We start from the raw sequence: 57671 nt of genomic DNA, 5'->3' as shown, positions 1-57671 counted from the left end.
CCAGGTTTTGGTGGCGCGGACGCGGACTACTTCGGTGGGCAGGATGCGACGGGAGTCGGCCTTGTCACCGGAGTGTGGGATGAAATCCATTGCAGTGAGGGCGAAGACGACTCGCATCGGCACCTCCACCTGCAGATCTGCGGCAGAGACGGTCAGCACCGTCTGGTCGAGCAGCGAGGCGGGCGGCCCGTGGCTGCTGCCGTGCTCCTTGGCCAATTGCGCGCCTTGTTCGGCGAGTTCGACCAGGGTGCGGGCGGGCACATCATCGACGTGGACGAAACCGTCGGTGGGTGGCAGGGCGCCGCGCCAGGCCGAGTCCATCGAGTAACCCAGGTCGATGGGACTTCCGGTGGCCAAGCCCGCAAGCACCAGGTCGGCGCCGACGGTGACATCCTCGACGCCGAGCTCGGCGACCACGGTGCGCACAGCCAACGCTTCGAAACCCGTTGCCACCCAGCCGGACACGAAACGATCCCCGCGACGGCGCAACCGCACCACCGCCGCGGGGTCCAGGCGCACCGCCCTGGTGAGAAAAGTTGCGAGGTTCTCTCGCTCGGCTGGATCGGACACCTCCAGCACACGTTGCCCGGACATCACGCTGTTGTCACCACGCAGCTGTCACCGAGTGCGCGACCTTTCACTCCATCCACTCGGCGAGGTAATCGCGCTCGGTGTCGGTGATCCGGCGCAGCCGCTGCTGCTGGATGTCGAATGCCGCGATCTGCGTCGAGGCGATCACCGCCGGCGGTGAGTCCGGCGCGGCGCCTGCCGCGCGTACCTCGTAGCCGATCGTGAAGTCGACCGCACGCAGCTGCTCGATCCACATGGCGATATCGAGCGGGGTGTCCTCGTGGCGCAACTGGCCGCGATAGCGCACCCGCAGGTCGGCGAGCACGCAGCCCTCTCGCAATGGCGCGGTCGGGCGGCCGTCCTCGAACAGCCACGGGATCCGCGCCTCTTCCAGCAGCGTCACCATCCGGGCGTGGTTGACGTGCTGGAACACATCCATATCCGACCATCTGACGTCTACCTTGGCGTGGAAGCGCTTCGGCAACACGATGCTGCTGCCGTGCGCCGGCCCGCTACCGTTCAACGAACTCGTCAACGTGGTACCTCCGATTGGGCGCCCACCCCGCTCACCATGCTTCGCACTTGCCGCGCTGCAACCGACAACGTGGCGAGATCGTGGGTTCCGGACTCGAACAATTCCGACAGTGCGGCACGGGCACGCCCGAGCCGAGACTGATTCTTCGACTCCCAGTATGCAATCTTCTCGTCGGCAGTCTCTTCCGGGTCACCGCCGGAGAGCACGTCGAGGGTCAGCGAGCGCAGCGAGCCATACATGTCGTCGCGCAGTGCCAGCCGGGCGAGTGCATGCCAGCGATCACCGCGTTCCAGGTGGCTGACGGCCTGCAGCAGCCAGTCGATCTTCAGGTGTTCGTTCAGCGCGTAGTACAGCGAACCGACCTCGTCGCCGCCGCGATCAGTGATGTCTGCGATATCCAACACATCCAGCAGCGGGAAAAGATTCAGCAGGCCGAAGATCTCGGTGGCCAGATCGGTTGGCGCGCCGCGGGCGATCACTTCCGCCGACTGATCGGTCAGCGTCGTGACGTGGTGACCGCGCAGCCAGCCGGGGACCTGCGGTGCCAGCTCCCGCACGCCCCTGCTGTACCTATTAACCTCCGCACCGACCGCGATCGGCTGCGGCCGGTTGCTCAGCAGCCAGCGGGAGGCACGGTCGAGGATGCGCTTGGTTTCCAGCTCCAGTTCGTCACGGACCGCGACCGAGGCGTCGGTGGCGCGGATTCGCCGCCATACGTCATGCAAGTCGAAGATCTCGGTGGTCGCCGCGAACGCGCGCACCGCGTCGGTCGTGGTCGCGCCGATCTCCTCACTCAGCCGGTGCGCATAGGTGATCCCGCCGTAGTCGACCATCTCGTTCACCACCACCGTGGTGACGATCTCGCGCCGCAGCCGGTGCTTCTTGATCGCGGTGCCGAACCGGCCGCGCAGCGGCGTCGGGAAGTAGCCGGGCAGCCGGGCCGCGAAGTAGGTGCTATCGGGCAGGTCGGTGTCGAGCAGATCGGCCTTGAGCGAAAGCTTTACGTGCGCCATGAGATTGGCGAGCTCAGGGGAAGCAAGGCCGGAACCCTCCTCCATCCTGCGCTTGATCTCGGCATCCGAGGGCAGCGCTTCCAACTCGCGGTCGATGCCACGGCGTTCCTGCAGGTGTTCGATGAGCCGATGGTGCACATTCATCATGCGCGGCGCCTCGGCCCGCGAGATGCCCATCAGGTAGTTCTGGGACACATTGTCCTGCAACACCATCTGCGCGACCTCGTCGGTCATCGAGGCGAGCAGCGGATTGCGGTCGGCCTCGACCAGCTGGCCCGCGCTGACCACGCCATCGAGCAGTACTTTGATGTTGACCTCGTGGTCGGAGCAGTCCACACCCGCCGAGTTGTCCAGGGCGTCGGTGTTCATCTTGCCGCCGTTGCGGCAGAACTCGATGCGGCCGAGCGCGGTCGCGCCCAGGTTGCCGCCCTCGCCGATCACCTTGACCCGCAACTGGTTTCCATTGACTCGCACCGGATCGTTGGACTTGTCGCCGACCTCGGCGTTGGTTTCGGTGCTCGCCTTGATGTAGGTGCCGATGCCGCCGTTCCACAACAGCCCGACCGGTGCGAGCAGGATCGCGCGCACCAGTTCCGGCGGTGACAGCGCCGCCACCCCGTCGGCCAGGCCGAGCGCCTTGCGCGCCTGCGGGCTGATCGGCACGGACTTCACCGTGCGGTCCCACACGCCACCACCCTCGCTGATGAGCGAGGTGTCGTAGTCGGCCCAGGAGGAGCGGGGCAGCTCGAACATCCGCTGCCGCTCGACGAAGGAGCTTGCCGCATCCGGGTTCGGGTCCAGGAAGATGTGCCGGTGGTCGAACGCCGCGACCAGGCGGATGTGCTTGGAGAGCAGCATGCCGTTGCCGAACACGTCGCCGCTCATATCGCCGACGCCGACGACGCTGAAGTCCTGGGTCTGGGTGTCGATGTCCATCTCTTGGAAGTGGCGCTTCACGCTCTCCCACGCGCCCTTGGCGGTGATGCCCATCGCCTTGTGGTCGTAACCCGCCGAGCCACCGGAGGCGAAGGCGTCGCCGAGCCAGAAACCGTAGCGCTGTGCGACGTCGTTGGCGATGTCGGAGAACGTCGCGGTGCCCTTGTCCGCGGCGACCACCAGATAGGTGTCGTCGCCGTCGCGGCGGATCACCCGCTCGGGCGGCAGCACAGCGCCGGTCGCGAGATCCACGTTGTCGGTGACGTCTAGCAAGCCGGAGATGAAGGTGCGGTAGCAGGACACGCCCTCGGTGAGCATTGCCTGCCGATCCACGCCGGGATCCCCGGTAGCAGTAGGCGGCTGCTTGACCACAAAACCGCCCTTGGCGCCAACCGGGACAATGACGGCGTTCTTCACCGCCTGCGCCTTCACCAGACCGAGGATCTCGGTGCGGAAGTCCTCCAGACGGTCCGACCAGCGCAACCCACCGCGCGCCACCGCGCCGAAGCGCAAGTGCACGCCCTCGACTCGCGGCGAGTACACGAAGATCTCGAATTGCGGCTTGGGCTTGGGCAATTCGGCGATCTCGCGCGGCTCGACCTTCACCGATATGTACGACCGCGGTATGCCCTCGGCGTCGGTCACGTAATAGTTGGTCCGCAACGTCGCCTTGATCAGCGAGAGGATGGCGCGCAGAATGCGGTCGGCGTCGAGGCTGACGACCTCGTCGATGCGGCCGCGCACCTGGGTCTCCAAGTCGCCGACATGCAACGACGTTTCGGTGTCCGGATCGAATCGGGCCGCGAACAGGTCGACGAACAGCCGCGCGATGTCCGGATAGGTGAGCAGCACTCTGGCGATATTCGCCTGGCTGTACGGAAAATCCGCCTGCTGCAAGTACTTCGAGTACATGCGCAGAATCGACACCGCACGCCACGGCAGTCGGGCGCGCAACACGAGTTCATTGAGCGCGTCCGCTTCGGCGCGGTCGTACCAGACGGCTTCGAAGGCCTCGGTGAACCGCTCGCGCAGGCCACGCACCTCCGTTGCCAAGGCGGCGACGCGGGCCGAGGACTCCAGCAGTTCCGCGTCCAGGTCCCGATCCAGGGAGCTGCGCAGCAGCTCGGGCCTTGCGACAAGGCCGAAGTCGTAGATCCAGCGTTCGACAGCCTGATCGCCGCTGGGCGGTGCGTCGAGCTGGACCTGGTACGGCCGCTCGTCGACCACCTCGACACCGAGGCTCTGCAGTACCGGAAGCACCTGACTCAACGACACCCCGGTGCCGCCGATGTACAGCGTGAACCGCCAGGAACCCGGGTCCGAATCCGAACGGCGATACAGGTTCTGGTCGATGGAACCTTCGGAGAGCCGCTCCAGCCGGACGACGTCGAACAGCGCACGGTCCGGTGTGAAGTCCTGCTTGTACCCCTCGGGGAACGCCTCGGCATAGCGCTGGACAACACCGGGATCGAGCACCGTCGAGGTGCTCACCTCGTCATTGAGGTGGTCGTCCCAGGTCCGGCTCGCCTCGGCGAGCAGTTTCTGGATGCGCAGCCGGTTGTCCTCGGAGGTGTCGGCAACCGCCTCGGAGGTGCGCGGCACGCCGAACTCGGCCTCCGGCATCCGCACCGTGAAATAAACGCTGGCCAGCTCGCTTTCACTGACCCGCGCCGAATAGTCGATGGAGACGCCACCCAGTTCACGCACCAGGATTTCCTGCATCTCCAACCGCACCCGTGTGGTGTAGCGGTCCCGGGGCAGATAGACCAGGCAGGCGACGAACCGGCCGTAGCCGTCCGAGCGCAGAAACAGCCGAACCTGTCTGCGCAGGCCGACATTGAGCACCGCGGTCGCGGTCCTGCGCATTGTCTCGACGTTCGAGGAAAACAGCTCGGTACGCGGGAACGACTGGATGACCTCGAGCATCGCCTGCCCGGAGAAGGAGTCCAGATCGAACCCGCTCTCCTCGATGACCGAACGCACCCTGCGCTCGATGACCGGAATGTCCAGGACGTTCTCGTGCACCGCCGTCACGGTGAAGACACCGATGAAAAGATGCTCACCGATGATGGTTCCCGCCTCGTCGAAGTCCGCGACGCCGACGAAGTACGGGTACACCGAGCGATGGACCGTCGCGGGCACCAAGCCCTGGGTCAACATCAGCAGTGGCCGCTCGCCCGCGTTGACGGGCACCCGGAAATCGGTGCCGACATCGGGACGCAGCACGCCGAGGCAGGTGCCCGGCAGTGCGGCCGACACGGTCTGGCCCTCCGTGGCGCTCTGCCGGTAACGGGCATAGCCGAGTACGGTGAAATTGCCACTGGCCAACCAGCGCAACAGGTTCGCGCAGTCCACCAGGTCGGTGCCGGAGAAGGGCGCGGTGCCGGCCTTGGCCGCGATTTCCAGCTCGTCGGCCAGCTTGCTCTGCACGTCGCGGATGGCTTCGGTGTCACCGGTCACCTGGCGCACATCGGCGATCACATCCGGCATCGCCCCCTCGATCCGGTCGAGCAGCGCCCGGCTGGTCGAGGGATGCAGCTGGATGTGCATCCATGATTCCTGCAGCCCGGTATTGCCGTTGCCGTCGACCTCGTGCGGCACCGCCCTGAGCAGTCGGCCCTCCGCGTCGCGCTCGACCTCGAAGATCGGGTGGATCACCTCGCTGACGCTGACGCCCATCCGGCTCAGTGACGAGGTGATCGACTCCACCAGCAGCGGCATATCGTCGGTGACCAGCTGCACCGCGGCGCCCAGCCCGGATGCGTCGTCCGGGTGATACACCCGAACCAGCGCCCGACCGGCCGGGCGGGTCATCGCCAGCTCTGTGTGCCGTCGGAAGATCTGGGTGATACCGGTGATCGCGCAGTCCACATCGCCCGCGTCGACGTGGCGGAAATACGCCTCCTCGAGTGGCCCGAGGTCGCCGCGCAACGCCTGCGGCAAACTCGCAGCCCACGCCGCACTGGACAATTCGGACGAGACCGTCATTTTTTCGCTAACTCCCTCGGATTCGGTTCCGCACCAAAGTGACGCCGGTCCGAGAGTAGCTGCGAGTCGCGAACATAGGGGTGAATTCCCTTTCGAACCCAGGGTGTTCACCGCGAACGCGAGGTTCGCCACTCGATTGCCGCAGTCGACGATCCCGGCACGGCAACCGATCGGACCGACGAAGTTATGTTGCCGCGTCGGCGATAAGACCTAACCAGTCCTCGGACTGCGCCTTCGCATGCACAGACCCCACCCTAACCAGATCCGATCCGTGGCGCGGGCCGACCGTATTTCCTTCGGCAACTGGTCCGTTCCGGCGGAGTTGTCCGTATTTCCTTCGGCAGAGTCGGCAGTTACTCGCCAGTCTGCTCGACCGCCTCGACAGGCCGCACCCGCGAGTGCGGCCTGTCGAGCCTCCGCTCAGTCGCGGGTGAGCTTGCGGTGGGTGACCCGGTGCGGGCGGGCCGCTTCCAGGCCGAGGCGTTCGATCTTGTTGGCCTCGTACGCCTCGAAGTTGCCCTCGAACCAGAACCACTTGGCGTCGTTGTCGTTGTCGCCCTCCCACGCCAGGATGTGGGTGCAGGTGCGGTCGAGGAACCAGCGGTCGTGGGAGATGACCACGGCGCAGCCGGGGAACTGCTCGAGCGCATTCTCCAGCGAACTCAGGGTTTCAACATCGAGGTCGTTGGTCGGCTCGTCGAGCAGGATCAGGTTGCCGCCCTGCTTCAGGGTGAGCGCCAGGTTCAACCTGTTGCGCTCACCGCCGGAGAGCACACCGGCGGGCTTCTGCTGATCCGGACCCTTGAAGCCGAACGCACTGACGTAGGCGCGCGACGGCATTTCCTGGTTGCCGACCTGGATGAAGTCGAGACCCTCGGAAACGACCTGCCAAACGTTCTTCTTCGGGTCGATGCCCGCCCGGTTCTGGTCGACATAGCTCAGCTTGACCGTCTCACCGACGCGCACGATGCCGCTGTCCGGATCCTCCAGCCCGACGATGGTCTTGAACAGCGTGGTCTTACCGACACCGTTCGGGCCGATGACGCCGACAATGCCGTTGCGCGGCAACGTGAACGACAGATCCTTGATGAGCTGCCGATCGCCGAAGCCCTTGTCCAGGTTCGCGACCTCGACCACCACATTGCCCAGACGCGGACCGGCCGGGATCTGGATCTCCTCGAAGTCCAACTTCCTGTGCTTGTCGGCCTCCGCCGCCATCTCCTCGTACCGGCCGAGGCGGGCCTTGTTCTTGGCCTGGCGGGCCTTGGCGCCCGAGCGCACCCAGGCCAGCTCGTCCTTGAGCCGCTTCTGCAGCTTCTGGTCCTTCTTGCCCTGGACCTCGAGCCGCTGGGCCTTCTTCTCCAGGTAGGTGGAGTAGTTGCCCTCGTAGGGGTAGGCGCGACCACGGTCGAGCTCGAGAATCCACTCGGCGACGTTGTCGAGGAAGTACCGGTCGTGGGTGACGGCGAGCACGGCGCCCGCGTACGCGGCCAGGTGCTGCTCCAGCCAGAGCACGCTCTCGGCGTCGAGATGGTTGGTCGGCTCGTCGAGCAGCAGCAGATCCGGCTTGCTCAGCAGCAGCTTGCACAGCGCGACGCGGCGGCGCTCACCACCGGAGAGGTTGGTGACCGGCTCGTCCGGCGGCGGGCAGCGCAGCGCGTCCATCGCCTGCTCGAGCTGTGAGTCGACATCCCACGCATCGGCGTGATCCAGGTACTCCTGAAGCTTGCCCATCTCGTCCATGAGCTCGTCGGAGTAATCAGTGGCCATGAGCTCGGCGATCTCGTTGAAGCGATCCAGCTTCACTTTGACCTCGCCGAGGCCCTCCTCGACATTGCCGCGCACGGTCTTGTCTTCGTTGAGCGGCGGCTCCTGCTGCAGGATGCCGACCGTGGCGCCGGGCGCGAGAAATGCGTCGCCGTTGTTCGGCTGGTCCAGTCCGGCCATGATCTTCAGCACGCTGGATTTACCGGCGCCGTTGGGGCCGACGACGCCGATCTTGGCGCCTGGAAGGAAGTTCAAGACGACGTCGTCGAGCACGACCTTGTCACCGTGCGCCTTACGAACTTTCTTCATTTGGTAAATGAACTCAGCCATATACACAAGCCTATCGGTGTGAGGTTTGGTGGAACGAAGCAGAGCTACCACTGCCGCCGAGCGCAAACCAGCCGTGCAGTCAGGCGTCTGCCGACGCGGATTCGGTGATCCGGGCCGGTACAGCAGGCATGGGCGGCGCGCCCTCCCCCAGCGCCTCGCCGTCGACCCGTGCACGGTCTTCTGCGCTCGATCGGTCACAGGTATTGCGCCCAAGATTACCCGGGCCGAATGAACGGCCTGCTTCGGTCCGGCGGAACGGCTGCGCGGTGCAGCGCGACAGGTCGGGGCCCAACGCACTGGCTCGCATTTCGAGGTCGCGCCGTTCGACGCCATCCTTGGTCCGGTATTCGTGCGACCGCAGCTGGCCGTAGACGATGATCGGATCACCCCGGCGGATCGACGCATCGACCCCGGCCACCAGCCTGCGCCAGCAGCTGATGGTCAAATACAGCGTTCCACTGTCGACCCACTCCCCGGTCGCGGGGTCGAGCCTGCGGGAATTGCTGGCCATCCGAAAAGTGACCACCTGCTCCCCGTTCGTCAGATCCCGCTTGACCGGATGGGTGACCACATTGCCGATCACCGTTGCCATTGCCTCGTACATGATCCCGCCCCTTCATTCATGTTTCGCCCCTCGGCCATCCGCCTCGGTCGCTGCCTCCCCCGCCAGGAGGGCACCTCCAGCCTGACCGATCCCGAGCGCGAGCGGACCCCCGAATTCCGAATCTGTGGACAACTTTCCCCTATGTGAACAACGGCCATTTCCAGCATTGTCGGCAGAAAACCGGACGCTCCCGCAACGATCCAGCGATCCGACGTCGCCCAGCGAAGAAACCGCGGCATTGGCATGGGCGCGCTCGCGATCCGCCCGGATCGGTTCGGAGCGACCGGTTTCCGCACGATAGCGGGGCAGCCGAGCGCTACAGGACCGCCAGATCGGTGTTTGCCCCACACAGCACCACTATCGGTCGCTCACCTTCCGCAGGAACATAAGCCCCGCTCTGCACCGCGGCCAACGCGGTCGCCCCAGCGAGTTCGACAACGACCCGGAACTCCCGCCACAGATACTCCCGGGCGGTCGTGATGGCATCATCGGTGACCAGTACCGAACGCACCTCGTGACGGCGGGCGATATCGAGGGCGATATCGCCGATCCTGGTGGCGCCGAGGGAATCCGCCGCAACACTCGACACATCGATATCCACCGGCCGGTTCGCGACGAGCGCGGCGTGCAATGTGGGGATGCCCTCCGGCTCGATGCCGATCACCTGCTGGCGGCGACCGACTGCAGCGGCGATCCCGGCGACGAGTCCGCCGCCGCCGACCGCGACGAGCACCGGCGGCCTGCCGCGTACCTGCTCCTCGAGCTCCAGGCCGACGACACCTGCGCCCGCTACGACGGCGGGCAGGTCGTAGGCGTGCAACTGCAAGGCCGCGCGCTCGGCGGCCAGATCGGTCGCATAGAGGTACGCCTCGGCGTATGTGGTTCCGTGCCACAGCACTTCGGCGCCGTATGCCCACATCGCAGCCACCTTGGTGTGCGGCGCCGATTCCGGCACGACCACGGTGCACGTCTTATTGAGGCGTGCCGAGGCCAGCGCTGCGGCGATGCCCGCGTTGCCACCGGAGGCAATGACCACCTGTGCGACGTCCGCACCCGACTCGAGCAGCGCATTGAGACTGCCCCGCACCTTGAAGGTACCGCCGTGCTGGAGGTATTCGAGTTTCAATGTCACCGGTACCGGTCCGTGCGGACCCGAGACGGTGGTGTGGAAGACCGGCGTCTTGCGGGTCTGCCCGGCCAACCGCTTACGCGCGGCACGGACATCCGATCGGAATACCCGCCGAGACGTTCGGTGCTGCGGCTCAACTAAAGCCCGCTCGATCACTTGCGCACCTCTCGGTCACGTTTTGCCAGCTCGGCGAACATCGCGTTGTGTGCGCTGAGGTCCGCGTCGTTATCACGGTCGGCGGCCCGGTCGGTCCGCTTCGCGAGTTTCGCATCGCTGCGCGACCACTGGATCAGCAGCGCGAGCATTACGACAACCAACGGCACTTCGCCGCTGGCCCATGCCAGGCTACCGCCGGTGCGCTGATCTCCGAGCAAATCGTTGTTCCAGCCCAGGCCGAGACTACGGAAGAACCACCCGCCCATGACAGTGGTCATGCTCATCAGCGCGATTCCGAAGAAGGCGTGGAAGGGTAACGAACCGAATACCATGCCCAGTTTGGTCAGCGGTTGCACCTGGCGCGGCTTGGGATCGATGCCGATCACCACCCAATAGAACAGATAGCCACTGAGCAGGAAGTGCGCATTCATCAGCAGGTGCGCGGCGTGCGAGTCGACGAACGAGTCATAGATGCCGCCCATGTACAGCGCGTAGAAACCGCCGACGAAGATCACCGACGCGACGATCGGGTGGGTCAGCAAGCGCGACACCGGGTTGTGCACTGCAGCCTGGATCCATTCCCGCGGCCCTGGAGTCCCACCGCGCCCGGCCGGCGGCAGCGCGCGCAACGCCAGCGTGACCGCGCCGCCGAGCGCGAACAGGATGGGCGCCAACATCGACAACGCCATGTGCTGGCCCATATGCACGCTGAACACGGCGGGCGAATAACGCCCGACGCCCGAGGACGTGGCGAACAACAGCACTGCGCACCCGGACATCCAGGCCAGGGTTCGACCGATCGGCCAGACATCGCCTCGGGCGCGCAGCCGTCGCACCCCGAGCAGATACAGCACCGCGAGCACGATGGCCAGCGTGCCGAACATCAGGTCGAAGCGCCAGTCGAACAGCAATCGCATGGCCGTCGGCGGCCCGGCGAGGTTGTAGCCGAGCTCCACTTCGGCGGGTGTCGGCACCGATGTCGGCGGTGGCGGAGGAGTGCGGCCGAGGCCGACGGCCAGTCCCATGGTCGCGGCGAACACCAATGCCTCTACCCCACCGAACCGGACCAGTGCCGCGCGGTCACGTGGGTTCGCGGCCAGCGCAGGCAGCGAAGCACGGCGCTGCAGATAGCCGAACGCACCCAGCGCGGCCAGCGCGGCGACCTTGGCAAGCACGAGCCGGCCGTAGGTGGTGGCGAACAGTTCATCCCAGCTCGGCACCCGGACCCACGAGTTGATCACACCGCTGAACCCGATCACGACGAATGCGATCGTGGCGGTCATCGAGAATCGCCGGGCGGCGACATCGGTGTGCGCGCCGTTGCGCATGGCGTGCGCGACCAATGCGAACAGTCCGCCGACCCATACCGCGGCGGAAACCAGGTGCAAGATCAGGCTGTTGGTGGCGAGATCGTGCGCACCGCCGGAGGATGAATGCCCGGTCAGCGCCAGCGGCATCATGGTCAGGATCGCGCCGCCGAACAGCACGGGAGTCCAGCCCCAGCGCAGGGCAAGGCGACAGCCGACCGCGACGACCAGCGCGAACACCATTGTGGTCCGCCAGGCCTCGGCCAGGTCGATCTGTCCGATCGCCCGCCACAGCTGTTCGGGCCGCCAGACATCGGCGACCGGTTGACCGGTCGTGTCCGAGACGGTCAATGGGATCAGCAGCGCCGCGCAGCAGGCCCAGACGACGGCGAAATTCGATGCACGTCGCACCGCGCGATAACCGCCGACATCCAGCAACCCGTTGGCCTGCGGCGGTACCAGAAATGCAGCGAACAGCAGCGAGCCGACGGTCAACGCCGCGGACAGGTCGGCGAGCGCGCGGATCCCGGGCAGACCGTAGGTGGTCAGCGGACCGGGATCAGGAATGCCGAGCAGGCTCAGCGCCTGCGCCGCGGACAGTCCGACCACCAGTGCGGCGACCACCGCCGCCGTCGCACCGGCCAGTGCGGTCAACATCGCGAAGGCCGACCAGGAACCCGACTTACCCGTCTCGACGTCGAGTTCTAATGGCGGGTCCTGCGCTGACGACATACAACTGAGCGTAGTTCGGTCGGTAATGCGTAGCCCGGTGGGGTTTGGGCCGATACTGTGGGGCGCGGACCCGGAGGTGCGATGTCGATCGTGTTGATTGCCGTGGTGGCGTTGTTCTTCGCCGGCATGGGAATTTATGGGTTGTTGCGGCCCAGCCAGCTGGTCGATCCACTCGGCCTGCTCGCCGATCGTCCCGATGCTCGTGCCGAAGTGCGTGCCGTTTACGGCGGTTTCGGCATCGCGATCGCCGCGGTCCTCGGGTTCGCCGCCGCCGATGTCGGTGACCTGAGATACGGAGCATGCCTCGCCATGGCGGCTGCGCTCGGCGGTATGGCGTTCGGCCGGGTGTGGTCGGCCTTCGTGGAACGCCCCTCCGCCTTCTATCCGGTCTGGTTCTTCCTGATCCTGGAGCTGATCATGGCCGGAATGCTGGTACTCGCCGTAGGTGTCGACTGAGGTGACTGGAATGTTGCTAACGCTAAGAATCTAGCAATCTGGACAGTCGCTATACTTGCTGCGCTGGACAGCACGGCCAATGTCGGCCATGGTGGATGCCACTGCCTCCGTAGCTCAGTTGGATAGAGCAAGGGCCTTCTAATCCCTGGGTCGCAGGTTCGATTCCTGCCGGGGGCGCAAAACCCGCTGTGACCTGCATAAATTGCAGGCCACAGCGGGAATACCCGAAGCGCGCAATGCTTAAACACCTACAGATATCAGACGCATAGGCCCCGCTACCGGGTGGAACACACCCGCACCCGCGGTGCCGGCCGCCCAGTCACCCCGGCGTAGCCAGCTGCGGCTACCGCAGCGTCCAGCAGTTCTGCAAGTACCTCGTCCGCGAGGACCTCCTACCGGATGATCCGTTCCTCGAGGTGCGCCGGCCAGCCGTCCCGAACAAGCCGATACAGATGCCTCGCATCGAAGTGCTCCAAAAATTGCTGATCGAGTGCGAGGGAACAGATTTCGCGGCTCGACGGGACACCACGATGATCGGCTGCGCCCCCATCGCCGGACGACGGGCGATCGGTCGCCTACTTCGGAGTCGTGGCCTGTTCCAGGAAGGGTGTGATCGCCGGGAGCAGCAGGTCTGCGCGGTACATCATGTCGTAATGGGTTGTGCCCGGCGCGACTGCTATGCGAGCGCCGCCGAGCAGAGCACCGAGTTCCTCGGCATGCTGCGGGCGGACGACGTCGGATTCGGCCAGCACCAACAGCGTCGGCACCCTGATCGCCGCGACCTGCGCGGTCCAGTCATAGCTCTCGGTAAGGAGTTGCCTGGTCTTGGTGACCAGCGCCGACCAGTTGGCCGGATTCGGGGCGGTGGCGGTGTAGAGCGCGTGTATGGGGGTCTCCAGCATGGTGTCGGGGTTCAACGCCGCCATGCCCGCCTGCCCCTCCGGCGTCCATCCGTCACTGCGGAACGGCGCCGAGATGACGACCTGCCGGCCGACCAGTTCCGGGTGGCGGCCGGCGAGTTGCAGGGCGACGCCGCCGCCCAGCGAGTAGCCGAGCACGTCGGCCTTCCCGAGGCCGAGATGGGTGATCAGACCGGAGATGTCGTCGGCCATCAGCTCGAAGCGCAGGGGGCGATCGATATCGCCGGTATGCCCGTGCGCCTGCAGGTCGACCGTGATGACCTTCCTGGTCTTGGCGAGTTCGGGCAGCAGGGCGACGAAGGTGGTATCAGCGGTGCCGAGGCCGCCGTGCAACAGCACGAGGGGCCGGCCCGCGCCGTGCACCTCATAGTAGAGCTGGAGGCCGTTGATCGGGGCGTAGAAGCCTTTTCCGTCGGCACTCGCACGGTCGGGCGCGGCCGCCGAAGTGGTGGGGCTCGAGGCGGTTTGGCTCTCTTCGGTACCGCATCCGGTGATGAGCAGCGCGGCCACAGCGGCCATGGCGTAGAACGGCTTCGTGATTTTCATGGAGATTGCCTTTGCTATTTATGGCCGGGGTTTATGCCGCGATGCCGGTGAGTGCTACGCCCGCTGGAGTCATGATGCTTTCCATATCCGGCGCCTTTCCTCCGATGACCATTCGGCCATCGCCACTGAAGTGTCGTTAGCAATGACGGCGGTCGTGTTCGAACTTCATCGCCGCACCGGTTAGGTGAAATGTGATTCAACACACAGTGACTCACTATGCGGCAGTGGTGCCTATGAACGCAGCGGCGGCACATCGGTCGAGCATCCTTTTCTTCCTGGCACGATGGGCCGGCGTGGGCGCGAATTTCGACCGGCTCGAGCCCTGGCCGAAATCTGCGTGCCGGCGCCGCGGTTGAGCGGGACGGCTGCACCGAACCGGTCCCGGTGACCGGGCAATTCCCTCCCGCAGCCGGGCCCGCCACCGTACTTTCGGCGAGGTGGAGAAACTGGTCTTCGTCCTGCGGCATACCGATAGTGATGCCACCGAGTCGTGGTGTACCGCACTGCGCACCACCGTGGCCGACCGTCTCGTCGAACTCGGGGCGGCGGGTGTCGCCGTCTACGTCCGCGATGCTGCGGTGCACGGCGCGCTGATGCGCTACGCAACGATGGATCCGCCGATCGCCGCGGTCGTCACGGTCTGGGTCGAGCAGAGCTACGGCGCCCAGGCGGCGGACATCCTCGGCGAGGTCTCTGCCGCGGTGCACGGCTATCTGGTGACCGAGTCGGTGCCGCTACGGCTGGACGATTCGATCCCGGCGCGGACCGAAGGCTTCGGCAACCTGGCATTCCTGCGCAGGCCCGCCGAGCTCACGCCGCAGGAATGGCTGAGCCGCTGGCAGGGGCAGCACACCGCGGTGGCGGTCGAGACGCAATCGACGTTCGGCTATACGCAGAACGTAGTGGTCCGGGCGATCACACCGGACGCGCCGGTCATCGATGCCATTGTCGAGGAACAGTTTCCGACCGCGGCGCTCACCGATCCGATGGCCTGGTACGGCGCCCGGAACGCGGCCGAGTTCCAGGATCGGGTCGGGCGGATGATGGCGTCGGTCGCGCGGATCGGGGCCGATCGCAACCTCGATACCGTGTCGGTGAGCAGATATCCGGTCCGCAACCCGTTCGTTGTGACGAATCCCGCTGCGGTACAGAAGAACACCGACGCATGAGATTCACCTACTCGCAGGCGATGACCGATCCGGCACATTATGTGCCGCTGGCGCGGGCTGCCGAGGCGGCCGGGTTCACCAGCATGTGTGTGGCCGACAGCATCGCCTATCCGGCCGAGTCCGACTCGACCTACCCGTACTCCCGCGACGGTAATCGCGAATTCCTAGAGGACAAACCGTTCGTCGAGGCCTTGGTGCTGTCGTCGGCTTTGGCAGCCGCGACCACAACGCTTCGGGTGCTGCCGTTCGTGCTCAAGCTGGCAATCCGGCCGCCGGTGCTGGTCGCCAAACAGGCCGGTTCGCTGGCCTGTTTGAGCGGCAATCGATTCGGGCTCGGCGTCGGAATCAGCCCGTGGCCAGAGGACTTCGCGATCATGGGCGTCCCGTTCGAACGCCGCGGCAAGCGGATGGACGAATGCGTGCAGATCATCCGCGGGCTGTGCGCGGGCGGCTACTTCGAGTTCCATGGCGAGTTCTACGACATCCAGCGGATCAAGCTGACGCCCGCGCCGACCGAGCCACTGCCGATCCTGGTCGGCGGGCACAGCGATGCGGCATTGCGCCGGGCCGTGCGGCTCGGCGACGGGTGGATGCACGCGGGCGGCGACGATGCGGAGCTGACCCGGCTCCTCGACCGGGTCGATGAACTGCGTAGCGAGTGTGATGATCCGAGGTCTCCATTCGAAATCCACGTCGTCGCACCCGATGCCTACTCCCTCGATGGGGTGAAACGGCTGGAGGATCGGGGCGTTACCGATGTCATCGTCGGGTTCCGCCCCTCCTACCGGCACGGACTCGACGTCGAGCCGCTGGCCGCAAAAATCGACCGGCTGGAGCAGTACGCGGAGACCATTATCGCCAACTCACCACGATGATCCGCGCGCGGCGCTGCCGGCGGGCTCCGCGTCAGGTGGCCGTGGTCGTCATCGGTGGAAGGTACTCGCCGACCAGCTCGCGATGCCACCATTGTCGTTCGCGCCGCAACTCATCGCGGGTTGTGTAGCGGTACACGTAAATCCGCGCCCGCACGAACCGCGGCGGAGCGTCGGGGAAGGGGCACCGGCGCAGCAGTCGCAGTGTGGCGGGGTCGTTTCGCAACAGTCGCTCGACGAAGGCGAACAGCCAGCCGCGGGCGTACATCGGCGAGATCGCGGCGAACCACATCAGCCAATCCAGCCGTAAATGGTAGGGGGCCCATTGCCTCGGCAATCGGCGCGGATCACCCGGCTTGCCTTTGAACTCGTACTCCCGCCACCGCGTCCGCTCGGTGATCTCCGCGTCTTCGGTGCCCTCGAACACCACCTCCTCGCGGATGCGGCCGATACTTCCGAAGGCCCCGTAAGCGTTGACGAGGCGAAAAGGATTGAAGGACGTGTTCATTCGTTGATGCCGGGAGATCAGATTGCGCGCGGGCCAGTAGCTCAGGACCACCACCGCGACGGTGAACGCGATCACCAGACCCGCGAACCACTGTGGTGCTCCGGGCAATGACGGCGCGTCCGGCACGGGCAGCACGGCCGCGGCCGACGATCCATCGATCGCGGTGGCGGCCAGCAGAATCGTCATCCAGTTCAGCCAGGCGAAGTTTCCGGACAGCACCAGCCACAGCTGGGTGACGATGAGGAACGCCGCTGCCACACTCGCGACCGGCTGGGGTGCGAACAGCCCGAAGGGCACGACGAGTTGAGCGAAGTGGTTGGCCGCTACCTCCACTCGATGCAGCGGCTTGGGCAGATGGTGAAAGAACCAGCTCAGTGGACCGGGCATCGGCTGGGTCTCGTGGTGGTAGTACAGGCAGGTCAGATCCCGCCAGCAGGAATCCCCGCGCAGCTTTATCAGTCCCGCGCCGAACTCCACCCGGAACAACAGCCATCGCGCCAGCCACAGCACGAGCACCGGCGGCGCCACCTGATCATTGCCGAGGAAGATCGCGAGGAACCCGGCCTCCAGCAGCAGCGACTCCCATCCGAACGCGTACCACGCCTGCCCCACATTGACGATCGACAGATACAGCACCCACAGCACCGCCCACAGCAGCATCGCTGCCCACAGCGGCACGAGATCAGGCGCCCCGGCCACGATTGCGGCCGACAGCACGACGCCGGACCAGGCGACGACTGCGAAGAACCGATCCGAGTAGTAGAACTGAAAGATGCTGGGGGCCAGTCGAAACGAGACCCGCTGCACGAACCGCGAAACCGGCAGCATCCCCCGCTCACCGATCAACGCTCGGAATTGCCGCGCGGCCACTAGGAAGGCGATCAGATAGACGACGCCCAGGCCGTGCTGGAAGACCAGCCTGCCCAACCAGTACTCGGATTCGGTGAAGGACATCATTGCCCGCTCCCCCGCACCACCCGCGGTGCCACCGAGATCGAATCCGGCAAACCCGACGCGGCGGCAGCGCACCGTAGATCACCGACTGGCGTCATACCTGGGCGGTACCCGGGAACCGGGCGGGCAAACTCAGCAGGTCAAGACCTGCATCGTGGATCGGCGTGCTCATCGGTACTCGGTACTGCCCACCCGACACCGATCCATAACAGCATCGGGAAGTAGGTCGATGAGGCTTTCTCCCGCCCCCTTCTCGAACGGTTGAGCAACAGCCCACCACCGGTAGATTTGACACGTACCGCCGACACGAATCGGCCCTTCGAAGGCAGCCCATTCCACGCATGCAAACCGGACAGTCATGCAGTGGTACTCGACATCAGCTGAACTCCCCGGTCGAACCCCTGCCCATCGCCGGCTGACCGTCCGGCAGACGGCGCGAGCCCTGCGAAAACGAACGTCAGCAGCCCAGCATGGGCCTCCATCGGCAATCCTGTACCGTCTGTGGCGGCCAGAACCGGCCTCGCGAAGACAGTCGTGAACGTCATCAGCGTCAGCCCTTCCCATTGCCAGGTGCCCCTTCTGGTCTGCGACCGGAGTCCGATCACCTGGAACCATTGCTGCCGCAATTGCGTTCTCGCACAATACTTTCCACGAGTGGGAACAGTCGAGATCGAGGAGCTGGAAGGATCCAGCCGACTCGATTGGCTGTGCGCAGGGAGGCGTCGGATTGGCTTCACGCTTGGCACGCAACAGGTCTCACCGAATCCGGGCTGCCCTGACTGCGCTCGCCCTCGGAGCGAGCATGTTCGGTGTCCCCGCCGTGGCATCGGCGGATGACGGAGCGGATCCCTACCTCGATCGTCTCGCTGAAGCAGCGGCCACTCCGACATTGTCATGGTTGGACTGCCAGGACGGATTTCAGTGCGCCTCCGCACAGGTTCCACTGGACTACAACCTGCCGAACGGCGAACAGATCGAGCTGGCGACGATCAAATTGCCCGCCGCGGATCCGAGCCGACGGATCGGAACCCTGTTCGTCAACTTCGGCGGACCGGGCCCCTCCGGCGTGGACCGGCTGCGGGAGCGGGCGCGGTGGCCGTGGCTGTTCTCCGATGAGCTGCGGGCTCGGTTCGACATCGTCTCCTGGGACTCGCGATCGGTGGCGCGCAGCGCGGCCGCGAGATGCTTTCGCGATGTCGACGAACAACAGGCGTTCCTCGGGTCCTTGCCGGACATGCCCACCGATGCAAGCGGCGAGGCAGCGTTTTTCGCCAGTTCCGCCGAGCTCGCCGATCGTTGCAAGCAGCTGGCAGGCCCTATTCTCGATCACGCCTCGACCGCCAACACCGCACGTGACCTGGACCTGCTACGCCGCGCGGTCGGCGATCCACAACTGACCTATCACGGTATTTCGTACGGCACCCAGCTCGGCGCGATCTACTCGAACATGTTCCCGAGCCGAGTGCGGGCGTTGGTGCTCGACGGATCGATGGACTTCGAGGGCAACACCAACGGCCATGGCGGCGAAGGCCCGACGGTTCCGCTCGATACCAGGCAGGATGTCGCGGGCGGCATCGCCGCGACCTTCGATGCATTCCTGCGAGATTGTTCGGCCGCCGGGCCGCGCTGTGCCTTCTCCTCCGGCGACCCGAAGCTCAAGTGGGCAGTGCTCGCGGAGCGAGCGCGGCTGGCCCCTATCAAGGTCGACGGTCAGATATGGAACTACGCGGCGGTCATCAACGCCGCCGCCGAGCTATCCAAGCCGTCGGACTACCCCGACCTCGCCCTACTGCTGCAGAAGTTGTTCGATACGGGCACCGCTATCCCGGGCGTGCGGCCGGTTGCACAACAAGCCACCTACCTGGGCAATCGCACCGAAGCCTTCTACACGATCCAGTGCAGCGACTCCGTCGTCCCGACCGATCCCGCCGTCTACAGTCGCGCCGCGGTCTCGGAGGACCAGCGAGTGAAATACTTCGGGCGCATCGGTGTCTTCGACGCGCTCCCCTGCGCGTTCTGGCAGGGCCACGACGCCGACCGGTACACCGGCCCGTGGAACCGCCGCACCGCCGCACCGATTCTCGTGCTCAACAGCAGATCGGACCCCGCGACACCGTTGCGCGGCGCCTACGCGGGCGCCGCGGAACTGGCCACGGCACAGGTGGTTGTGATCGAGGGCGCGGGCCATAGCAGCATGTACGTGCAGAGCACCTGCGCCGAACAGGTCAAACGCGAGTACCTGTTCTCGGGCCTGCTGCCGCCGGAGCGCACCGGTTGCGCCATCGATAAGTCCCCGTTCGACTGACGCCGGTCAGCCGCAGATCACCTCGACCGCCCCGACGAGCAGCGCCAATCCGCGTTCGAGTTCGTCGTCGGTGATGGTCAACGGCGGCAGGAGTTTCACAACCTCGTCGGCCGAGCCGGAGGTTTCGACAAGCAGGCCGCGCTCGAAAGCCAGTTGGCATACCTTGCCCGCCTGCGACGCGTCTTCGAACACCACGCCGTGCACCAGGCCGCGGCCACGGGTCGAGAGGCCGGGGAAGGGGGCGACGAGCTCGACCAGCGCCTGAGCTGTGCGCTCCCCTTTGGCCAGCACAGCTTTCTGCAGAGCACCGTCGGACCAGTAGTGCTCCAGTGCCACCCTGGCCGTGACGAAGGCCGGGTTGTTGCCGCGGAAGGTGCCGTTGTGCTCGCCGGGCGCCCATTGATCGAGTTCCGGTTTGAACAGCACCAGCGCCATCGGCAAGCCGTAGCCGCCGATCGATTTCGAGAGGGTGACGATGTCGGGGGTAATGCCCGCGACCTCGAAGGAGAAGAACGGGCCGGTGCGGCCGCAGCCCATCTGCACGTCGTCGACGATCAACATGACGCCGCGCGCCACACACAGTTCGGCGAGCTGCCGAAGCCATTCCGCGCGTGCCACATTGACCCCGCCCTCGCCCTGCACCGTCTCCACGATCACCGCGGCGGGTTGGTCCACGCCCGAGGAAGGATCGTCGAGGGCGCGGCGCATCCAGCCCAGTTCGTCGGCCGCATCGAGGTAGCCGTCGTAGGGCATCGGTGTCACGTGCACCAACGGCACCCCTGCGCCCGCACGTTTCGCGGCATTGCCGGTGACCGACAATGCGCCGAGCGACATTCCGTGAAAAGCATTGGTGAAGTTGAGAATCGTTTGCCGACCGGTGACCTTGCGGGCCAGCTTCAGTGCCGCCTCCACCGCGTTGGCACCGGTGGGTCCGGGGAACTGCACCTTGTAGTCGAGGCCACGCGGGGCGAAGACGGTGTCGCGCAGGGTTTCCAACAGTCGGCGCTTGGCGACCGTAGACATGTCCAGCCCGTGGGTTATCCCGTCGCCCGCCAGGTAATCGATCAAGGCACGCTTGAGGACCGGATTGTTGTGGCCGTAGTTCAGTGCCCCCGCGCCCGCGAAGAAGTCCAGGTAGTCCTTGCCGTTCTCGTCGCGCAGCCAGGCCCCGCTCGCGGTGTCGAACACCGTCGGCCAGGACCGGCAGTACCCGCGGACATTCGACTCGAGTTCCTCGAAAACGGTCATCTCGGTGTTGTTTCGGTCGACCGGCAAGCAGTCGCCGGCCGTACCGTCCGGACCGACCTGCGCAGCGGTGACAGTCATCGACGATCCTTCCTGTCGTACACGAGCAGCTCCGTCGGGTGGCGGCGACGGCAGATCTGAAGTGACTGTGTTTCTAACACTGGCGCACCGACTTCGCAGCACTTTTCCAAAAATCGCGCGGAGACCTTCCGCGCGTCCGCTAGCCCCCTCTAGAGTTGACTGTTTGTGCACGCCAGAGTGGAGGGGGAAGGTTGGCTCGCCGTAGCAGTGCACCTTCGGCGGGCGATTATGGTGTATGTACGCCTCGCTAGAGCAGGTTTCCGGCGGCAGTCACAGTACAAACTCGCGATGTTCGCCGGGCTCTTCACGAACTGCGTGTTCGGATTCGTCCGGGCCGCGGTGATGATGGCCGCGGTCCGCGCCTCGGACGGCTTCGGCGGTTACGACGAGGGCACGATCGGCGCCTATGTCTGGCTGTCTCAGGGGCTGCTGGGCGCAACCCAATTCATGGGTCCGCCATTGGAACTCGTCGACCGGGTCAAGAGTGGCGATATTGCGATCGACTTCTTGCGACCGGTCGATGTCCAATTCAGTTATCTGGCTGCCGATCTCGGCCGGGCGGCGGCCACCATCCTGCCGCGCGGCGTGCCCAGCGTGCTCGTCGGCGTGCTCACCTTCGGACTGACCATGCCGAACACGCCGGCTCCCTACCTGCTCGGATTGCTCAGCGTGCTGCTTGCCGTGGCGTTGTCTTTCCTATGCCTGTTCGCGGTCGGGCTGATCGGATTCTGGGTAGTGGAAACACGCGGCCTGCGAGTGCTGTACCAGATTTGCGGCACGTTTCTGGCCGGGTTGTTCGTGCCGGTGCACATGTTCCCGGGCTGGCTGCGCACGATGGCGCATGTCACCCCGTTTCCGTCGATCCTGCAGTCCCCGATCGACATCCTGTCGGGCCGGGTCACCGGCATCGAGGCGGTGACGGTCGTTGCCACACAGGTGTTCTGGGTGCTCCTGATCGGCGCGATGGGCCGGGTGTTGCTCGCGGCAGGGCGCCGCAGGCTGGAGGTGCAAGGTGGCTGAGCCGCCGTTCGTGCCCGCACCCGCCGGCACCTGGTGCACACCGTATGCGGCCGTGCTCGCGTCCCGGATCCGCGCTCAGCAAACATACCGATTGTCCTTTGCCAGTGAGGTATTCAGCGCCTTCCTGATCGGGCTGGTGGAGTTTGCCGAGGTGTGGGTCATCTTCCACAATGTCCGGGTGCTCGGCGGCCTCGACCTGGACGGCGCGCTGCTCTTGTTCGGGCTGAGCAATACGAGTTTCGCGCTGGCTCAGGTCTTGTTCGGCCACCTGGATTCGCTGCCGGTCCTCATTCGGATGGGCACGATCGACGCCTACTACCTACGTCCGCAGCCGTTGCTGCTGCAGCTCATCACCAGTGATATCTCGCTGCGCCGCCTCGCCCGCGCCTCGGTCGCGATCGTCGTGCTCGGCCTCGGCCTGATTCGTAACGATATCTGCTGGGGCCCTGACACATTGGCACTCCTGGCGACTACGCTGACCAGTGGTATCGCCGTATTCGGCGGCCTGTTCGTGTGCGCCGCCGGCGCACAGTTCTTCCTGATCGACGGATCCGAACTGACCAACAGTTTCACCTATGGTGGGTCGTTCGCCGCCATGCAACCCGCGTCGGTGTTTCCGACCCCGCTGAAGCTGTTGTTCGGATTCGCCATCCCGGTTTCGTTCACGGCCTATCTACCCACCATCGCACTGCTCGACCTGCCTGGACCGCCGCTGCTGCCGGCCTGGCTGGCTTGGCTGACCCCACTAGCGGCGATATGGGTATGGCTGCTCGCGCTCGGCTTGTGGCGAATCGGTACTCGGCACTATCAGGGAGGCGGCGGATAAGCATGGCGGACAGTGAATTACCGGAAGCAATCATCGATATCAGGGGCCTGACACGCGAATTCATCCTGTATCGCAAAAATGGGCACCGCTGGCGAAGACGCCGCGAAATACTCACTGCCGTCGACAGGATGACCTTCCGTATCGACCGCGGCGCCGCGGTCGGCTATATCGGGGCGAACGGGGCGGGCAAATCGACCACCATCAAGATGCTGACCGGCATCCTGGTCCCCACCGCGGGCACCGTACACACCTGCGGCCTGGAACCCGTCCGGCAGCGGCGCGATCTGGCCGCCCGTATCGGGGTGGTGTTCGGGCAGCGTTCACAGCTCTGGTGGGATCTGCCACTGCGCGAATCATTTTCGATCCTGGCCGCCATTCATCGGCTGGAGCCCGACGTCGCGCACAAACGCACGCACGAACTGGTCGAACAGCTCGAGATGGCCGAAACACTCGACACTCCGGTGCGACAGCTGTCGCTCGGGCAGCGGATGCGGGCCGAGGTCGCTGCGGCGCTGCTGCACTCACCCGAGCTGGTGATCCTCGACGAGCCGACCATCGGACTCGATGTGCTCTCCAAGCAACGGCTACGCGAGTTCCTCCGCGCCGAGCGGGCCGACCGCGGCACTACGCTGCTGCTCACCACCCACGACATGGGCGATATCGAGCGACTATGCGATCGGGTTCTCGTCGTCGATCGCGGCAGCCTGGTCTACGACGGATCGGTGAACGGACTGGCGGTCCGGGTCGGCGCCCGACGCGTGCTCGCCGTCGACCTGGCCGAGCCGACCGGTGATCTCGATAATCTGCCCGGCGCCGAGCTCCTGACCAGCGAAGGCGACGGGATTCGCCAGCGGTTGGCCTTCGATGCCGAAAGAACCACGGCTGCACAACTTCTCGCGGAGGTGTCGGATCGTGCCGTGGTACGTGACCTCTCCATCGAAGAGCCGGACATCGAGGACGTGGTCCGGCGGATCTACGAATCCGCCACCTGGTAGTCGCTCGATGCCCGGCTCTATTGCCGTGCTGTTCAGTTGTTTTCGGGTTCCCGCGCACCTTGGTCGAGCCGGAAAGGCGGATATTCGTCACGCAGCAGCGAGGTGTACACCTGCACCCGCAGCACCCACCTGTTGACTCCCATCGCAAAATCGAACAGACCCTTCGGATAGACCGCGGTGAACAACAGCGCCACCACCGCGATCAGCGTGATAATCGGCAGCAGGGGGACCCAGGAGACGCCATAGTCGTCACCGAAGGCCAGGTATCCGCCACCGACGAATGCCGAGACCACCAGGAAGTGTGGGATGGCAAGCAACCACCATTTCACCAGAACGAGACCGCGATGCAGTCGCTCCGGATAATCCACCTCGATATCGGCCGCATAGTCCGCGCTCGGCTGGAGGCTGAACGGCGGATATTTGTCGGTGCCGAGCGGTGACCAAGCGTAGAACCCCACCCGCCAGCTCCAGCGGAGCACGCCGACACCGAAGTCGAACAGCCCACGGGGATACTTGCCGGTGAACAGGATCACGAAGAAGGCGATCAGGGTGACAACGGCCCATGCGATATGCAGGAAAAACAGCACGATGTAATGCGGGATGGCCAGGATCCATTTGACCAACCACATCCAGCGCGACAGCGCTGGGTCGAGATCTCCTCTGATACGTACCGGTTCGACGGACTTACCCAGATCGACAGGATTTTCGGGTTCCATGATCGACGCTCCTTCGGGTGCTTCGACACACGCAACGGATCGGGTTGCGGAATGTCCTGATTGTCCCGTACTGGAGAGGCTCCGAAGCTACGTTCGGATACCGACACGCCAACGAATCCCCACCCGGGTGCACGCACCCCACAGTCCCCGCCCGTGGCAACGTCGTGTTGCACCATGACGCCACGGCGCGAAACACTGGGCGGCGTTTGTCCAATCGTATTGCCACGGGGGTAATCCAATGCGTAAGTCTCGTCCTTTCGTGCTCGTAATCGGCGCGTTGCTCGTCGCCGTGCTGGTGTTGTCGATGAGCGGCTGTGGCAAGAGCAAGAAGCGCCGCAGCTCGACCTCGTCCCGACCGACCGCGACGTCGACCGTCACCAGCACCCCACAGCGTCCGTTCAAGGACTGCACCGAAGCGTGGGCCATCGGGAAGCCACCGCTGCGGCGTACCGACAAGGACTACTCGATCACGCTGGACAAGCTCGACGGCGCGGAGGACGGAATCGCCTGCGCGGTGCGCCCGACCCGCTGAGACCGACACATCAGCCCGTGACATCCGCGGCGCGGCTTGTACTATCGGGAAACGTGACGTTCAGCGCGGTGCGTTTCCCGGGAACCCGGGTGGTGATCGCTTTCGCGTTCACCCTCTGGGCGCTGACGCTGGCGCTGCCGGAATGTCACCTCTTCCCGCAGACGAGCACCGATCACGCGCATATCGAATCGGTCGATCCGTCGGTGGCCTCGCCTGCGCCGGTCCAGTTCCAGATCGATCGTCATCAGCACGCGGCCGCGCCGGACCAGCATCTTTCCAACGATGTCATAGCCGTCACGCTGCCCCGCGGCGCGGCGTCGATGCTCGGCCTGCTGGTCCTCGCCGCAACACTGATATTCGCGTTGCCGTTGCCCGCCGCCCTCGGCGGCGGGCTCCGCGCACCGCCATCCCTGCTGCCTGCCTGTCGAGGCAGAGACATCCTCCTTCGAATCGGCATCGCCAGAATCTGATCGGCCAGCGTCAGGCCGGAGCTTGCCGGGGCCCGGCCGGTGTTCGTGCGTTTCCCGCACTCACACCCGCTCGCTGTCCACCAGCGACCGAACAGAATCGACGATTCCCATGCAGCACCTGGCTGTGCGCACGCACGACCTGCTAGAGCCCGCTCTCCCGACCGACACGGCCGCGCTGCCGAGTCCGGCAAGCCTGTTGACGACGGCGAATCGCTGCCAACGCCCCGCCACGATGGTCGGCAATACCCCCGTCCTCTGGATCACTGAACCACTCTCTCCCGCAACCGATTCGGCACACGCACCGGACGGCCGCGGGTTCTGGGCCAAGTTGGAGGGCGCCAACCCCGGCGGCATGAAGGACCGCACCGCCCTACACATGGTGGCGCGCGCGACCGCCCGCGGCGAGCTGACGCCGGGCGCACCGATCATCGAATCCACCAGCGGCACACTCGGTTTGGGCCTGGCGCTGGCAGGCATGGAGTACCGGCATCCGGTCCGCCTCGTCACCGATCCCGGCCTCGAACCGCTGATGCGGCACATGCTGGCCGCCTACGGCGCCGAAGTGGAGATGGTCACCGAACCGCATCCGACCGGAGGCTGGCAACAGGCACGGCGTGACCGGGTGGCCGCGTTACTCGCCGAGGACCCGCGGGCCTGGTGCCCCGACCAATACCGCAACCCCGACAACCGGGATGCCTACGCGCCACTTGCCATGGAATTGGTCGCGCAGCTGGGCCGGGTCGATGCGCTGGTGTGCTCGGTGGGCACCGGCGGCCATTCCGCGGGCATCGCCCGGGTGCTGCGCCGATACTTCCCACACCTACGGCTGATCGGCGTCGACACCGTCGCGTCCACCATATTCGGGCAGCCTGCGGGCCAGCGGCTGATGCGCGGGCTCGGCTCCAGTATTCATCCCGACAATGTCGACTATCCGGCGTTCGACGAAATCCATTGGGTCGCACCGGCCGAGGCCGTGTGGGCGTGCCGCACGCTGGCCGCGACGCATCACGCGAGCGGCGGCTGGAGCGTGGGCGCTGTCGCGCTCGTCGCAGGCTGGCTGGCCCGCACCAGCGACCGGGACGTGCGCATCGCCGCGGTCTTCCCGGATGGTCCGTTGCGCTACTTCGACACCGTGTACAACGACGAGTACTGCCGCGCGAACGGGCTGCTCGGCATCGCCGCGCCGAGCGAACCGGCGACCATCGCCCATCCGGCGGCGGCCGTTGTCGACTCGTGGACCCGGTGCACCACTGTCGTCGATCCCCGCAATCGCGAAGGACGTGGCAATCCGACGGCACCGCAGCCGAACAGGCGCGCCGATCCGGCCGCACGGTCGCACAGCGCAGCGGCAGCACCATCGCCGGTCGGCGAGGCAGCACCGGAGGTCACCCGGTGACCAACGTTTACGCCACCTACAGATCCTTCAACCGGCCGAGCCGGATGCTGATGATCAACCAGTTCGCCATCAACACCGGCTTCTACATGCTGATGCCATATCTCGCCGGATATATGGCCGGTCCGCTCGGCCTGGCCGCCTGGGCAATCGGACTGGTGCTCGGCATCAGGAACTTCTCCCAGCAGGGCATGTTCCTGGTGGGCGGCACCTTGGCCGATCGGCTCGGCTACAAGCCGCTCATCGTGGCCGGGTGTCTGCTGCGCACCGGTGGTTTCGCGGTGCTCGCCGTCGCCGATTCGCTGCCCGCGCTGCTGATCGCCTCGGCGGCAACCGGTTTCGCGGGCGCACTGTTCAACCCCGCAGTACGGGCCTACCTCGCGGTGGATTCGGCCGAGCGCAGGGTCGAGGCGTTCGCGGTATTCAACATTTTCTACCAGGCAGGCATTCTGTTCGGCCCGATCGTCGGCCTGGCGTTGATGGCCTTCGATTTCCGGGCGACCGCGACGGGCGCGGCCGTGGTTTTCGGGTTGCTCACCCTTGCCCAGCTGCGCGCGTTGCCGCAGCATCGGGCCGAACCCAAAACCGCGTCGGTGCTCGACGACTGGCGGGTGGTGCTGGCCAATCGTCCGTTCCTGCTCTTCGCGCTGGCGATGATCGGCTGCTATGTGCTGTCGTTCCAGGTCTATCTCGCCCTGCCGATGCAGGCCGCCCGCATCGTCGGTGCGGATTCGGCGTCTGTGGTGATGACGGCGGTGTTTGTGGTGTCCGGAGTGATCGCGATCGCCGGCCAGCTGCGTATTACCCGCTGGTTCATCCGACGGTGGGGTCGTCCACACAGCCTGGTCTTCGGCGTGGCGGTGCTGGCGGCCGCTTTCGTCCCGCTGCTGCTGGTGCCGGGCGACGGACTCGGAACCTGGACTGCCGTCGGCGCACTGCTGGTCACTGCTGCGGTGCTGGGTGTGGGTGCGGCAGCGGTATTCCCGTTCGAGATGGACACGGTGGTCGCGCTGTGCGGTGATCGCCTGGTCGCCACCCACTACGGCGGCTACAACACCATCGTCGGTATAGGCATTCTGCTCGGCAATCTCGGCACCGGGACGATCCTGGACGCGGCGCGCGGCGCAGGCATGAGTTCGCTTGCGTGGGCCGGGCTGATCGCGATCGGCGCGGCCGCGGCGAGCGGGCTGTATGCGCTCGCACAGTCCGGACGGCTGGACGCACCGCTACCCATCGGTCGAGCATCGATGTAGCAAACGAAATCCCGCCCCGGGTACAACATGCCCGGGGCGGGATGGCAACGTTCGCGGAAAACCTTATCCGCCGAAGGAACCCGTAAACAAAGTGTTGAAAATGCCCTCAAAAGCTGCACTACCCGTGTTGAACAGGCCGGACAGGGCGGCACTACCAGTGTCGATGATGACCGGAATCATGAAACAACCTCCTTGTTGGGTTCACATCGCCGGGCGCCCTTCTGGGGTTCCCGGCGACAACCACCTTGCCGAGCCGCTCTGATAGATCACTGATCATTTGCTGAGAGCGACCTTTGAAGGGAGGATGTTTCAAATATGCAGGTCGGTGCAGGTCAGCTCGGCGCTCGACCGGTCGCCGAATACAGGCTCACTTCACCGTCCTCGCTGAGGAAGGCGTTCACCAGCATGGTGCGGTTGGCCGCCATCTCGTCCGGCTCGGGAGCGCTGGTGGTGATCGAAATCTGTGGGATGACAGCCCAGTTCACGACATATCGTTCGGGCGGGCCATCGTCGTCGGACAGTCGCGCGAGTCGAAACACCGACACGGTCTTGCGGACGATGAGGTTGCGCACGACCTCCGCAATTCGCTCAGGGTCTTCCAGGGCGAACATGAAGCCGAATGTCAACTCGGGCGAGGACACGTAGGCAGGCACGAACATCGAGGCTAGCCGATGGAAGGGCGCTGCGCAGCTCCCGCGCCGGAACAGGTTGCTGCCCATGCGCTCACGGATTTCGCCACGACATCGATGCCACCTTTATGTGACCGATCCGTAACGGACCATAACAATTTCCAGGCAGGTTCTCTCTTTTTACACCATACGGTTGCGCAGATCCGACTATCGAGCTTTCCTGAAAGAGTCCCGATTTCTCGGGCCGTCTTCCTCATCGCAACGTCGCGGATTTCCCGGTTTCTTTGCCGTGCTGGTGGACTGTGGGGGTGGCGCTCCGAGCGCGGGTCTGCGCCGGAGCCGAGGGGTGCCCCTCCCCGAAATCCCCCTCGGCCCTGGCGTATCCAGATATCGCAATCGTTACCGCAGGGGTATGCATCATGCCTACCGAATACGTAGCAAGCCGTATCGGAACCGGAGAGCTGCCACCACCGTCAGCGCTGCTGCGCGCATTCCGCGAGCCCGACAACTCGAATCGCCGACAACACCGGGTCCTGGCTGCGGCGCGCGAACTGGTCGAATGCCATGAACGCAGGCACCGAGCCCAGCAGGCGGCGCACGCCCCCGGTGCATCCAGCGGACGGGTCGCGGCGTGTACAGAGCTGGTCGAGGACATCGACAAGCACCGCGCGGAGCTGGTCGGTCGCATCGACCATTGGGTGGCGGACAATGTCCAGCACCGCACAGGCGCCTCATTACACACCGAGACCCTCGGCGCTGTCATCGATCGAATGGCCGCGAAATGGATTGCGGCACAACAGGCTTTAGGAATCACAGCACCCGTCGACCCACACCCACTGCAAGTGGACGGGGAAGCCCACCTGCAGTGGTGCCGGTTGGCCGAGCTTGCCGACGGCTACAAGGATCTGATCACCGATGTGAACGAACACCGGCGTCGACTGCCGGTGTGGTGATCACCGGAGGTCTTCGGCCCCCGGCTCGACCACCTCGGCCTCGACGAACGCGGCGGGCTTCACATCCGCGTCGTAGGAAACGCCGGGGCCTTCATCCAGCAGATCTTCGGCGAACTCGTCCTGGTGCGGCGACTCGGCATCGCGCCGCGCCGCCGCCGCGGCTTCGTTCATCTCGATGGCATCGGTGATCCACTCACCGATCTCCCGAGTGACTTCCTGCACGGTGCCGGTGATGATCGACGCAATATTACCGACATGCCGTGCACCGGAAGTCGTTAATTCCTGGATCAAATCCTTGTTGCTTTCGAATTTCCCGATCATTCACACGCCCACTTCAGTTGGCTGCTGTTGACGCATCACGATAACACCGGGCGCGCTCTCCTTCCGGACCAAGAACGGCGGCAGTGCGAGCTTGAAAAGTTTTCCCCACACCGATCCGATCTGCTTGCTGAACGAGCCGGTGTTGTACGGAAGGCCGTACTTCTCACACAGCGCCCGCACCTCCGGAGCCAGCTCCGGATACCGGTTCGCGGGCAGGTCCGGGAAGAGATGGTGTTCGATCTGATGCGACAGATTGCCGGACATGATGTGGAACAGCCGACCGCCGGTGATGTTGGCCGAGCCGAGCATCTGCCGGACGTACCACTCACCGCGCGTCTCGAACTCCGTCTCCTCCTCGGTGAACGTTTGTACGCCGGTCGGGAAGTGGCCACAGAAGATGATGGAAAAAGACCAGACGTTGCGAACCAGATTCGCGCTGACGTTCCCGACAAGCGTGCTGAGGAACAGCGGACCCGACAGTGCCGGGAAGACCACGTAGTCCTTGAGCACCTGCCTGCTCGCTTTGCGCCACTGGCCGCTCAACAGCTTTTTGACATCCGCCCACTTCCGCTTGCCGCGCACGATGTTCTCGATCTCGAGGTCATGGCCCATCACGCCCCACTCGAAAAGGACCATCAGGCCGAAGGCGTACAGCGGATTGCCCAGTCGCAAGGGATTCCACTGCTGTCCCTCGTCCACGCGCAGGATGCCGTAGCCGATGTCGCGGTCCTTATTGTGAATGTTGGTGTAGGTGTGGTGCATGTAGTTGTGCGAGTGCCGCCACTGATCGCCGGGGCAGACGTTGTCCCACTCGAACTCGCGGGAGTTCAGATCTGGCTCACGCATCCAGTCGTACTGGCCGTGCATGACGTTGTGGCCGATCTCCATATTGTCCAGGATCTTCGACACGCTCAGCGCGGCGACCGCGGCCAGCCAGAACGGCGGCAGGAAGCCCAGATACATCAGGCCACGGCCCGCGACCTCGAAACCGCGCTGCGCCTTGATGATCGAGTAGATGTACTCGCGGTCGCGATCGCCGAGGTCGGCAACGACCTTGGCGCGCAGCTCGTCGAGCTGCCTGCCGAGCTCCTCGACCTGGTCCGGAGTCAGTACCAGCGGGCCGTCTTTCGTTTCGGTCAAAATAGTCATTGCTCAACTCCCCTTGTAGTGAAAATCAATTGCTCAGATGTCGATCTCGACGTCGCCGACGGGCGCGCTGATGCACAGCTGGATGGGCTGGTCGGGGTCGCTGTTGGTGTCGCCGGTGCGCACGTTGCGCGTGCACCCGGTGCGCCGAACCGCGGTGCAGGAGAAGCAGATACCCATCCGGCAGCCGTATTCCGGTGTCAGACCGGCCGCTTCGGCCTGCTCGAGTAGCACCGCGCCGTTGTTCTGCGCGCTGACCCCGCTCGCCGCGAAGCTCACCGTGCCGAAAGCCTCGCCCACCGCCACGGGAGCGGCCGACAGGGTGAACTCCTCGGCATGCAGCCGGTCGGCCAGCTGCTCCGCCTCGAAGATCTTGCGCACCGCGTCCATCAGTCCGGGCGGGCCGCACACAAAGGTCTGCGCGTCGGCGAACCACGGCGCGACCCGCTCCAGCTCGTCGTAATCGAAGTAGCCCGAACCGTAACTGGTATAACGCGATTCGATGCGGAAGTTCTGGTTCGCCCGCTCGATCTCCGCCAGTTCCGGGCGATGCGGCTGTACCTCGGGCGATTTCGCGTAGTGCAGGAATGCCACCTCACCGGGATAACCCTCGTCGGCGAGGGTGCGCAGCATCGAGAGCACCGGCGTGATACCGCTGCCGCCGCTGATCAGCAATATCCGCTCCGGGCGCGGCTCGGGCAGCTGGAATACGCCCGCGGCAGGCGTGAGGTCGACCACCATTCCCGGCAGCGCCCGGTTGTAGAGGTACTGCGAAACCAGGCCGTCCGGGTGCGCCTTGACGGTGAGCTGGATGTGCCGGTCACGGCGCGAGGCCACATTCACCGGCGAGTAGCAGCGGGTGTGCCTGACACCGTCGATCACCACGCCGATCTGGACGTACTGCCCGGGTGCGTGACCGGTCCACTGTCTGGTCGGGCGCAGGGTCAGCGTCACCGACCCCAGCACCGAGCGGCGCACGTGGATGATCTCGGCCCGCATCACCCGCGTTGTCAGCGTCGGGCGAATGAGTTCCAAGTACCGATCGAGGGGGTGCGGCGTGGTCAGGGTCTGCACCAGGTTGATGAGATCCACCATTCGGTTCTCCGTGCGTTGCTTGTCGGGAGCCGGGGCCCTGCTTCAGGGCTCGGGACGTGCGACCAAATTTCAGTGCACGTCTGTACACTCAACTAGTGTGACTGATGACCGGGGTCCAATGTCAACCGGCAAAACGTGTGACCCGAACTACATCTCTCGGTAGGGCGAATGGTGAACGGATGTATGCTCACCGTGATGAGCGAGCAGGCAGCAACCCGAGGCGAACGCAAGGAGCGAACGCGCCAGGCACTACTGGACGGCACTCTCGCCCTGACCGCCGAACGCGGGTTCGCCGCGCTCAGCCTGCGTGAGATCGCCCGCTCGGCGGGGATCGTGCCGACCGCGTTCTACCGCCACTTCTCCGCACTGGAGGATCTCGGCGCCGCACTGGTCGACGAGGGCGTCAAAGCACTGCGCCTCGCACTGCGCGAGGTGCGGCGCACCCCCGACGCCAGCCTGTCGGACACGGTGCGGTTCGTCTTCGAACACGTCGCGGCCAAACGCGAGATCTTCGGCTTCCTCACTCGTGAGCGCCACGGCGGCTCGGCAGCGCTGCGCCGGGCCATCGCCATGGAGTTGCAACTGATCGTCCGCGAACTGGTCGCCGACCTCTCCCGCATCCGCGCACTGGATTCCTGGCCGCCCGACGACCTCGAAATCGCCGCCGACCTCCTGGTCGCCACGGTCACCGACGGCATCGCCGCCTATGTCGCCGCGACCCCACGCGACCAGCGGTTCATCGTCGACCGCACCGTCCAGCAGGTCCGCCTCATCGCCCTCGGCATGGGTGCTTGGCGGCCGACGCAGGACTGAAGCCATTTGTGGCTGTGCCCGCCTGTTCGCCGAGGCGCCGAACGCGGCCATCCGGTCCGATCCCGGCTGATCGAACGGCTAGCTCCTGGCGGCGAACTGAATGTTGGGGAGACACGCCCTAGGTGTTCGCTCGGGCTGGTCGCGGTCCCGGCACCATCAGTAGCGCGGCCAAGCCGACAGCGAGCACGACCAGCAGACCGGCGATGCCGGCGCGGTCGGCATCGAAGAGCCAGACGAAGAGGCCGAAAAGGCTTGGGGCGAGGAAGGAAACGGCGCGACCTGTAGTGGTGTAGAGGCCGAACATCTGGCCCTCGCGGCCGGGCGGGGCAAGCCGGGTCAGGAAGGAGCGGGCGGAAGCCTGTGCCGGGCCGACGAAGACGGTGAGCAGGAGGCCGAAGATCCAGAACATCAGCGGGCCGGAGACGATGACCAGCGCCAGTCCGCACAGGAGCATCGCGCCGAGGGAGATGACGATGACGATCTTCGGGCCGACGCGGTCGTCGAATCGACCCGCGACGATTGCACCGAGGGCCGCGACGACATTCGCGGCGATGCCGAACAGGAGCACATCGGAGTCGGCGATGCCGTAGACGCGGACGGCGAGCACCGCGCCGAAGGTGAAGACACCGGCGAGGCCGTCCCGGAAAATCGCACTGGCCACCAGGAAGCCGACGGTGCCACGGTCGACAGACCACAGCTCGCGCAGGTCACGCCACAGCACCCGGTAGGACCCGAAGAAGCCCGCCTTGGCCGCGCCGGGATCGGCGCTGGTGCGCGGTAGTTCCGGCACGGCGAAGAGCACCGGAAGGGAGAAGGCGGCGAACCACACCGCGGCCAGCATCGCGACCAGCCGGATGTTCAGTCCGTCATCGGTGGGCACGCCGAGCAAACCGCGGCTGTCGCCGTCACCGGAGATGAAACCGAAGTAGCAGATCAGCAGGAGCAGGATGCCGCCGAAATAGCCCATTGCCCAGCCGAATCCGGAGACCCTGCCGACGGTCGCCGGCGTGGACACCTGGCGCAGCATGGCGTTGTACGGAACATTCGCCAGCTCGAAGAAGGCCGAGCCGAACCCGAGCAGTACCAGTCCGATCCACAGATCGTGGTAGTCGTCGTGCACGAAGAACATCAACGCCATCGCCAGGATCGTCAGCGCCGTCAGAACCGCAAGGGAGCGTTTACGTTTCGCGGTCGCATCGAAGCGCTGCCCGCTGATCGGCGCGGTCACCGCCACGATCAGGCCCGCAATGCCGAGCGCCCAGCCCAGCCACGCGCTCGCCGAGATCCCGCCGGGCAGATCGTCACCCACCTTGTCGGTGAGATACACCGAGAAGACGAAGGTGAGGATCACCGCGTTGAAGGCCGAAGACCCCCAGTCCCATAATCCCCACGCCACCACTTGCCCGCGCCCGGCCGCCTGCCCGACAGTCGCCCGCGCGTCCACCTCGGTCATGTCGCGCAGCCTAATGCGGATCCGCCGCCGCGTCGGGACAACGCTCGAGACGACCGTCCCGGCTCGCGATCACCCTTGCCGTCGCAGCCGCGCGGGACGTGCCGACGACCGGTTGGGCGGGCATCGAGATCAGCACGCCCGATGCACACCCATTCCGCCCGCAGTGCACCGGCTGTTCACCATGTGTTGCCGCCGTAGGCGAGGACTGGTCGGCTATGACGTGTGAGTCACCGCATCTACGCTGACGAAACGCATGTCGGTCTCGTCGACTTTTCTGTGCGGCACCGTGAATATAGCCACTGCGCAGAGTATCGCGACGATGAAGCATGACAGTGTGTACCAGAGATTCCCGACCGGGTCTGCCTCGCTTGTCGAACCGTCGACGGCGTCGAAGAAGTCGGGCAACGCGGTAGCCCAGAGCAACGCCATCACGCACAGATACACCAGGCTGTAGATCCGGACAAAGCTGTTAGTGTAGCACGGAGTATTCCCCTGGTCTCGCCGTAGCCGGAGCCACTGGCGGGCGAGAATCGGGACAGCGACAATGGTGACGATGACCAGTTCGGCCGCATAGAGGAATCCCCGCAGTGTGGTATTCCCCGTGCCGAAAACAGTTGCAGGGATGGGCAACACGGCTGTACCCAAAGATCCCAGTAGGCCGATGACAACGGTCCGCCAGACCAACTGCAGTCCAGAGAAAGTGCGGCCCTGGTCGACGTGACGACCGACGAACAACTGGACACAGAACGCAAGCGACATCGGCCACAAAGCCGCGAACACAACCACGCTCGGCAGCGGTACCGAATCGAACATCGGTTGATTGAGCGGGTTCTCGGTCGACCACTCCCACCACCGCAGTTGCGGTCCGAGGTGGTCGAAGATTTCATAGAAGGCGTGGTGGACGAAGCCCACACAGACGGCACCGACGAGTACTCCGTACTGGCGGAAAACCCCCAGCATTCTGACTATTTCAAAGGCCAGTGTGGCCATCAATGGGTAGATCGCGACGATATACAGCGGGAGTCGGCCCCAGAGGAACTCCACGGTGAAGACATTGTGCGCGAACATCGTGTCGACGTGTGCGTCGATGCCGAAGGCCGCGGGAAAATACAGCGGCGGTTCGATAATGAACAGGTATGCGGTCGCACCGAACCAGACCACCAGGTTGGTCGGATCACCATGCCGACGCAAGCGCACGATCGCGTATATCAGCGCGAGCACCGCGCCGAGCACGACAGTGAACTCGAGGACCGGTAAGGTCCAGTTCTCCAACCCCACAGGGTTTCGCAACTCGACAAGTCCACCGGCCTCCGCACAGGTGAAGCCGAGCGCCTTCGCGAGCTGTTCGAAGGTGGGTGCGCAATGATCGGTCATCAGTCCGCCTGGCGCGATGCGACCGTACCCGCGGTGTACCAGTGCGAGACGTCGTATCCGGCGTCGTAGCGCTCGAACCACACATCGGCGAGTGCGGGCAGCTTCTCGTGGTCCGGGTTGTGCTTCGGTAACTGACTGCGAATGACACCGACCAACGCGACGAGTTGCTCACCGAGTGGTAGCTCGTCGAAGGCGCGCAGCATCGGACCGTTGTCCTCCCCGGGCAGCCGTAGCCACTTGCGCAGCTTGTGCTTGTGCCGGTGCGTCGCGAACATCGACAGTGCGTCGATCTTCCGATCCTCCAGCGGGACATGCTTGTTGAAGCCGTCGCACGCCAACCTGATCACCTTCATCACATGCCGGAATATCGACGGGGCCATACGCATCCGGTAGGTGTCGCTTCCGACCATGGAATCGAAAATGATGAGCGCGGAACTTCGATGTTCGACTTCCTCGACGAAGTGCCAGATGAACAGCGACGCGACCCGGTCGTCTCCGGGCTGGAAGAGGGACGAATCGTTGTCGAGCATGAGTTTGAACACCGGGGTGAACGTTGCCTCCAGGTCGGCGGTATAGGCAAGCCGGTACTCGAGGGAGGTGTTCACGGTGAGGCGGTCGAATTCCGCGATGACGTCGTTGAGCGTTTCCTGAAGACCCGGAAATCGCCTGATCAGTGCATTCGCATGCTGGCGATGGGCGGTCGAGTGCTGCCCCTCCTGACGCACAAACGCGTCGGCTTCCTCCGCAATCGCGCGATCGGTTATCCGCGGCATGGCCTCGCGAATCATGTTGACGATCATCTTCTCGAAGCCGATGGCCAGGAAGGACACCGCATTGGCCATGGACGAGAAGGCCGGATTCTCTTCGTTCCAGACGAAGGGCACGTCGTAGTCCGCGAAGGCGAACCGCATCTTTCGGACTTGCAGATCGGTCACTTGGCTATACCTCGAATTTCGGAACTGGTCTGACCTGATGGCCCGCTCGGATTCGCCGAAGCCATGCCATAGTGAGGTGATCATACACAGAATCGCTTCTGTGTATGATCACAATTATCGGCGCAGGCCCGTACTGGGAGAACGACGATGGGACGGCCCCGTGGTACCGTCGAGCCCCCGATCGGGACCGTCGATGGGGTTCCCACGCGGTCGATTTCACACGCGACGGACACACAGTTCGAACCGAGGAAGCGAGCAGTGGCAGGAAGGCGCGGATGGGGCGGGAGTCCACCGGACAACGATGAAGACGCGTCTCGTCGAATTGTCGCCGCTGCTGTCGATCTGATCGGACGAACGGGTTCGGAGATCAGCATTGCCGACGTCGCGGAGTCACTCGGCGTCATCCGTCAGACGGTGTACCGATACTTCCCCAGTGCCGATGCCCTGATGAGGGCCGCGGCGATCGCGTCGGTCGACGGCTTTCTCGATCGGCTGGCGCAGCAGGTCAGCGGTATCGAAGACCCGGTCGCAGCGATGACCGAGGGTGTGGTTTACACACTGACCGAGGTGCACCGGACACCCCATCTCGGCATCCTGCTCTCGAGCACGTATTCGAACGTCCACCCCGAGAGCCTCACTTCCGAAGAGGCGCAAACCTTCGGAATGCTCATGATCAGGCGTTTCGACGTCGATTGGGAGCGCTACGGGTACGACGACACAGCGCTACACGAGCTCGTGGAATACGTCCTGCGAACGATGCAGTCGTTCTTCGTTTCACCGGGCAATCCACCTCGCAGCGACGAGGATCTGCGGCGATATCTGACCCGCTGGATGGGGGCCGCGATCATCGCCCAACTCGAGCAACGCCCGACACCTGGACCGCCCCAGCACGATTCGCGATAGCAGCCCACATCAGTGGGTCGCCCCCGGGAGTCACATCGATAGACCTGCCCACCACCCAGCCGTCACGCTATGCACCCAGTTGCATAGTACCGCGTGTAACGATTATTCTGGCCGCATGGCCCTCGAGCATGCCCTGCTGGTATCGCTGACCGAGCGGGCCGGCTCCGGATATGAGCTGGCGCGCCGGTTCGACAAGTCGATCGGCTTCTTCTGGAGCGCCACCCACCAGCAGATCTACCGGGTGCTCAAGCGCATGGAGGAATCCGGTTGGCTGACCGGCGAATCGGTGACCCAGGAGGGTAGGCCCGACAAGAAGGTCTACTCGGTCAGCGAGGCCGGTCGCGTCGAATTGGCCAGATGGATCGCCGAGCCGAGCGACACCAGCATGCCGCGCAACGAACTCGGCGTGAAGGTCCGCGCCGCCGCGCACGGTGACATCGGTGCGCTCTGCGACGAGGTCGCCAGGCACCGCGACCAGCACAACCAGCGACTCGAGCTGTTCGGACTCATCGAGAAACGAGACTTCCCCGCACCGGATCAACTCTCCGGTACGCCACTGCACCAGTACCTCGTCCTGCGCGCGGGCATCCGCGTCGAGGCGGGGTTCGTCGAATGGTGCGACGAAGTTCTGCAAGCCCTGCAACCGCGTGCGACAGCCCCGCACCCGGAACCCGGAGAAAGGTGAGACTCGCAGATGAGTTCCTTCCCCCACCTGTTCGAGCCACTCGACCTCGGCTTCACCACCTTGCGCAACCGCGTGATCATGGGGTCGATGCACACCGGCCTGGAGGATCGCGCCTGGGACACCAACAAACTGGCCGCGTACTTCGCCGAACGCGCCCGTGGCGGTGTCGGTCTGATCATCACCGGCGGCTACGCCCCGAATCGTACCGGCTGGCTGCTGCCCTTCGGTGCGAAGCTCACCAACAAATCCGAGGCCTATCGGCACCGGACGATCACCAAGGCCGTGCACCGAGAGGGCGGCAAGATCGCCATCCAGATCCTGCACGCGGGCCGCTACTCCTACCTGCCCGGCAGCGTGTCAGCGTCCTCGATCAAGGCCCCGATCAACCCGTTCCGGCCGCGCAAGCTCTCGGCCAAGGGTGTCGAGCAGACCATCGATGACTACACCCGCTGTGCGAAGCTGGCCCAGTTCGCCGGCTACGACGGCTGCGAAATCATGGGCGGTGAAGGATATTTCATCAATCAGTTCCTTGCGCCGCGCACCAATAGGCGCACCGACAAATGGGGTGGCTCGCCGGAGAACCGCCGCAGGATCGCGGTGGAGATCGTGCGCCGCACCCGCGCCGCGGTCGGCCCGAACTTCATCATCGTGTTCCGGCTGTCCATGGCCGACCTGGTCGAGAAGGGGCAGACCTTCGACGAGATCGTCGCCCTGGCAAAGGAACTCGAAGCCGCGGGCGCGAATATCCTGAACACCGATATCGGCTGGCACGAGGCGCGCGTGCCGACCATCGTCACCTCTGTGCCCCGCGCGGCCTTCGTCGAGTTCACCGCGAAGATCACCGAGCAGGTGCACATTCCGGTCTGCGCGTCCAACCGGATCAATATGCCCGAGATCGCGGAGGAAATCCTCACTCGTGGTGACGCCCAACTGGTTTCGCTCGCCCGGCCCTTCCTCACCGACCCCGAGTGGGTGAACAAAGCCAAGGGCAACCGGGTCGACGAGATCAACACCTGCATCGCCTGCAACCAGGCCTGCCTGGATCACGCCTTCCAGCACAAGACCGTGTCCTGCCTGCTCAACCCGCGGGCGGGCCACGAAACCGAGCTGAAACTGCTACCGACCCGGCGCACCAAGCGCGTCGCGGTCGTCGGCGCGGGGCCGGCCGGGCTCTCGGCCGCGGTCAGCCTCGCCGAACGCGGCCACCGGGTAGACCTTTTCGAGGCCGACGACAAGATCGGCGGCCAATTCGACATCGCGCGCCGCATCCCGGGCAAGGAAGAGTTCAACGAGTCGATCCGCTACTACACCAGGATGCTCGAGGTCACCGGTGTGACCGTCCACCTGAACAAGCGGGTCAGCGCCGAGGAGCTCATCACCGCCCGCTACGACGAGGTGGTACTGGCCACCGGTGTGCGCCCGCGCATTCCGAACATCCCGGGCGTCGACCATCCGATGGTGCTGTCCTACGCCGAGCTGGTGCGCGAGGAACGCCCCGTCGGCAAGCGTGTCGCGGTCATCGGCGCGGGCGGCATCGGCTACGACGTGAGCGAATTCCTCACCGTCGAAGGCCATCCCACCCTGAAGCTCGACGAGTGGAAGGAAGAGTGGGGTGTCGACTCCGAGGACGAGCAGGCCCGCGGCCAGCTGACCACCCCCAAGCCCGCGCCCGCGGCTCGCGAAGTCGTACTGCTGCAACGCAAGTCGACCCCGTTCGGCAAGGACCTCGGCAAGACCTCCGGCTGGGTGCACCGCGCTGCGCTGAAGGCCAAGGGTGTCGAGCACGTCGGCGGCGTGAACTATGAGCGCATCGATGACAACGGCCTGCACATCAGCTTCGGCGAGAAACGCCAACGCCCGCAACTGATCCCGGTCGACAATGTCATCATTTGCGCGGGCCAGGAATCGGTGCGCGAACTGGAGGACCCGCTGCGCGCGGCAGGCATCAACCTGCACCTGATCGGCGGCGCCGAACTGGCCGCCGAACTGGACGCCAAGCGCGCCATCGACCAGGGCACCCGCCTGGCCGCCCGCCTTTGATCCCACCGATACACGAGCCGGTGCGGCATCGGCGAAACTCGATACCGCACCGACTCGATCGACCACGTCCGAGGCCGCGGCCGGGGATTCACGACACCGAGCAGACAGCGGCCTCGACGGCTGTGAGCATGCTGTTCTCGGCCCGGTCCGTGCCGGGATGCCGGTCGACGGTGGCGGTAACCGCCTGGCCGGCATCCCTCCGGCGATCGGGCGGCACGGACGCAAGACATCGCCCCGCCGACGCGATGTGTGCGGCCGCACGAGAGTCGCCGACCACTCGACACGCATCGGATCGATGATGGTGCTCGTCGATCAGGATGGTCGCATCGCCTAGGCTCCACTCGTGAGCCTGCCCTCCCCCACCTCCGAGAATCGCGCGGTCGTCACCGGCGCCTCCTCCGGCATCGGCACCGCGCTGGCCGCCGACCTCGCCGCGCGCGGCTACTCCCTGATCCTCGTCGCCAGGCGCGGTGACCTGCTCACCGAACTCGCCCAGCGGCTCACGCTGGCGCACGGCATCACCGCCGAGGTGCGCGCGGTCGATCTGGCCGACCGGACCCAGCGCGGCGCCCTCGTCGAGGAGCTGGCCGCGCGCAATATCGCGATCCTGTGCAACAACGCGGGCATCGCCACGTTCGGGGCCGTCGCCGAACTGGATATGGCCTACGAACGTGCGCAGATGGAACTGAACGCCGTTGCGGTGCACGACCTCACGCTCGCCGTGCTGCCCGGCATGATCGCGCGCGGCGGCGGCGGCATCCTGATCAGCGGCTCGGCGGCGGGCAATATGCCCATCCCGAACAACGCCACCTACGCGGCGAGCAAGGCCTTCGCCAACACCTTCTCCGAATCGCTGCGCGGCGAGCTGAAGGACTCCGGTGTGCACGTCACCCTGCTCGCGCCCGGCCCGGTGCGCACCGAAACGCCGGACCCGTCCGAGGCATCGATCGTGGACCGCATGGTTCCGGACTTCATGTGGGTGACCTCCGAATACACGGCGAAGGTGTCCATCGATGCCCTGGCCCGCAACAAGATGCGCGTGGTTCCCGGCCTGATCAGCAAGGGCATGAGTGTGGCGGGTCAGTACGGACCCCGCTCGTTCACCGCACCCATCGCCGGTGCTTTCTACCGGAAGCTCGGCGGCTAGATTTCGGCTGCTGTTCGCTCGCATACCGGCCGGTGACAACGGATCGCCGCCGACGATTGCGCCGGGCTGAGTATCATCGACACCCGCGGCCAGGTCCACCGCGCCCTCGTCGCGGCCGACCGGCTCCACGACAGCACCGGCTCCACCATCGGCACCCAGGGCTACTACATCGACCTCACCACCGACCGCGCCGAGGAACGCCACGCTATGTGACCTTGGCGAATCTCATTGCTGCCCTCGATATCTTCGAGCGACGCGAGACTTGGACCGGAGAGGAACCGTGGCCATAGCGACTGAACCGGGCACAGTCCCGGGCCGATTCGCGCTCGGGGTAGATCGTGACTCTGGTTGTCACGAATTCGGACACCCACCTCGAGCGGCAGGCGTGGCCGAATTGGTCGCGCCTAGCACGCACCTGAAAAGATTCGCTATCGGCAAGTTGGACCATGACCAGGTAATGTCGGATTTACCGATCGAAAGCTATGTGCCGAGGTCCGAAAATGGGTGGGGAACCTGTGAAGAATATGCTGCTGGTCGTATTCGCCTGTGCCGTAGCGCTGATGGGGGGCGCGAGTCCGGCCGCGGCGGATCCGGATCCCCCGTCCGGCTTCTTCAACAACTCCGGAAGTTGTTCCGGCTCAGCCGAGAACTGGGGGAGCTTCTACGCGTGGACGTCCTCACAGGTGTTCATTTACTCCGACGGACGCATCGAGGATACGAGCCATGATTTCAGCTTCGACGGGTTTCTCGACGGTGCGGAGAACGCCGTCATGCTTTACAGCAAGGACTACACCTGGCTGGTCTTCCGAGCCGGTGACTTCGACCTCGCGGTTCCCTATGTGAAAGGCGCGGGCCTGTGGGCCCAGGACAACCGCTACGGTGGTGGCTGGACCAAGCTCTGCAGTTATTGATCCGATGCAGTTGCATGGCATCGGACCCTCCAGTGCGGCAAGGCTTTCAGCGATGGGCAACCCGAGCAGTGCCAGTGGGTTACCGCGTGCGTCGGCGCGCAAACGCCGGCGCACATTCGCGGTCAGGGCAGGATAGGTGGCGCGCACCATCGCGTTCGTCTCACCTCAGTGCCCAGTGCCCAGCAAGGGTTCGGACCGTTGACGTGGAGAGCGACCTAGGCGCGAGGACGCCCTGAAATCGGCAATACAGGATGTCTCGAGCCGCAACGGGTCCGGCCCCGCGGGCCGCCGCGCTATGGCCGGTTCGCGCAGCGCGGTAGGCGGCACTACCGCATTGACTGCCGTGGTCGCCGACCGCTGGCGGTCATGACACCAACACCAGCGGGACCTTCACCGACGTCAATCCGGAGGCGCGCCGCCTCGACCGGCCGGTACCAGCGATGGCCGGTACCGGCGCGATCGGGGCAGTTGTACATCTGCTGGCCACCGCCATCGAGGAGGGCCGGGACCTGTCCTCGATGAGCGGCATCCTGGCCGACAGCTCCTATCGTCTGCTGCCGGCCTGACGGGCCGGCCTCACTTCAGGTGCCGGGCGAAGAACCGGTTCCCGTCGTCCCCCTCGAACTGCGGGACGCCGGTGTGCCCGCCCATATTGGCGTGCAGCGTCTTCTCCTTGGAGCCGAAGGCGTCGAACAGGTCCAGGGCCAGTTGCCGGTCGTTTCCTTCGTCGTCCCACTGCAGCAGGACCTGCAGCGGAATGGTGATCTGCCGGGCCTCCTCGAACATGGTTCGGGGCACGAAACTCCCGGCGAACAGAAGGGCGGCCGAGATGCGCGGCTCGACCACCGCCAGCCGGAGGCCGATCGCGATCACCCCTCCCGAGTACCCGACCGGGCCACCGATCTCGGGCAGCGAAAGGAGGGCGTCCAGGGCGGCCCGCCATTCCGGGACCGCCTTTTCGACCAGCGGGAGGACGAGCCGGTCGACGATCTCGTCGTCGACCGGCTCACCGGCCTCCAGCGCCCGGCGCAGGTCGGCGCGGGCCTGCTCGGCGGCGGCGGAACGGGGCCGCTCACCGCTCCCGGGGAGCTCGATGGTGGCCGCGGCGTATCCCTCCGCCGCGGCGTGCCGGGCCCGGGCCACCAGTCGGGGGTACATCTGGCGCAGTCCGCCGGGGTGGCCGACCAGGATCAGCGGCGCCGGTGCGGATGCGGATCCGGGCGTCCACAGGATGCCGGAGATCTCGCCGAGGGTGAATTCGCGCTCGAGGACGCCGTCGTCGAGGCGGTGTTCAGAAGTGAATTGCATGGTCGTGCCTTTCGGGAGTGCTCTTGAACGGCGCTCCCGGACGACCTATCGCCCGTCCGTGACCCCAGAGGGGAGCACCCATGTCGATACTGCATTCACGGGTACCACCTCCTCGTTCTCTCGCACGGCTTCCGGAAAAGTAGCAGTGGTCGCCGTAGTCCGGCAACGGGTTTTTGCGGAGGCTCCGTGGCCGGATGCCAGGGAGCCACTCGCTTAACGGCAGGTGCAGAGAATGAATCGTTCCGAACGCGCGCAACTGGAGCCATTACCGGATGTTCACACGGGCGTCTCGGAAAGCACCGGGGCCGTATGACGCTCTGCCCGTTGATCTTCCGAGGTGCTGCGCTGGCCGGTGCGCTTACCGGTCCTGACAAAATGATCGACGCGGTGGCGTCGGGCGTGTCGAATAGCGGGGGCTGCTGCGGTTGAACGGATCTCAGTCGGCGAGATAGCGCAGCATCACCGCGGTGTTGAAGTGCCTCGTCTCGGCCAGTCGGAGCTGAATGCGGGTGTTCAGCGATGGGAACAGCGGTGTGCCGCCGCCGAGCATTACGGGCAAGAGGAACAGCTGGTACTCGTCGATGAGCCCGTGTGGCATCAGCGAGGCCGCGAGGCTCGCGCCACCGACCTCGATGACGCCATCGCCTCCAGCCTTGAGCCTGCGGACCTCCTCGACCGCGTTCTCGCTGATCAGCGTGCTGTTCCAGTGGACCTCGGTGAGCGTCCGGGAGAAGACGACCTTCGGCTTCTCCGTCCAGAGCCTGCCGAACTCACGCTCGATGCGCGGCGCGTCCTCGGGCACGTTCGGCCAGTACTCGGCCATCAGCTCGTAGAGGCGACGGCCGTGCAGCGAGACGTCGATCTCGCGGTAACGGTCGTTGTGGAATTGGTGGAGTTCCTCGTCCGGGTTGGTCCAGTCGATGTTGCCGTCGCGGTCGTTGATGTAGCCGTCCAGGGACACGCTGAACCCGTAGACCAGTTTCCTCATGACCGGGTAGACCTCCTACGCGCTCGAAACTCATCGGCGCTCATCGGACAAAACTGGTCCTGACAAATTCGTAGGACATGGCGGTAGCAGATGACGCAGGTGGCGAGGCCGAGGAAGGCTTCGTGGCGACCTCGGGGTAGTCACAGTAGCTTTTTTGGTCGGGTCGGGGCCGCTGTTGGCGACGTAGGCCAGCAGGGTCCCGTTGCTGTTCTGCGCACACGCCATCGAGTACGCGTACTGGTGCGCGACGCAGGCGATGTCACGTTGTCGTTGTTGGGATAGGGATAGTTGCCGTCATCCTGTCGGTCCTGAGTCGCCTTCTCGGGTCAGCTTCTGCAGTTCGACAGCGGCACGACCAGCTATGGACGGATCGGGGTTATGCACGGCTTCCTCAACGAGATGGTCTCTGCGCGCTTTCCTGCGATGCTCCAGCAGCTCCCGAAACAGCGCTGCGAGGGTCTCTTGGTAGGCGTCGTCGTAATAGACCGGGAAGGTGTTCGACGGCATCGGTCGGTCGAAACCCTCGACTTCCCAGTCGTATTCGGCGTCGTACAGCCATTGCCGTAGTTGCTCGTCGGTTGGACGGTCTGCCGTCACGAGGTCACCCCTTCCGAATACCCGGTGCCGATTGTTGTATAGACCCTGGAACTAATTGCGGAGCAGGGTCACACCGGCGAGCACAGAGACCGCCGAAGAGATCCTCGAAATACTCGTTCAACGGATCTCAGGCGCAGGACACTAGCTACTTGTCCCTGAAATAGGGCCTGGGGTGCGGCTGCCTCGGACGTGGCCCGCCAGTCCCTCGCGGAGTTGGCTCGGCGTGGTGTCGAAGCGTCGACGGAAGGCCTTGTTGAAGCTGCTGGCCGAACCGAAGCCCAGGTCCGAGGCGATATCGGTGATACTGCAACGCTGGTAGGCGGGGCTGCGCAGGCGGTCGCGCGCCAACTGCAGGCGTTCTTCCCGGATGACTTCGCTCGGCGTGGTGCCTGCGGCGCTGAACGCCAGTTGAATTTGACGCAGTGACCAGCCGAGCGCACCGGCCACGCGCGTGCCGCTGAGGTCCGGGTCGCCGGCATGGTTGTGGATATACCGGCGGGCGGTCGCTTCCACATCGGCGAGCTGGGTGGATGAGCTCGCCGGATCGCCGAGAATCTGCATGCACAGCAGATCTACCAACCGTTCGGAGACGGTGTCGAATTGGCGGTCGGTGAGTGCGGCGCATTCGGTGTACAGGCCGCCAACCATCCCGGCCGTCACGCGCCCGAGTCCGGTCGTGAGATCCAGCGGGCGGGTGGGCGGCGCGACGTGGTTGAGGCGATGCTGCACCTCCTGCCGCGGAATGGTGATGATCAGCCCTCGCGTGCCGTCGGACATGGACATCGCGAAGGGCTGGTCGATGGCCACCAGGCACATCGTTGCCGGAGTGAGGATCCCGTGCCCGTCGTCGGAACCGAAGGTCAGCCGCCCGGCGAGAGGAACGATCAGCCGATAGTCGTCATCGGGGTCGGCACGGATGAGCTTCGGGTTGCGAAGGTAGGTGACGGCGTCCGATTCCCATCCGACGAGCTGGTAGGCGTCCGTGCGCCGCAGTCGAGTGTGCCCCTGGAAGTCGGTGCGGCTCGGGAACCGGTAGCCCAGTCGGCAGTGGTACATGTTGATCAGATGGGCCCAGTAGTCGGCGCGCTCATGTGGATCCACCACACTTGTCGTGGCCGAGTCGGCAATAGCCGCTTGGTCCATGAATACCGTCTCCCGGCTCGGCGATCATTGGTGGCCTGGGCACCAACCCAATTCGAGAAGAAGTGTACGGCGGAACCCGCGCGGACCACAGCCGGATCAGCACTGCCGCTTTTCGAGTTCTGCGCACTCGGACAATGCTCGTGCGTTCCGAGACAAGCGGGTATGCGCGGGCGGTGGCTACGGTCCGAATAGCTGATGCCCGGATCGGCAGGTGTGGCTATCGGTGCCGACCCGATTCAGCTGGTTGCGGACGATAATAAGGAGTTCAAATGCGCAGAATCGTGGTCGGCGACGACGGAACCGGACAGGGGCGGGTACTGGCAGACGACAGTATCGACCCGCTCACACTGGCGCTGCTGCCCGGCGCTGAGATACATCGGATGTGGGAACTCGACGAGCTACCCGATCTGCCGGTCGACCGGATGCCTTCGCAGACCGATACGCGCTACTTCCCCGTCCCGGGCGGGCTGCGTTTCGGATTCATCTCCATACCTCCTGGGCTGACCTATGAGCCCGACGCCGACCTTTCCGAGGAAGCACTAGCTGCCGTCACCGCGGAAGCGGAGATGAAACTACCTGGGATGATGGCGGCCTTCGACCCCGCTGCGCCCGGCATGCACAGCACCGCGAGCATCGATTTCATTGTCGTGCTCAGCGGCCAAGGCCGAATGCGCCTCGGCGACGGCGTCGATGTCTCGCTGCGATCGGGCGATTGCTTGATCCAGAACGGCACACCACACGCATGGTTCAACGACGGTGCGGTGCCATTCGTCTTCAGTTACACCCTCTGTGGCGTCGCCGACCGGAATGTGCCGACAAAACCATGACTCACCCCCAGCAGCGGAGGTCCCCTGGATGAGGTTCGTCGGAAGTCGGTGGCACTGCTTCGAATACACGCTGGTGGCGGACAGTCCGTGCGCTGTAGCTGTCGATCCCTCGACAGTGGGGGCGGCGTCGGTGTTCTTCGATTGCCTGGTAGTGCGAGTCGTCGTCGAACCCGGCGACTATCCCTTGACCGACGAGGCCGTTCACGCGATCCGGTACCTGTGCGTCGAGAGCGAGGCGGCCTATATCGTCCTCGCCGGAATCCCGCACTTCGTGACCCCGGGTAGTCGATTTACGCCGGCCGCGAATCAACTGGATATCCTTACCCACGTCGCCGACACACTCGACGTGCTTTCGGATTTCGCCGAACGACTGGAGGAATACGGGGAACGCGTCCACCTGATGCCGTTTGGATGGAAGGTCGCCTCGCGGGCCGAAATATCGGCGCGGCGATGGGATTTGCCTTCCATCACCGTATCCGCCTCCAGGGATGTTCACCGGGTGCCGGATTCAGCTTCCCTGGACATCCGTTCGGCCAGTGCAATGTTCGCAGATTCGGTTCTCGGGCGCGGCGCGATACCGATGGCGACGGAGTTGACCAGCGCCTTCGGTCTGGCCAGCTGCTAGGAGGATTTCAGCCTGTCCCAGCAGCGCGCCCCTGCCCACTCGTCGAACTGGCCACCGACATGCTTGCCGTCGTCGGCGAACATCTCACCGACAATCGCCTCTGACCGGGTACCGAGCCAGCCTGCACGGTAACCGGCATGTGGATGCGGAAGCTTCCGGTGAACCGGGCCGGATAGGCCAGTCGCAGTACGAGATCGTGACCGGCAAAGGTGACGTCGATATCCGATGCAGGTATCCATGCTCAACGATGCCGACGACACGATCCGAACACACCCAGGAGATATCAAGCAATCCAGCCCCGGCATCGATTCCGAGTGCCTGGTGGTGCATCGCTCGCACGAGCAACGTGATGCGCCGGTTCGGCGACGCGCCTGCAGGCCGACTCCCCGTCGCACCGGAGCATGCTCGACGACGTCGATGAGCCCAGCTAACGCGCCCGGGTCGCGGCAAAGTAGTGCGTTCGGTATCGGCCACGAATCACCCTCGGCCGCGTGTATGGAGATTCGGTCAGGATTCGGGCGTGGTCTCGCCGCCCTTGCGAGTGAGCGCGGCGAGGGCAGCGAGGTGGGCATGGTAGGCGGTGCGGGCCTTGGGGGTGAGGGCGAGCCAGGTTCTCGGTTTGCGGCCCACGTAGCCCTTGGTGACTTCGAGGTATCCGGCGTTCTCCAGCAGAGTCATCGCTTTGGACAGGGTGGATTTGTTGAGTTCACACAGGTCGGCGATGACCAGGAATTCGGCTTCGGCGCAGCCGTCGAGGAATGCGACGAGTTTCAGGCGCGGCAGGGAGGCGAACAGCTCGTTCAGTTCTTCCATGGCGCGGTCCGCGGTCGCGTCTTCCACGGCGCGGTCTGTGGTCGTGACTGCGAGTACCAGACCCATCCACCCAGAATCACGCTGGCCAGCAGTCGTAGCCATACGCCCAACCCCGAGTGCACGAGAGCGAGGCACGGCACTATCACTATCGCCAGCCACGACACCGCTTCGTCCTTCCACTGGGACGGCGGGCGAGGGATGATGCCGCGCGCACGCCGGGTGGCGCGCATCCAAAACGCAACCTTCAAAAGCGCGAAGCTCGTGGCGATTGCGGCGATGATGAGGATCGCTGTGAGCACTGTACTCAGATCTTCCTCGACTGCGGTGTCGAGCAGCATCACAGTGAGCGCTGTGAGCAAACCGGCGACGCTGGGTCCCCAGCTGGGCACGGCAGCGGCCTCGTGTGCCTGCCGAGTCGCGGCGGCGGCGATGTCCAGTGCCTGCTGTGGAGTCTGTGCGTCTTGCATCAGCCGACCGTACGCCAACCGGTTTCCATTTGGCAACTGGTTTCCTGATTTGGGACCGACCTCACATCTCGAGCCGCCCATCGGTAGCGCACGTCGGCCGGCGCCAGATGCCTCCAGCTCGTTGATCTTCCGAGGTGCCGTCAGCGGACCCATGCAGACTCAGTGACAACAGCAACCTGTAATCGGTGACCTCCAGGGCGGCATCACAAGACGTGCGCTCACACCGCCCGATCGCAGGTACCGACGACGCCGGGCCCAGCGGTTGGGCTTCAGGTAAGCGCCTGGTCGGCGGCCTGTTGCGATCTCGTCAAGATCAGGCGGCGATACGTCAAGGTCGCATATGCCGGTGGTTCGGGCAGCTGAAATCGGCGTAGTCCTGACAGCGGCCCCGCAGGTGGAGAAAGCGGGGGCGACACAGGAGACATCGTGACGCTGCTCGAAATCTTCCCGTCGCTGCGGTCGGGGGGAATGCCCCCGCGGCTCGACTCCGCGATCTGGCCACGGGACACGCATTACGACGATGCCGGCCGAATAACCGTTGGAGGTGTCGCGCTCGCCGATATCGCCGACCAGTACGGCACGCCCACCTATGTGCTCGCCGAGCGTGAGATCAGGCAGCGTTGCCGGGCATATCGAGCGGCCTTCCCCGACGCCGAGATCTACTACGCGGGCAAAGCGCTGATGATCACGGCGGTCGCCGACTGGGTCACCTCGGAGGGACTATCCGTTGATGTCTGCTCGGCGGGCGAACTCGCCGTCGCGCTCGCCGCGGGCGTCGATCCCCAACGAATCATCTTGCACGGCAACGGAAAATCCTTCGACGAACTGGAGGCCGCTGTCCAGGTCGGCGTCGGCCGGATCGTGGTCGATTCGCTCGCCGAGATCACGCTGCTCTCCGCACTGGCCACCGGCTCGCAGCAGGTCATGCTGCGGCTGTCCCCCGGCATCGACGTGCACGGTCATCCCGCCGTTGTCACGGGGGTCACCGATCAGAAGTTCGGTTTCCCGCTCGGTAGCGAATCGGCCGCTGAAGCCGTCGCCCGCATTCTGCGCCAGCCGACATTGCGGCTGGTCGGCTTCCATTGCCATCTCGGCTCGCAGATCTGCGATCCGGACTACTACGGCGAGGCCATTCGACGGATGGTCACCGAGATGGCGCGCGTCCGTGACGAGCACGACCACCTGCTCACCCATCTGGACATCGGCGGCGGACACGGTGTCGCCTACCGCTGCGGCGACGCCGAAATGAATCTTGCCGAACTGTCCGCGATCGTCGAGGACGCCCTCGACGCGGCCTGTGCGCGCCGCGGTTTCCCGCGCCCGGTCATCGCCATCGAGCCGGGCCGTGCCATCGTCGCCCGCGCAGGCGTCACGCTGTACCGGGTGCGCTCGGTCAAGCACATCGACGGCGGACACACCTATGTCACGGTCGACGGCGGGATGAGCGACAACCCACGGGTCGCGCTGTACGGCGCGCAGTACAGCGTGGTCGTCGCCAACCGGCATCCGACCGGCCCACAGATGACCGCCACGGTCGCGGGCCGGTTCTGCGAGGCGGGCGACATCCTCGCCACCGATGTGCAGCTACCCGCGGATCTGCGGCCCGGTGAGGTGCTGGCCATGCCGTGCACCGGTGCCTACCACCACAGCCTCGCGTCCTCCTACAACAGCGTCGGCCGGCCGCCGATCGTCGCGGTGCGCAAGGGTATCTCCCGGGAATTGGTGCGCCGGGAAACTCTGTCCGACCTGCTCAGCAGGGATATCGGCCGCTGAGAAACGGCGTTGACCACGGCATGTCAGTGATTCGTCAAGATCTCCGATCGGGTGGTCAAGGTTGCGCTAACGACAGGTCGAGCGCCCCTCCTGGCGAGGTACACCTGAGTATCCCCCGCAGCTATCGCCAGCGGGCGCACACAGGAGAACACCGTGACGCTGCTCGACCTCTTCTCGTCCACCCGGTCGGTGCCGGCCGCACGCCTCGACACCGCGATCTGGCCCCGCGATTCGCATTACGACGAGTCGGGCCGGATCGTGGTCGGCGGTGTCGCGCTCGCCGATATCGCCGAGCGGTACGGCACCGCAACGACGGTCCTCGACGAGCACGAGGTCAGGGGCCGCTGCCGTGCGTATCGGAAGGCTTTCCCGGAGACCGAGATCGTCTATGCCGGACAGGCATTGCTGGTTCGCACCGTCGTGAACTGGGTCACCGACGAAGGTCTTTCGGTGGCTGTGCACTCATCCGACGAGTTGGACGTCGCTCTGACCGCCGGCATCGACCCGAAGCGAATCATCATGCACGGCAACCGGGAATCCTTCGACGCGCTGGTGACTGCGGTCGATTGCCGGGTAGGGCGGATCGTGGCCGGTTCGCTCGCCGAGATCAATCTGCTCGCGGCGGTGGCCACCCATCCGCAGCGAGTGCTGCTGCGCTTATCCGCCGATATCGACGTCGATGGTCAGCCGACGGACATTGCTCGACGGCCCGACTTCCCGGTCGGTGCCGCGGCTGCTGCCGCTGTCGGGCAGGTGCTGAGCAAGCCGATGCTCGACCTGATCGGCTTCCACTGCCAGGTCGTCTCCAAGATCTACAATCCCGACTACTACGGCGAGGCGATACGGCGGATGGTCGCGGAGATGGCGCAGGTGCGCCACGACCACGGCCGGATCCTCACCGACCTCGATCTCGGTGGCGGGCACGCGGTCGCCTATCGCAGCGGCGACGCCGAGATGAACCTGACCGAACTCGCCGCCATACTCGAGGACGCACTCGATGCGGCCTGTGCCAGACAACGCTTCCCGCGCCCGAATATCGCCCTCGAACCCGGCCGTGGGATCGTGGCTCGCGCCGGCGTGACGCTTTTGCGGGTGTGCTCGGTCAAACACCACGACGGCGGGCACACCTGCGTCATTGTCGACAGCGGTGCGCGCGCGGGCACGCGGCCCGCCGCGCTGGCGGCCACGGTGCTGGCGAATCGGCGGGCCGCCGGACCGCACCGAACCGCAACCGTCGCGGGCCGAGCCGGAAACGAGATCCTCGCCACTGATATCCGGCTGCCCGCCGACCTGCGCCCCGGTGACCTGCTCGCGGTGCCGTGCAGCGGCGCATATCAGCATGGACACGCCCTGTCCGACACCGCACGACTGCCCGTCATCGCCGTCGACAGCGGCCGCTGCGTCGAACTCGTACGCCGTGAACCTGACATGCTCGATCGCGACGCCGGCTGACCCACTGCGCCGACCAGACGCTGACCAACGTCACGACCGGCACTCGCGCTCCGGGCTCGGCCGACGGACTGCACCAGCTTGGGCACGCTGCTCATTCCGATCCGGCTGCTGCTACCCCCAGCCCGATGCGCAGCGGGTTGCCGGCTACCTGAACACAACCCGCTCAGCGTTTGCGGGTGCCGAAGATGCTGCGGCTGATCTCGCGACCCGCCACGGTGGCGGCCGAACGCAGGAAGCTCTTCACGGCCGGGTTCTTCATGATGCGCTCGGCGGCCGAGTCCTCCTCAGCGGCCCTCGTGGAACGCCCGGGCGCCGCGGGAGGTTCCGCATTCTCCTGTGCCGCGGCAACCTTCGCGGCGAGCATCTCGTAAGCCGATTCCCGGTCGATGGTCTGGCCGTACTTGCCGAACAGCGAACTCGACAGCGCGCGGGACTTGATCGCTTCGTCGCCGATGGTGTCCATCAGCGAGCGCGGCGGCGCAATCCTGGTCCACGCCACCGGAGTCGGCGCACCCTTCTCCGAGAGCACGGTGACGATGGCCTCGCCGGTGCCCAGTGAGGTAAGCGCCTGCTCCAAATCGTAGGTGCCGGTCTTGGGATAGGTCCGCACCGTCTTGGACAGCGCCTTCTGATCGTCGGGTGTGAAGGCGCGCAGCGCGTGCTGGATACGCGCACCCAGTTGGGAGAGCACGGCATTCGGGATGTCCGTCGGCAGCTGGGTGCAGAAGAACACGCCGACGCCCTTGGAACGGATCAGTTTGACCGTCTGCTCCACCTGCTCCAGGAAGGCCTTCGACGCGTCGGCGAACAACAGGTGCGCCTCGTCGAAAATAAAAACCAGCTTGGGCTTTTCGACATCGCCGACCTCGGGCAGAGTCTGGAACAGGTCGGCGAGCACCCACATCAGGAAGGTCGAGAACATCACCGGCCGCGCCGCCTGGGCACCGAGCTCGAACAGGGTGATCACGCCCTGCCCGCCCGCGACACGCAGCAGATCCGCCGGATCCAGTTCCGGCTCACCGAAGAAGGTGTCGCCGCCATCGGCCTCCAGGTTCACCAGCGCGCGCAGGATGACCCCGGCGGTCGCCGCCGAGACCCCGCCGATGCCCTTGAGGTCTTCCTTGCCTTCCGGACTCGTCAGATGAGTGATGACCGCGCGCAGATCCTTCAGATCCAGCAGACCCAGCCCTTGCTGGTCCGCCCAGTGAAAGATCAGTCCGAGCGTCGATTCCTGAGTCTCGTTGAGCCCGAGCACCTTACTGAGCAACACCGGACCGAAGGCGGTGATGGTCGCGCGGATCGGCACCCCGATGCCACCGGTGCCGAGCGAGACGAACTCCGTCGGAAATCCGGACGGCTGCCATTGCCCCGCACCGGTTTCCAGCCCCCGCGCGCTCAGCTTCTCGTTCGGCTGACCGGGTTGGGAAAGACCGGAAAGGTCGCCCTTGACATCCGCGAGCACCACCGGCACTCCGGCGCGCGAGAGCTGCTCGGCAATGCCCTGCAGCGTCTTCGTCTTACCGGTGCCGGTGGCGCCCGCGACCAGGCCGTGCCGGTTCAATGTGCGCATCGGAATCCGCACCAGCGCAGTCGGATCGACTTCCCCGTCGACAATCACGGAGCCGAGCGCGAGCGCCTCGCCGTCGAATGCGTAGCCCGCGGCGATCTGCTGCGCGGGCGACTGCTCCGCCGAAATCGCGGTGTCGGATGCTGCCGCTTTCGTAGCTTGGGCCACCGCGGCGGTCACGGCAGCCGTCTCCGCCGTGGCGGCGGCCTTTGCCTGGGACTCGGCTGCCACCGCCACCGCATCGGCGCCATCGGCCGCACCCGAGGCAGCCGCGGCCTCCTGTTCGGCCAACTCGCGCTCTGCGGCTTCCGCGGCGGCGGCGGCCTCCGCGGCGACCCGCGCCGCCTCCTGCGCGGCCTTGCGGGCAGCGGCCGCTTTCTCCTGGGGAGTGGTCATCGCGCGTCCTCCGTCTTGGTCTGACTGTGACTGCTTTCGCAGTGTTAGCTGTCGTGCCACAAACGCCTACGCCGAACTCCCGCAAACTCTATCGCCGCTGGTCGCGTACGGAGGGCTCAACCCAGCCATCACCGGAGGACACCGCTAGTGTTGCTCGGGTGTCCGACAAATTCGTGGTGTGGATGGATTGCGAGATGACCGGCCTTCGTCTCGACAGCGACAAGCTGATCGAGGTGGCCGCACTCGTGACCGACAGCGACCTCAACATTCTGGGTGAGGGCGTGGATATCGTCATCCACGCCGACGACGAGGCGCTGGCCGCCATGCCACCGGTGGTCGCCGAAATGCATGCGCGTTCCGGTCTCACCGAAGAGGTGCGCCGCTCCACGGTCACCCTCGCCGAGGCCGAACAGCAGGTCCTCGACTACATCCGTGAGTACGCGCCGCTCGCGGGCACGGTCCCGCTCGCGGGCAATTCGATCGCCACCGACCGTGGCTTCATCGCCCGCGACATGCCGCTGCTGGATACCCACCTGCACTACCGAATGATCGACGTGAGCTCCATCAAGGAGCTGTGCCGCCGCTGGTACCCGCGCATCTACTTCGGCCAGCCCGAGAAGGGGCTCACCCACCGCGCCCTCGCCGACATCAAGGAATCAATCCGCGAGCTCGAGTACTACCGCCGCACCGCGTTCGTCGCCGCACCCGGCCCGTCGACCGCCGAGATCTCCGCCATCGCCAACGAACTCGGCAACAACAAGAACGCAGCGGCCGCCCAGCCCGACGCCGAGTAACCCCCGCCGCTGGCACCGGATCGGCGGACCCGCGAATGGCCCGGTGTGGTCGGGCGCATCGCAAACCCCGCGGCGCGCCAAAAGCCCAGTACAAACGGCACGCCGATAACCGATTAGGGACTCCAGGGGGTTACACGCTAATATCTACCGCGCCGGTGATTCACCGGCGATGGTGGCTGTAGTTCAGTTGGTAGAGCACCAGGTTGTGATCCTGGCTGTCGCGGGTTCGAGTCCCGTCAGCCACCCGATGTATCGGCGTGCGAACCGCTCCTCACAGAGCGGTTCGCACGCCGAACTTCTTCTCAACACCAACAAGCTGGTACGTCGGTCAGTACTTCTGGGATGATCTTGGGTCGTTGATCTTCAGAACTGCCGACAATGGCCGCCCGGAACCACGCTCAACGCGGCATGAGCGCGCGTTCGCGCGGCCCCACAGTTGTGGTTGATCAAGCTTCGGTTCCCGCAATCAAGCCGCTGTTGACTGCTCGGATCCACAGAGTGTGGTGCCATTCGTTGGCGTCGGGACCCGGCCTGGTTGTGACTACGGGATTGGGCCGGTCTCGATGAGGTGCAATAGAGTCCACGCGAGGCCATAACAGTCGTCTGGCCCGAAGCACTGGGCCAGTGCAGCGGCTTCCTCGCCAGTTACCGGACGGGTTATCGCTTCGAGTTGGGCTTGGCGGTACGAAATCTCCTCTTCCCTCGCATCCCAATCGGGCAATGGGCCCGCGGCAACGAACGCAGCAACATCGGCTCTCACACCGCTAGTTTGCTGGATCTGACACCAACCTGTGCGAACAGCGAACTATTCGGCAGAAGCGGACGTTCGCCGACCGTGCGCCATCCGGCATTTCCGGACGTTCGTTCGGGCGGGATGCCACCATCGCAGCTTCAAACCTTTCGACATGTTCTATCGACACTGCTCCGGGGGGCTGGTCCGGCGATTCCGTCTGGCTGGGCAAGTGTCGGCAAACGATCATTCTCGATAACCCAGCGCGAATTGCCGACTATCACATCCAGACGGCCGGGCAGGATCGAATACGAGGCTGCGAGCGCGCTCGTCTCGGAGCATTATCCCAGCAAACGCCCAGACAGGGGTAGACATGCGTATCGGTCCCACTCGAGCCGCCACTATCAACGGGTTGGGGTTGGCCACCGCAGCGAGCCTGGTAGCTCTCGCCCCAGCAACTCCGGCCGAGCCTCGGATCCATCCCGAACCCGCAGCAGTTGCTCACTTCGGCTCGCCGATACACCAGCGGGGTTTGGGTCGGCTCACCGTCGAGACTAACGGCACCGCAACTCTGATCACTCTCACCGCCACCGGTGGCGAACCGGTGGTGTGGTCGGCCACTACCGATGCACCGTGGCTACGTCTGAGCCGCACCGGCGGGGTGCTGCGACCCGGCCAGTCAATAACGATTGTGGTGGAAATAGACACGGCGAGTGAGCCGTCCGGCAGGTGGAGCACTCGGGTGGCGATCGCACCCGGCGGGTCGACTGTAACCGTTGAGGGTGAGGGCAAAGGGTCGGGATAGTCCTCCCTCTGCCAACGACCCGCCGGTAATGCTCACTCACCGGTGACGAGTGGAAGATGTCGGGGTCTCAGCCGACGCGGTGGCACGGTCGGGTAGATGCCACCGCCGCCTAGAGACGTCCTGAAATCGGCATGAGTGCTCACTCGAGTCCGCTAGAGCCAACATCCAGGAGACCTCCGTCGGTAGCCCAGCGACTTGAATGCACCACGCACACAAACCCAGGAATAGCCGCCGGTGGCAGCAACTGCCAGCTGAGACCAAACCACCGCGGCCAACATGGCGCATTCCGTGCTCTCGCCTCTGCGCGTGCTCGAGGCCGCAGGCACACGCTCGTCGCCCAGGGCCCGGGATGAGCGTGCCGGGCTTGCTGTAGCCGGCCGGGACGAGCTCGCGGACCCTAGATGGGGAACGCCAGGAAGAACCAGCAAAGCCCCGGCATACCGGGGCTTTTTCGGGGAAGCTCTCACAACCAGGTAGGGTCGCCGAACACCGCGCCCATGTCGTCGACCTCGGGTGAGGTGGCAAGCACATACGTGAATTGCCGGATACTGACCGGACCGGTGCAGGTGTTGATCTTGAGATGGAAGTCCCGAATCACCGTCTGAATAAGCTTTCCCGGAATCATGTCCTTCTCGGTCACCGCGACCTCGGCG

The 57671-nt window shown here is 65.2% G+C and carries 52 protein-coding genes and 2 tRNA genes (1 of these 54 running past the window's edge); 28 read left to right on the top strand and 26 right to left on the bottom strand.

What is annotated here, in order from left to right; all coding sequences use genetic code 11:
* From ACLMAL_RS14355 to ACLMAL_RS14325, 7 genes are all read right to left on the bottom strand, one after another.
* On the bottom strand, positions 1-594 hold the 5' portion of the coding sequence (locus ACLMAL_RS14355) for a hypothetical protein (RefSeq protein WP_411999528.1). 72 nt of this gene lie to the left of the window's left edge; the window shows 594 of its 666 coding nt (coding positions 1-594); it begins with the start codon at positions 592-594; its stop codon lies beyond the left edge, outside the window.
* 43 nt (positions 595-637) lie between these two features.
* A complete protein-coding gene (locus ACLMAL_RS14350; protein ID WP_411999706.1) occupies positions 638-1093 on the bottom strand; it encodes an acyl-CoA thioesterase in 456 nt (151 codons plus the stop codon).
* Between the two features lie 8 nt (positions 1094-1101).
* On the bottom strand, positions 1102-6042 hold the full coding sequence (locus tag ACLMAL_RS14345; protein WP_411999527.1) for an NAD-glutamate dehydrogenase: 4941 nt from the start codon (positions 6040-6042) through the stop codon (positions 1102-1104).
* 420 nt (positions 6043-6462) lie between these two features.
* On the bottom strand, positions 6463-8139 hold the full coding sequence (ettA, locus tag ACLMAL_RS14340) for an energy-dependent translational throttle protein EttA (RefSeq protein ID WP_328410354.1): 1677 nt from the start codon (positions 8137-8139) through the stop codon (positions 6463-6465).
* Positions 8140-8218: 79 nt separating this feature from the next.
* Positions 8219-8743 (bottom strand): single-stranded DNA-binding protein, encoded by a 525-nt coding sequence (locus ACLMAL_RS14335; RefSeq protein ID WP_411999526.1) that lies wholly within the window; start codon positions 8741-8743, stop codon positions 8219-8221.
* Positions 8744-9059: 316 nt separating this feature from the next.
* Positions 9060-10028 (bottom strand): threonine/serine dehydratase, encoded by a 969-nt coding sequence (locus ACLMAL_RS14330; RefSeq protein ID WP_411999525.1) that lies wholly within the window; start codon positions 10026-10028, stop codon positions 9060-9062.
* Positions 10025-12067 (bottom strand): cytochrome c oxidase assembly protein, encoded by a 2043-nt coding sequence (locus ACLMAL_RS14325; protein ID WP_411999524.1) that lies wholly within the window; start codon positions 12065-12067, stop codon positions 10025-10027. The genes ACLMAL_RS14330 and ACLMAL_RS14325 overlap by 4 nt, the downstream gene beginning before the upstream one ends.
* Positions 12068-12148: 81 nt before the next feature.
* Between ACLMAL_RS14325 and ACLMAL_RS14320 the strand changes: the two genes are divergently transcribed.
* A complete protein-coding gene (locus ACLMAL_RS14320) occupies positions 12149-12523 on the top strand; it encodes a DUF4345 family protein (protein ID WP_411999523.1) in 375 nt (124 codons plus the stop codon).
* 103 nt (positions 12524-12626) lie between these two features.
* Positions 12627-12700, top strand: a tRNA-Arg gene (locus tag ACLMAL_RS14315).
* A gap of 398 nt (positions 12701-13098) precedes the next feature.
* Here the strand turns inward: ACLMAL_RS14315 and ACLMAL_RS14310 are convergent.
* Complete coding sequence (locus tag ACLMAL_RS14310) at positions 13099-13989, bottom strand: alpha/beta fold hydrolase (protein WP_411999522.1); 891 nt, start codon at positions 13987-13989, stop codon at positions 13099-13101.
* Here ACLMAL_RS14310 and ACLMAL_RS14305 point away from each other — a divergent pair.
* The 3 genes from ACLMAL_RS14305 (at position 13979) to ACLMAL_RS14295 (ending at position 16033) form a co-directional block, all read left to right on the top strand.
* On the top strand, positions 13979-14173 hold the full coding sequence (locus ACLMAL_RS14305) for a hypothetical protein (RefSeq protein ID WP_411999521.1): 195 nt from the start codon (positions 13979-13981) through the stop codon (positions 14171-14173). The genes ACLMAL_RS14310 and ACLMAL_RS14305 overlap by 11 nt on opposite strands.
* A 253-nt stretch (positions 14174-14426) precedes the next feature.
* A complete protein-coding gene (locus ACLMAL_RS14300) occupies positions 14427-15158 on the top strand; it encodes a hypothetical protein (RefSeq protein WP_411999520.1) in 732 nt (243 codons plus the stop codon).
* Positions 15155-16033, top strand: coding sequence for a TIGR03619 family F420-dependent LLM class oxidoreductase (locus ACLMAL_RS14295; RefSeq protein WP_411999519.1), 879 nt, complete (start codon positions 15155-15157; stop codon positions 16031-16033). The genes ACLMAL_RS14300 and ACLMAL_RS14295 overlap by 4 nt, the downstream gene beginning before the upstream one ends.
* Before the next feature lie 31 nt (positions 16034-16064).
* On the opposite strand, the gene ACLMAL_RS14290 is transcribed toward ACLMAL_RS14295, so the two are convergent.
* Entirely contained in the window at positions 16065-17495 is a 1431-nt protein-coding gene (locus ACLMAL_RS14290; protein WP_411999705.1) for a lipase maturation factor family protein, read from the bottom strand.
* A gap of 799 nt (positions 17496-18294) precedes the next feature.
* Between ACLMAL_RS14290 and ACLMAL_RS14285 the strand changes: the two genes are divergently transcribed.
* Positions 18295-19797, top strand: coding sequence for an alpha/beta fold hydrolase (locus ACLMAL_RS14285; RefSeq protein ID WP_411999518.1), 1503 nt, complete (start codon positions 18295-18297; stop codon positions 19795-19797).
* A 6-nt stretch (positions 19798-19803) separates the two neighbouring features.
* Here ACLMAL_RS14285 and ectB read toward each other — a convergent pair whose 3' ends face one another.
* The gene (gene ectB, locus ACLMAL_RS14280; RefSeq protein WP_411999704.1) at positions 19804-21045 is read right to left on the bottom strand and encodes a diaminobutyrate--2-oxoglutarate transaminase; all 1242 of its coding nucleotides are present in this window, start codon (positions 21043-21045) and stop codon (positions 19804-19806) included.
* Between the two features lie 366 nt (positions 21046-21411).
* On the opposite strand from ectB, the gene ACLMAL_RS14275 reads away from it, so the two are divergent.
* Genes ACLMAL_RS14275 through ACLMAL_RS14265 form a run of 3 tightly spaced genes read left to right on the top strand, consistent with a single transcriptional unit; the run spans position 21412 to position 23964 of the window.
* Positions 21412-22143 (top strand): ABC transporter permease, encoded by a 732-nt coding sequence (locus ACLMAL_RS14275; RefSeq protein ID WP_411999517.1) that lies wholly within the window; start codon positions 21412-21414, stop codon positions 22141-22143.
* A complete protein-coding gene (locus ACLMAL_RS14270; RefSeq protein WP_411999516.1) occupies positions 22136-22969 on the top strand; it encodes an ABC transporter permease in 834 nt (277 codons plus the stop codon). Before ACLMAL_RS14275 ends, ACLMAL_RS14270 begins: the two co-directional genes overlap by 8 nt.
* Positions 22970-22971: 2 nt before the next feature.
* Positions 22972-23964 (top strand): ATP-binding cassette domain-containing protein, encoded by a 993-nt coding sequence (locus ACLMAL_RS14265; RefSeq protein WP_411999515.1) that lies wholly within the window; start codon positions 22972-22974, stop codon positions 23962-23964.
* A gap of 32 nt (positions 23965-23996) precedes the next feature.
* On the opposite strand, the gene ACLMAL_RS14260 is transcribed toward ACLMAL_RS14265, so the two are convergent.
* Positions 23997-24680, bottom strand: a complete 684-nt coding sequence (locus tag ACLMAL_RS14260; protein WP_411999514.1) for a DUF4389 domain-containing protein — start codon at positions 24678-24680, stop codon at positions 23997-23999.
* A 238-nt stretch (positions 24681-24918) separates the two neighbouring features.
* Here ACLMAL_RS14260 and ACLMAL_RS14255 point away from each other — a divergent pair, with 238 nt between their 5' ends.
* From ACLMAL_RS14255 to ACLMAL_RS14240, 4 genes are all read left to right on the top strand, one after another.
* Positions 24919-25212, top strand: a complete 294-nt coding sequence (locus ACLMAL_RS14255) for an excalibur calcium-binding domain-containing protein (RefSeq protein WP_411999513.1) — start codon at positions 24919-24921, stop codon at positions 25210-25212.
* Positions 25213-25265: 53 nt separating this feature from the next.
* On the top strand, positions 25266-25682 hold the full coding sequence (locus ACLMAL_RS14250) for a hypothetical protein (protein ID WP_411999512.1): 417 nt from the start codon (positions 25266-25268) through the stop codon (positions 25680-25682).
* A 232-nt stretch (positions 25683-25914) separates the two neighbouring features.
* Positions 25915-27078, top strand: a complete 1164-nt coding sequence (locus ACLMAL_RS14245; RefSeq protein ID WP_411999703.1) for a PLP-dependent cysteine synthase family protein — start codon at positions 25915-25917, stop codon at positions 27076-27078.
* A 44-nt stretch (positions 27079-27122) separates the two neighbouring features.
* The gene (locus tag ACLMAL_RS14240) at positions 27123-28328 is read left to right on the top strand and encodes an MFS transporter (RefSeq protein WP_411999702.1); all 1206 of its coding nucleotides are present in this window, start codon (positions 27123-27125) and stop codon (positions 28326-28328) included.
* A gap of 332 nt (positions 28329-28660) precedes the next feature.
* Here the strand turns inward: ACLMAL_RS14240 and ACLMAL_RS14235 are convergent, their stop codons facing one another.
* Positions 28661-28987 (bottom strand): hypothetical protein, encoded by a 327-nt coding sequence (locus ACLMAL_RS14235; RefSeq protein ID WP_411999511.1) that lies wholly within the window; start codon positions 28985-28987, stop codon positions 28661-28663.
* Positions 28988-29376: 389 nt separating this feature from the next.
* Between ACLMAL_RS14235 and ACLMAL_RS14230 the strand changes: the two genes are divergently transcribed.
* On the top strand, positions 29377-29910 hold the full coding sequence (locus tag ACLMAL_RS14230) for a DUF4254 domain-containing protein (RefSeq protein ID WP_411999510.1): 534 nt from the start codon (positions 29377-29379) through the stop codon (positions 29908-29910).
* On the opposite strand, the gene ACLMAL_RS14225 is transcribed toward ACLMAL_RS14230, so the two are convergent.
* Genes ACLMAL_RS14225 through ACLMAL_RS14215 form a run of 3 tightly spaced genes read right to left on the bottom strand, consistent with a single transcriptional unit; the run spans position 29911 to position 32472 of the window.
* Positions 29911-30231: a hypothetical protein gene (locus tag ACLMAL_RS14225; RefSeq protein WP_411999509.1), complete on the bottom strand. Its 321-nt coding sequence runs from the start codon at positions 30229-30231 to the stop codon at positions 29911-29913. It abuts the gene before it with no gap.
* Complete coding sequence (locus tag ACLMAL_RS14220; RefSeq protein ID WP_411999508.1) at positions 30232-31380, bottom strand: fatty acid desaturase family protein; 1149 nt, start codon at positions 31378-31380, stop codon at positions 30232-30234. It abuts the gene before it with no gap.
* A gap of 33 nt (positions 31381-31413) precedes the next feature.
* On the bottom strand, positions 31414-32472 hold the full coding sequence (locus tag ACLMAL_RS14215) for a ferredoxin reductase (protein ID WP_411999507.1): 1059 nt from the start codon (positions 32470-32472) through the stop codon (positions 31414-31416).
* A 195-nt stretch (positions 32473-32667) separates the two neighbouring features.
* On the opposite strand from ACLMAL_RS14215, the gene ACLMAL_RS14210 reads away from it, so the two are divergent.
* Positions 32668-33285 carry a TetR family transcriptional regulator gene (locus ACLMAL_RS14210; protein ID WP_411999506.1) on the top strand — a complete coding sequence of 206 codons (618 nt, stop codon included), beginning with the start codon at positions 32668-32670 and terminating at the stop codon, positions 33283-33285.
* A gap of 118 nt (positions 33286-33403) precedes the next feature.
* Here ACLMAL_RS14210 and ACLMAL_RS14205 read toward each other — a convergent pair whose 3' ends face one another.
* The 3 genes from ACLMAL_RS14205 to ACLMAL_RS14195 form a co-directional block, all read right to left on the bottom strand.
* Positions 33404-34738: an MFS transporter gene (locus tag ACLMAL_RS14205; protein ID WP_411999505.1), complete on the bottom strand. Its 1335-nt coding sequence runs from the start codon at positions 34736-34738 to the stop codon at positions 33404-33406.
* A 213-nt stretch (positions 34739-34951) separates the two neighbouring features.
* The gene (locus ACLMAL_RS14200) at positions 34952-36112 is read right to left on the bottom strand and encodes a hypothetical protein (protein ID WP_411999504.1); all 1161 of its coding nucleotides are present in this window, start codon (positions 36110-36112) and stop codon (positions 34952-34954) included.
* Positions 36112-37047, bottom strand: a complete 936-nt coding sequence (locus ACLMAL_RS14195) for a metal-dependent hydrolase (RefSeq protein ID WP_328410277.1) — start codon at positions 37045-37047, stop codon at positions 36112-36114. Before ACLMAL_RS14195 ends, ACLMAL_RS14200 begins: the two co-directional genes overlap by 1 nt.
* A gap of 258 nt (positions 37048-37305) precedes the next feature.
* Here ACLMAL_RS14195 and ACLMAL_RS14190 point away from each other — a divergent pair, with 258 nt between their 5' ends.
* From ACLMAL_RS14190 to ACLMAL_RS14165, 6 genes are all read left to right on the top strand, one after another.
* A complete protein-coding gene (locus tag ACLMAL_RS14190; RefSeq protein WP_411999503.1) occupies positions 37306-37950 on the top strand; it encodes a TetR/AcrR family transcriptional regulator in 645 nt (214 codons plus the stop codon).
* Positions 37951-38065: 115 nt separating this feature from the next.
* Positions 38066-38635 carry a PadR family transcriptional regulator gene (locus ACLMAL_RS14185; RefSeq protein WP_328410273.1) on the top strand — a complete coding sequence of 190 codons (570 nt, stop codon included), beginning with the start codon at positions 38066-38068 and terminating at the stop codon, positions 38633-38635.
* Between the two features lie 9 nt (positions 38636-38644).
* The gene (locus ACLMAL_RS14180) at positions 38645-40675 is read left to right on the top strand and encodes an FAD-dependent oxidoreductase (RefSeq protein ID WP_411999502.1); all 2031 of its coding nucleotides are present in this window, start codon (positions 38645-38647) and stop codon (positions 40673-40675) included.
* Positions 40676-41018: 343 nt separating this feature from the next.
* Positions 41019-41822 carry a mycolate reductase gene (gene cmrA / locus ACLMAL_RS14175; RefSeq protein ID WP_328410269.1) on the top strand — a complete coding sequence of 268 codons (804 nt, stop codon included), beginning with the start codon at positions 41019-41021 and terminating at the stop codon, positions 41820-41822.
* Positions 41823-42337: 515 nt separating this feature from the next.
* Positions 42338-42733, top strand: a complete 396-nt coding sequence (locus ACLMAL_RS14170) for a hypothetical protein (protein ID WP_411999501.1) — start codon at positions 42338-42340, stop codon at positions 42731-42733.
* Positions 42734-43173: 440 nt separating this feature from the next.
* Positions 43174-43299 (top strand): hypothetical protein, encoded by a 126-nt coding sequence (locus ACLMAL_RS14165; RefSeq protein WP_411999500.1) that lies wholly within the window; start codon positions 43174-43176, stop codon positions 43297-43299.
* A 10-nt stretch (positions 43300-43309) separates the two neighbouring features.
* On the opposite strand, the gene ACLMAL_RS14160 is transcribed toward ACLMAL_RS14165, so the two are convergent.
* From ACLMAL_RS14160 to ACLMAL_RS14145, 4 genes are all read right to left on the bottom strand, one after another.
* Entirely contained in the window at positions 43310-44041 is a 732-nt protein-coding gene (locus ACLMAL_RS14160; RefSeq protein WP_411999499.1) for an alpha/beta hydrolase, read from the bottom strand.
* Positions 44042-44477: 436 nt separating this feature from the next.
* Complete coding sequence (locus ACLMAL_RS14155) at positions 44478-45029, bottom strand: dihydrofolate reductase family protein (RefSeq protein WP_411999498.1); 552 nt, start codon at positions 45027-45029, stop codon at positions 44478-44480.
* Positions 45030-45323: 294 nt separating this feature from the next.
* Entirely contained in the window at positions 45324-45626 is a 303-nt protein-coding gene (locus ACLMAL_RS14150; RefSeq protein ID WP_411999497.1) for a hypothetical protein, read from the bottom strand.
* A gap of 141 nt (positions 45627-45767) precedes the next feature.
* On the bottom strand, positions 45768-46769 hold the full coding sequence (locus ACLMAL_RS14145; RefSeq protein ID WP_411999496.1) for an AraC family transcriptional regulator: 1002 nt from the start codon (positions 46767-46769) through the stop codon (positions 45768-45770).
* 269 nt (positions 46770-47038) lie between these two features.
* Here ACLMAL_RS14145 and ACLMAL_RS14140 point away from each other — a divergent pair, with 269 nt between their 5' ends.
* Both ACLMAL_RS14140 and ACLMAL_RS14135 read left to right on the top strand, forming a co-directional pair.
* Positions 47039-47596, top strand: coding sequence for a cupin domain-containing protein (locus ACLMAL_RS14140; RefSeq protein ID WP_411999495.1), 558 nt, complete (start codon positions 47039-47041; stop codon positions 47594-47596).
* Between the two features lie 28 nt (positions 47597-47624).
* On the top strand, positions 47625-48221 hold the full coding sequence (locus ACLMAL_RS14135; protein ID WP_411999494.1) for a hypothetical protein: 597 nt from the start codon (positions 47625-47627) through the stop codon (positions 48219-48221).
* Between the two features lie 507 nt (positions 48222-48728).
* On the opposite strand, the gene ACLMAL_RS14130 is transcribed toward ACLMAL_RS14135, so the two are convergent.
* Both ACLMAL_RS14130 and ACLMAL_RS14125 read right to left on the bottom strand, forming a co-directional pair.
* On the bottom strand, positions 48729-49034 hold the full coding sequence (locus ACLMAL_RS14130) for a transcriptional regulator (RefSeq protein WP_328410256.1): 306 nt from the start codon (positions 49032-49034) through the stop codon (positions 48729-48731).
* Positions 49022-49501 carry a hypothetical protein gene (locus ACLMAL_RS14125; protein WP_411999493.1) on the bottom strand — a complete coding sequence of 160 codons (480 nt, stop codon included), beginning with the start codon at positions 49499-49501 and terminating at the stop codon, positions 49022-49024. Before ACLMAL_RS14125 ends, ACLMAL_RS14130 begins: the two co-directional genes overlap by 13 nt.
* Before the next feature lie 426 nt (positions 49502-49927).
* Here ACLMAL_RS14125 and lysA point away from each other — a divergent pair, with 426 nt between their 5' ends.
* On the top strand, positions 49928-51274 hold the full coding sequence (gene lysA, locus ACLMAL_RS14120) for a diaminopimelate decarboxylase (protein ID WP_411999492.1): 1347 nt from the start codon (positions 49928-49930) through the stop codon (positions 51272-51274).
* Positions 51275-51427: 153 nt separating this feature from the next.
* The gene (locus tag ACLMAL_RS14115; RefSeq protein ID WP_411999491.1) at positions 51428-52726 is read left to right on the top strand and encodes a diaminopimelate decarboxylase family protein; all 1299 of its coding nucleotides are present in this window, start codon (positions 51428-51430) and stop codon (positions 52724-52726) included.
* A gap of 163 nt (positions 52727-52889) precedes the next feature.
* Here the strand turns inward: ACLMAL_RS14115 and ACLMAL_RS14110 are convergent, their stop codons facing one another.
* Positions 52890-54689 carry a helicase HerA-like domain-containing protein gene (locus ACLMAL_RS14110; RefSeq protein ID WP_411999490.1) on the bottom strand — a complete coding sequence of 600 codons (1800 nt, stop codon included), beginning with the start codon at positions 54687-54689 and terminating at the stop codon, positions 52890-52892.
* A 158-nt stretch (positions 54690-54847) separates the two neighbouring features.
* Here ACLMAL_RS14110 and orn point away from each other — a divergent pair, with 158 nt between their 5' ends.
* The 3 genes from orn (at position 54848) to ACLMAL_RS14095 (ending at position 57018) form a co-directional block, all read left to right on the top strand.
* Positions 54848-55483 (top strand): oligoribonuclease, encoded by a 636-nt coding sequence (orn, locus tag ACLMAL_RS14105; protein ID WP_328410248.1) that lies wholly within the window; start codon positions 54848-54850, stop codon positions 55481-55483.
* Positions 55484-55655: 172 nt separating this feature from the next.
* A tRNA-His gene (locus ACLMAL_RS14100) sits at positions 55656-55728 on the top strand.
* Positions 55729-56586: 858 nt separating this feature from the next.
* The gene (locus tag ACLMAL_RS14095) at positions 56587-57018 is read left to right on the top strand and encodes a BACON domain-containing protein (RefSeq protein ID WP_411999489.1); all 432 of its coding nucleotides are present in this window, start codon (positions 56587-56589) and stop codon (positions 57016-57018) included.
* 463 nt (positions 57019-57481) lie between these two features.
* Here the strand turns inward: ACLMAL_RS14095 and ACLMAL_RS14090 are convergent.
* Positions 57482-57671, bottom strand: a 190-nt coding sequence (locus tag ACLMAL_RS14090) for an MspA family porin (RefSeq protein WP_411999488.1), incomplete at its 5' end; no start/stop codon positions are given.

Source organism: Nocardia sp. CWNU-33 (assembly GCF_046764895.1).
Taxonomy (GTDB): domain Bacteria; phylum Actinomycetota; class Actinomycetes; order Mycobacteriales; family Mycobacteriaceae; genus Nocardia.
The sequence above is the reverse complement of the archived record's forward strand: the minus strand, read 5'-3'. Positions and strand labels throughout refer to the sequence as shown.

Bases quoted from the DNA above. Each gene is read 5' to 3' on its own strand.
- ACLMAL_RS14345 (WP_411999527.1), bottom strand. From the start codon at position 6,042: ATGACGGTCTCGTCCGAATTGTCCAGTGCGGCGTGGGCTGCGAGTTTG.
- ettA (WP_328410354.1), bottom strand. From the start codon at position 8,139: ATGGCTGAGTTCATTTACCAAATGAAGAAAGTTCGTAAGGCGCACGGT.
- ACLMAL_RS14335 (WP_411999526.1), bottom strand. From the start codon at position 8,743: ATGTACGAGGCAATGGCAACGGTGATCGGCAATGTGGTCACCCATCCG.
- ACLMAL_RS14325 (WP_411999524.1), bottom strand. From the start codon at position 12,067: ATGTCGTCAGCGCAGGACCCGCCATTAGAACTCGACGTCGAGACGGGT.
- ACLMAL_RS14320 (WP_411999523.1), top strand. From the start codon at position 12,149: ATGTCGATCGTGTTGATTGCCGTGGTGGCGTTGTTCTTCGCCGGCATG.
- ACLMAL_RS14310 (WP_411999522.1), bottom strand. From the start codon at position 13,989: ATGAAAATCACGAAGCCGTTCTACGCCATGGCCGCTGTGGCCGCGCTG.
- ACLMAL_RS14295 (WP_411999519.1), top strand. From the start codon at position 15,155: ATGAGATTCACCTACTCGCAGGCGATGACCGATCCGGCACATTATGTG.
- ACLMAL_RS14290 (WP_411999705.1), bottom strand. From the start codon at position 17,495: ATGATGTCCTTCACCGAATCCGAGTACTGGTTGGGCAGGCTGGTCTTC.
- ACLMAL_RS14285 (WP_411999518.1), top strand. From the start codon at position 18,295: ATGTTCGGTGTCCCCGCCGTGGCATCGGCGGATGACGGAGCGGATCCC.
- ectB (WP_411999704.1), bottom strand. From the start codon at position 21,045: ATGACCGTTTTCGAGGAACTCGAGTCGAATGTCCGCGGGTACTGCCGG.
- ACLMAL_RS14275 (WP_411999517.1), top strand. From the start codon at position 21,412: ATGTTCGCCGGGCTCTTCACGAACTGCGTGTTCGGATTCGTCCGGGCC.
- ACLMAL_RS14265 (WP_411999515.1), top strand. From the start codon at position 22,972: ATGGCGGACAGTGAATTACCGGAAGCAATCATCGATATCAGGGGCCTG.
- ACLMAL_RS14260 (WP_411999514.1), bottom strand. From the start codon at position 24,680: ATGGAACCCGAAAATCCTGTCGATCTGGGTAAGTCCGTCGAACCGGTA.
- ACLMAL_RS14255 (WP_411999513.1), top strand. From the start codon at position 24,919: ATGCGTAAGTCTCGTCCTTTCGTGCTCGTAATCGGCGCGTTGCTCGTC.
- ACLMAL_RS14245 (WP_411999703.1), top strand. From the start codon at position 25,915: ATGGTCGGCAATACCCCCGTCCTCTGGATCACTGAACCACTCTCTCCC.
- ACLMAL_RS14240 (WP_411999702.1), top strand. From the start codon at position 27,123: ATGCTGATGATCAACCAGTTCGCCATCAACACCGGCTTCTACATGCTG.
- ACLMAL_RS14235 (WP_411999511.1), bottom strand. From the start codon at position 28,987: ATGTTCGTGCCTGCCTACGTGTCCTCGCCCGAGTTGACATTCGGCTTC.
- ACLMAL_RS14230 (WP_411999510.1), top strand. From the start codon at position 29,377: ATGCCTACCGAATACGTAGCAAGCCGTATCGGAACCGGAGAGCTGCCA.
- ACLMAL_RS14225 (WP_411999509.1), bottom strand. From the start codon at position 30,231: ATGATCGGGAAATTCGAAAGCAACAAGGATTTGATCCAGGAATTAACG.
- ACLMAL_RS14220 (WP_411999508.1), bottom strand. From the start codon at position 31,380: ATGACTATTTTGACCGAAACGAAAGACGGCCCGCTGGTACTGACTCCG.
- ACLMAL_RS14215 (WP_411999507.1), bottom strand. From the start codon at position 32,472: ATGGTGGATCTCATCAACCTGGTGCAGACCCTGACCACGCCGCACCCC.
- ACLMAL_RS14210 (WP_411999506.1), top strand. From the start codon at position 32,668: ATGAGCGAGCAGGCAGCAACCCGAGGCGAACGCAAGGAGCGAACGCGC.
- ACLMAL_RS14205 (WP_411999505.1), bottom strand. From the start codon at position 34,738: ATGACCGAGGTGGACGCGCGGGCGACTGTCGGGCAGGCGGCCGGGCGC.
- ACLMAL_RS14200 (WP_411999504.1), bottom strand. From the start codon at position 36,112: ATGACCGATCATTGCGCACCCACCTTCGAACAGCTCGCGAAGGCGCTC.
- ACLMAL_RS14185 (WP_328410273.1), top strand. From the start codon at position 38,066: ATGGCCCTCGAGCATGCCCTGCTGGTATCGCTGACCGAGCGGGCCGGC.
- ACLMAL_RS14180 (WP_411999502.1), top strand. From the start codon at position 38,645: ATGAGTTCCTTCCCCCACCTGTTCGAGCCACTCGACCTCGGCTTCACC.
- ACLMAL_RS14165 (WP_411999500.1), top strand. From the start codon at position 43,174: ATGGCCGGTACCGGCGCGATCGGGGCAGTTGTACATCTGCTGGCCACC.
- ACLMAL_RS14160 (WP_411999499.1), bottom strand. From the start codon at position 44,041: ATGCAATTCACTTCTGAACACCGCCTCGACGACGGCGTCCTCGAGCGC.
- ACLMAL_RS14155 (WP_411999498.1), bottom strand. From the start codon at position 45,029: ATGAGGAAACTGGTCTACGGGTTCAGCGTGTCCCTGGACGGCTACATC.
- ACLMAL_RS14145 (WP_411999496.1), bottom strand. From the start codon at position 46,769: ATGGACCAAGCGGCTATTGCCGACTCGGCCACGACAAGTGTGGTGGAT.
- ACLMAL_RS14140 (WP_411999495.1), top strand. From the start codon at position 47,039: ATGCGCAGAATCGTGGTCGGCGACGACGGAACCGGACAGGGGCGGGTA.
- ACLMAL_RS14135 (WP_411999494.1), top strand. From the start codon at position 47,625: ATGAGGTTCGTCGGAAGTCGGTGGCACTGCTTCGAATACACGCTGGTG.
- ACLMAL_RS14130 (WP_328410256.1), bottom strand. From the start codon at position 49,034: ATGGAAGAACTGAACGAGCTGTTCGCCTCCCTGCCGCGCCTGAAACTC.
- ACLMAL_RS14125 (WP_411999493.1), bottom strand. From the start codon at position 49,501: ATGCAAGACGCACAGACTCCACAGCAGGCACTGGACATCGCCGCCGCC.
- ACLMAL_RS14110 (WP_411999490.1), bottom strand. From the start codon at position 54,689: ATGACCACTCCCCAGGAGAAAGCGGCCGCTGCCCGCAAGGCCGCGCAG.
- ACLMAL_RS14095 (WP_411999489.1), top strand. From the start codon at position 56,587: ATGCGTATCGGTCCCACTCGAGCCGCCACTATCAACGGGTTGGGGTTG.